Raw genomic sequence first — 56,326 nt, 5'->3', positions numbered from 1 at the left:
CGCGGTGTCGCGGACCATGAACGTGAAGTCGGCCAACGCGGGGGAGTACGCCGCACCGCCCGCGGACGGCCCGAGCACCACCGCGATCTGCGGCACCACGCCCGACGCGGCCACCTGGCGGCGGAAGATGCCGCCGTAGCCGTGCAGCGCCAGCACGCCTTCCTGGATGCGCGCGCCACCGCTGTCGTTCAACGCGACGATCGGCGACCCGGTCGACACCGCGAGGTCCATCACCTTCTGGATCTTCGCCGCGTGCGCCGCGCCCAGCGACCCGCCGGAGATGGTGAAGTCCTGCGCGTAGACGAACACCCGGCGGCCGTCCACGGTGCCGGAGCCCGCGACCACGCCGTCGGTGTGCGCGCCCGTCGTGCCCCGCCGGTACAGGTCGACCTCGACGAACGAGCCGACGTCCAGCAGCAGGTCGAGCCGTTCCCGCGCGGTGAGCTTGCCCAGCTTGTGCTGCCGGGCCACGGCTTCCGGACGTCCGGCGGCGATGCGCGACCGCTGCCTGCCGTGCTCGTCGCGCAACCCGGCCATCGACCGCTCGGCGGTCGCGGCGGCGGGCTCCGCGCTCCGCCGGACCGCCACGAAATCGAGTTCCGAAGTGCTCATCCGGACACCCCCTGGCGTCGGTCGGGAAGACCCGAATGTAGTCGGGGGCGTCTATACGCCCTCCATCTTCGGACAATGCCGAAGTGACGGACAACCATTTTCGCCGCCTCACGCGAAAGGGTCCGTGAGCCGGAAATCCGGCTCACGGACCCAAAGGCCCGCGCCAGGTCAGAAGGCCTGGTTCGCGAAACCCTTCCGGGCCGCCGCGGACAGGAACGACTGCCACGCCGCGCTGCTGGTGTGCGGGTCGCCGGTGGTGCCGAGCCGGGACTTCGCGGTGGTGAAAGCGCTCTGCGTCTTCGGTCCCCAGATGCCGTCCACCACCAATCCGGAGCTCATGAAGTTGTTGCACAGCGCCTGCACGAACTTCGTGTCGCTCTCCGACCCCGTCACGCACCGGACCGGCAGACCACCGAAGTCCGAGTGGATGTGGTCCTCGTGGGCGGCGTTGTACCAACCGTCCAACGCGAACCGGAACCGGCGACGGCACACCGCGTCCACCGCGAGGTAACGGCGGCGCGTGGCGAGCGTGCCCGACGCGTGGTCGCGATCCAGCGGCGAGCTGACCTGGCCACCGCTCCACCGGACGTGGTCGAGGTCCATCGCGGTGCCCGAACCGTGCTCGCCGGGTTTGTTCACGTAGAAGCCCGCCGACACCAGGTAGGTGATGCTGCCGTACGCCGAGGACAGCGACCGCAGGTCCCTGATCCACAGCACCAGGGAGTCGTAGAACGCCTGCGTGACCTGCCAGTTGCGCAACGTCGTGTTGCCGCGGCCGGACCGCCAGTAGTAGACGGGGGTGCCGTCGATCCGCTGGAACGTGATCATCGGGTCGCCTCCGCGGTGATCAGCCGGCCGCCGGTCAGCCAGCCGGAACGGGCGCCGGCCAGACCCAGCGCCTTCGCGTCCCGCGGCACGGCCGGACGGGTCCGGTCCCCGTCGAGCACGCCGGTGAGCGGGGTGGCGTCGACCACCTCGTTGCCGACCCAGTGCACCCGGCCGGCGACCGCGACCAGGCCGCGCACGGCGACGCCGTCCAGGCGCGGGCGGGAGGTCCAGGTGACGCCGTCGCGCGAGGTGTGCAGGACCGTGCCGGAGACGTCGACGGCCGCCACGACCCAGCCGTCGGGCGTGGCCGCGACGGCGGTGGCGGACAGGCCGTCGGTCCACTCCAGGCCGCGGACCGGGACGGTGCTCCAGCCCGACGGGGTGCGGCGGGCGGCGATGCGGACGGCCGAAGCGCGCTCGTGCTTGAGCACGGAACCGAACGCCAGGCCGCCGCCGACCGCGGTGAACTCCGAGCGCACGCCGTGCAGCCGGCGGGCCTCGCGCCACGTGACGGCGTCGGTGGACTCCCAGATCGTGGCGATCGGGTCGCCGCTGAGCGCGCCGACGGCGTGGTACGTGCCGCCGTCGCCGGTGACGTCGACCAGGTCGGCGCCGGTGAGGCCGTCGGTGATGCGCACCGAACCGCCTTCGTCGACGATGACCCATTGGCCGTTCTGCTCGGTCAACATGAGTGGGGTGCCGTCGGGCGCGAGGAACACGCCCGCGGCCTTGCGCGGGTTCGCCGCGGCGTCCGACGCGGGTGCCGCGGCAGCCGCGTGGGCCGGTAGTGCGCTGGCGAGCGCCGCGGTCGCGGCGGCACCCAGCACGAACGTTCGCCGATCGAGCACGTCAGTCCTTTCGGGGCAGGGGGAAGTGCTGACGTGGCACAGGGCCGGTTGGAACTTTTCCAACCCACAAAGTATGGGCGACCGACCGTTCCGGCAATGGTCCGTTCCGCCCAAAAACCCGGGTGCCCCCGAAGCGCTGGGGTAGGATTCCCGGTGTTCGCGACTGGCGTGCCGAGGGTGGGAACGACCACCGGGGAGCGTTGAGCCGAATCGCACCGCGCGCCTGGGTGCTACGGCAGCGCCCCCGCGCGCGTGGAGGTCGTCGTGCACGAACCCGCCATCCCGTCGTTGACCGGAGCCGACCCCGAGGTCGCCCGGCTGGTCCAAGCCGAGGCGCGCCGCCAGTTCGAGAAGGTCCGCCTGATCGCCTCGGAGAACTACGTCTCGACCGCCGTGCTCGAAGCCACCGGCTCCGTGCTGACCAACAAGTACTCCGAGGGCTACGCCGGCCGCCGCTACTACGAGGGCCAGCAGGTCGTCGACCCGGTCGAGGAGCTCGCGGTCGGCCGGGCCAAGGCGCTCTTCGGCGTCGACCACGCCAACGTCCAGCCCTACTCCGGCTCCCCGGCCAACCTCGCCGTCTACCTGGCGTTCCTCGACCCCGGCGACACGGTCATGGGCATGGCCCTGCCCGCGGGCGGCCACCTCACCCACGGCTGGGGCGTCTCGGCCACCGGCAAGTGGTTCCGCAGCGTCCAGTACGGCGTGTCCAAGGAGACCGGCGTGGTCGACCTGGACGAGGTCCGCGACCTGGCCCGCGCCGAACGCCCCAAGGTGATCTTCTGCGGCGGCACGGCCATCCCGCGCACCATCGACTTCCCCGCGTTCGCCGAGATCGCGGACGAGGTCGGGGCGGTGCTCGCGGCCGACATCGCGCACATCGCGGGCCTGGTCGCGGGCGGCGCGCACCCGTCACCGGTCGGGCACGCCCAGGTGATCACCACGACCACGCACAAGACGTTGCGCGGCCCGCGCGGCGCGATGATCCTCACCGACGCCGAGCACGCGAAGGCGATCGACAAGGCGGTGTTCCCCGGCTTGCAGGGCGGGCCGCACAACCACACCACGGCCGCCATCGCGGTGGCACTCGGCGAGGCGTCGGAGCCGTCCTTCGGCCTCTACGCGCACGCCGTCGTGCAGAACGCCCGCGCCCTGGCCGCCGCGCTGCTCGACCGCGGCTTCGACCTGGTCTCCGGCGGCACCGACAACCACCTCGTGCTGGTGGACCTGACCAGCAAGGGCATCGGTGGCAAGCCCGCGGCCAAGGCCATGGACCGGGCGGGCCTGGAGGCCAACTACAACACCGTCCCGTTCGACCCGCGCAAGCCGTTCGACCCGTCCGGCGTCCGCCTGGGCACGGCCGCGATCACCACCCGCGGCCTCACCGGGCAGCACATGCCGCAGCTCGCGGAGTGGATCGACCGGGCCGTGCGGTCGGCGGACGACGAGCAGGCGCTGGACCGCATCGCCGCCGAGGTCGCCGAGCTGATGGCGGGCTACCCGATGCCCGGCTGGGCGTAGCGGACCACGTCGGCCAACCGCGCCACGTCCGCGCGGAACGTTTCGTGCCGCACGGTGACGTGGTCGGCGACGTGACCGGTCACCGGCAGCTGGTCGACGGGCAGCACCGCCCCGTCGACCAGCACCGGGACCACCGGCACCGAGCGCCGCGCCGCCCGGGCCACCTCGGCGCGCATCAGCTCCGTCGGCGCCCAGTCCGGGCCGACCACGGCCAGCAGCACGTCGCACTCGCCGACGTCGCACACCACCGACCGGCCGAAGTCGTCCAGCCGGTCGGCGATGCGCCCGGCGAGGTGCAGGTCCTGCGGACGCCGGTAGCTGAGGAACAGCCGTGCGGCCCGCGGCGCGGACAGGTCGATCCCGGCCAACGCGGCGAACGCGCGGTCGCGCAGGTCGACGGGGTCGACGCCGCACCGGGCCAGCACGTCGAGCGCCCCGCCCCGGTCGGCCGCGAGCACGCCGAGCAGCAGGTGCTCGGTGACCACCTGCCGGTGCCCCAACGCCAACGACTCCCGCACCGCCTCGGCCAGCGCCCGCTTCGCGCCGGCCGTGAACGGCGGGTGGCCGGGCGGGGTCGGGTCGCCGGGACCACCCAGCTCCCGCACCCGCGCACGGCACGCGGGCAGCGACAGGCCGACCGACGCCAGCACCGACGCCGCCGCGCCACCTTCGCCGATCAGCCCGAGCAGCAGGTGCGCGGTGCCGATCGAGGTGTGGGCGAGCCCCCGGGCCTCCTGGAGTGCCACCACGGAGACCCGGCGGGCGCTCTCGGTGAACCGTTCCACCACCAGTCCTTCGCCGCCGTCGACCAGTCCGGGATCGGACCGTCACCAGACCATCGCACCGAGTTTCCGGGTGTTACCGGAACTTGTCAGTAGCGGCGCGGCGCAACCGGGTCATCTCGTCACCGCCGCCGTGCGCGGTGTCGCCGACGAGGACCAGTTCGGCGTCCGGCCACGCGTGCGCCAGTTCGAACGGCGTGCCGATCAGATTGCCCAGGTCGAGCGTTCCTTGCACGATCACGCCCGGAATGCCCGCGAGCTTCCACGCCTCCTCCAGCACGACCCCTTCGGGCAACCACGACCCATGCGCCCAGTAGTGCGTGACGAGCCGGGCGAAGGCCAGCCCGTGTTCCGGCGGGTCGAAGCGCAGCCCGCCGGTGGACAGCGGCTGCAACGCGTCCTCCCACGTGCACCACTCCTGCGCCGCCCGGTGGTGCACGGCCGGATCGGGCGACAGGAGCAGTTCCAGGTATCCCGCGGCGGGATCGCCGGTGGGCACCAGTTCGCGGAACCGGGCGTGCGCCTCCGGGAACATCGGCCCCAGCCCCGTGGTCAGCAGGTCGGTCTCGGCCCGGCGGCCGGTGGCCACGCCCGCGTGCACCATCTCCGACACCCGGTGCGGGTACCGCTCGGCGTAGACGAGGCCGAGGACCGAGCCCCACGACGCGGCGAACACCAGCCACCGGTCGATGCCCAGGTGCCCGCGCAGCCGTTCCAGGTCGCCGACCAGGTGGTCCGTGGTGTTGGTGGACAGGTCCACGACCGGTTGGCCGGCGTGCGGCGTGCTCCGACCGCAGCCGCGCTGGTCGAACAGCACCACCCGGTACGCCCGCGGGTCGAAGTACCGCCGGGCGCGGGGGGTGCAGCCCGAGCCCGGCCCGCCGTGCAGCACCACGGCCGGTTTGCCGTCCGGGTTGCCGCAGACCTCCCAGTACACGTGGTGCCCGTCGCCGACGTCGAGCATGCCGTGGTCGTGCGGCTCGATCTCCGGGTACAGCACGGTTCCTCCCTCACAGATGCAACAGTGCTATTATATTAGTACTCACACAGTTGTCGGGAACACGGCCCGCACGTCCGCGCCCCCGATCCACAGCCCGATGGCGAACGCGGTCGTCGCCTCCAGCAGCTCGGCCCGCTCCAGCAGCCCGGCGTGCACCGGCACGCACCCGGTCGACCGCGCCAGTTCGCCCACGACCTCCAGCGCGTCGGCCGAGTCGCCGCACATCGGCACGCCGAGCGGCCGTCCCTCGAACGCCAACGACGGCCGGCGCCACACGTCCACGTGGCACAGGTTGAACGCCTTCACCACGTGCGCGCCCGACGCTTCCGCGAGCCGTGCCGCGACCCGCGGCTCGTCCAGCACGAACCGGCCCGGCACCACCGAGTTGGTGCAGTCGACCACCACCCGTCCCGGTGCCTGCCCCAGCACCTCGGCCGCCACCGCCGCCGGCACGGCGAGCAGCACCGCGTCACCGAACGCCACCGCGTCCTCGGGCGTCCCGGCCACCGCCCCGACCTTCGTGGCCAGTGCTTCCGAGCGCTCGCGCGAACGCCCGCCGATGAGGACCTCGTGCCCCGCCCCGCTCCACCGACCGCCCAGCGCGTCGGCCATCCCGCCCGACCCCGGCACACCGATCCGCATGGTCGCTCCCCTGGATCCGCGCAGAAGTGATTGGCTGGGACCGACGTTGAAGAGCCGGACGGGCACCGAACGGTGTCCACCGCACCAGGGGGCCGCTCGTGACCTTCCTCGCCGGCTGCCGCGCCCGGCAGGCGTTCGACCTGCTCGCCAACACCTGGAACCCGGTGGGGCTGCACGCGTTGCGGCACGGCCCGCGCCGCCCGTCCGAGCTGCGCCGCGAGATCGGCGGCATCCGACCGAAGGTGCTCACCGAGACCGTGCGCCGGCTGGAGGCGTCCGGACCGGTGACCCGCAACGCTGGGCGTGACCGCGTCGAGTACGGCCTCACCGACCTGGGGCGCAGCCTGCTCGACCCGATCGACGCGCTCGGCCGGTGGGCCCACGAGCGGGGTGACGAGGTCGCCCAGGCTTGACGGACGAACAAAAACGGTGTTTTATAACAATGTTGTGTAACACCGTTGTGGAGAGGGGTCGTGATGGGCGTGCGAGCCGGGTTCGAGACCCTCGGCCAGGAGGTCGACGTCGAGCTGGAGGTGCGCGGCGAGCTGCCGCCGTGGCTGGCCGGCACGTTGGTGCGCAACGGGCCGGCGAAGTTCGAGACCGACAAGGGCTCGTTCCGCCACTGGTTCGACGGCCTGGCCATGCTGCACCGGTTCGGCTTCGCCGAGGGCGCGGTCACCTACCGCAACCGGTACCTGGAGACGCCGTCCTACCTCGCCGCGCGGGACGGCGGGCACATCGCGTACGGCGAGTTCGCCACGGACCCTTGCCGCTCGATCTTCAGCCGCTTCTTCGCCCACCCCCGGCTGCGTCGCACCTCCAACGCCAACGTGAACGTCACCTCCGACGGCGACCGGGACTTCGCGCTCACCGAGACGCCGATCGCGGTCGAGTTCGACCGGAACACGCTCGCCACCGTCGGCCTGGCCGACTACGACGACGCGCTCGACGGCCACGTCACCACCGCGCACCCGCACCGCGCGCCGCTGTCCGGCGACCTGGTCAACTACGTGCTGAGGTTCGGCAGGCGCAGCGCCTACCGGCTCTACCGGCAGCGCGGCCTGACCCGCGTGCCGCTCGCGTCGCTGCCCGTCGACCGGCCCGGCTACCTGCACAGCTTCGCCATCACCGAGCGGCACGTGGTGCTGGCCGTGTTCCCGCTCGTCGTCAACCCCCTGTCACTGCTGCTGCGCGCCCGGCCGTTCATCGAGAACTACCGGTGGCGGCCGGAACTGGGCACCCGGTTCCTGGTGGTCGACCAACGGGACGGCTCGGTGGTCGCGGACGAGCGCACCGACGCGTTCTTCGCGTTCCACCACATCAACGCCTACGACGTGGACGGCGGCGTCGTCGTGGACATCGCCGCGTACCCGGACTCCACCGTGGTCGACGCGCTGTACCTGGACCGGGTGCGCGGTGACGCCGAACTGCCGCTGGCGTTCCCGACGCGCTACGAGGTCGACCTGTCCGGCGGCGGCGTCCGGTCGCGGCGGCTCGCGGAGGACTCGCTGGAGCTGCCGCGCATCGCCTACGGGTCGCACAACGGCCGCGACTACCGGTACGCCTACGGCGTCGGCGCGCACGACAACGGCACGCGCGACTTCCTCAACCGGCTGGTCAAGGTGGACGTCCGGAGTGGACGGACCACCGGGTGGCACGAGCCCGGCCGCTACCCGGGCGAACCGGTGTTCGTGCCCGCGCCGGACGCCCGGTCGGAGGACGACGGCGTGGTGCTGTCGGTGGTGCTCGACGCCGGAGTGGGGCGGTCCGGGCTGGTGGTGCTCGACGCGGCGACGTTCACCGAGCTGGCGCGGGCCGACGTGCCGCACGCGATCCCGTTCGGCTTCCACGGTCAGTTCCGCGCGCGGTGACCCTCAGGTCGCCTCGACCGTGAGCACGCACCCGTCGGGGCCGACCGTGGGCACGTCCGGCTCGTCGAACCAGTGGCCGCCGTCGCCGAGGTAGCGGAACCGGTGCGTGCCGGGGGAGAGGATCACGGTCACCGTGCGCGTGCCGTCACGGCGGGGCACCAGCTCGTGCACACCGGGGGTCCAGTCGTTGAACGTGCCGACCACGCTCACCGGCCCGCGCGGGTCGTCGAGGGGCAGTGAGAAGGTCACGCGGCGCTTCGGGCCGAACAGGCGAGTGCTGCGGAGCATCTTTCTCCCTCGCGAGTCGATCTTTGCCATGCCTTCGGGGGCACCAGCGTCGCGGTGGTGTGCTCGTGTTTCAAGCCGGCGCGCCTGTTCGAAGTGGACGCTCACCCGTTGGGGTGACATAGGCGGCACGAGGTCCGCTCCGGAGTCATGTCCATAGACGAGCGTCTATGAAGTGAGTCGCGCTGCATCGACCCGATTCGATTGACTGGTCCACGTCGAGGATCGAACAATCCCGGTATGAGCCCTGTCGCGACACCTCTGGCGGCCGACCAGGCCGCCGCGTACGCCGAGCGCTTCGGCTGCCTGGCCGACCCGACCCGGATCCGACTGCTGCACGCGGTCTCGGCGGGCGAGGCCGCCGTCGGCGCGTTGGCCGCGGCGCTCGGGGTGACCCAACCGACCTGCTCGCACCACCTGCGCAAGCTCGCCGCCGCCGGCTTCGTGCAGCTCCGCCGGGTCGGCACGACGACCCTGGCCTCGGTCGACCCGTCCGGCCGCGCCTTGCTGCCGCAGTCGGTCGACGCGGTGCTGGGCGCGATACCCGCGGCCGCGCTCGAACCGCCCGCCGACGTCGCGGTGCGCGCCATGGTGGAAGACGACTGGTCCGACGTGCGCCGCATCTACGGCGAGGGCATCGCCACGGCTGACGCCACGTTCGAGACCGGGACGCCGAGCCGCCGGACGCTGGACGTCAAGTGGTTGCCGGACCACCGGTGGGTGGCGGTGGTCGACGGGCTCGTCGCGGGGTGGGCGGCGGCCACTCCGGTGTCACCGCGCGAGTGCTACGCCGGTGTCGCGGAGACGTCGCTGTACGTCGACGCGCGGTCGCGGGGGCGCGGTGTCGGGAAGGCGTTGCTGCACCGGCAGGTCACGGCGGCGGACGCGGCCGGGCTGTGGACGTTGCAGGCGGTCGTGTTCCCGGAGAACCGGGCGAGCATCGCGTTGCACCGGTCGGCCGGGTTCCGCACGGTCGGTGTCCGGGAGCGGATCGCGGTCCACCGCGGGGTGTGGCGGGACACGATCATGCTGGAGCGTCGCGCCTGAGAGCGGGAGGAGGGGTCTGCACTCGTTCCCACTTGAACGTATAGCGCACCGGGGGTCTTGTGGCAAGACCCCGGCTGTACCGCAGAATCTCCCGCCTGAGCGGTCAACCTGGGAAAACGGGGTCGTCACGTGCGGAGAGCGGGATCACAAACGGTGCAGTCGATGCAAAGTTGCAGTGAGTGCAGGAATTTCCCTACCCTGATCCGGTGACCACGCAGGGGGCCGAAGGGCTCCGCGACCGCAAGAAGCGGCAGACGCGCAAGGCCCTCGGGCACGCCGCCGTCCGCCTGGTCGCCGAGCACGGGCTCGACCACGTGACCGTGGAGGACATCAGCGCCGCCGCCGACGTCTCACCGCGCACCTTCTTCAACTACTTCCCGAGCAAGGAGGACGCCGTCCTGGGCCCGGACCCCGATGCGGGTGCCCGGATGCGGGCCCGCGTCCTCGCCCAGCCGGCGGAGTTGTCCGCCGCCGCGGCGGTGCGCGAGGCGTTGCTGGCGGAGGTCGCGGCGGAACTCGCCGACGACCGCGAGCACTGGCTGCTGCGGATGCGCGTGGTGCAGCAGCACCCCGTGCTGCTCGCCAAGGTGTTCTCCGGCGGCGAGGCGCTGGAGCGCGACCTCGTCGCGGGCATCGCCGAACGGGTCGGGCTGCCCGCAGACGACACCTACCCGCTGCTGCTCGGCGCGGCGGTGGGCGCGGCGTTCCGGGTGGCGGTCACCCGCTGGTCGAGCACCGCCGCGCCGCTGCACGACCTGCTCGCCGAAGCGCTCGACCTCCTCGCCCGCGGGCTCGCCGACCCGCCCCGCGAGCCGTAACCCCACCACCACAGCTTCGAACCACCGCGAACACCAACTGGGGGATCCGATGTCCACCGAAACCGGCACGACCTCGCGCCGGGACGTCCTGCAAGCCATGTCCGGCCTCATGCTGGGCATGTTCATGGCCATCCTGGCCTCGACCATCGTGTCGAACGCGCTGCCGCGCATCATCGCCGACCTGCACGGCTCGCAGTCGGTCTACACGTGGGTCGTCACCACCGAGCTGCTCGCCATGACGGCGACCGTGCCGCTGTGGGGCAAGCTCGCCGACCTCTACAGCCGCAAGCTGCTGATCCAGCTCTCGCTGGGCCTGTTCGTGGTGGGCTCGCTCATCGCGGGCTTCTCCCCGAACGTCGAGGTGCTCATCGCGAGCCGCGTCGTGCAGGGCCTCGGCGCGGGCGGCATGACGGCGCTGGCCACGATCGTGATGGCGGCGATGATCCCGCCGCGCGAGATGGGTCGCTACGCGGGCATCTTCGGCGCCGTCTTCGGCGTCGGCACGGTCGCCGGGCCGCTCATCGGCGGTGTCATGGTGGACACCTCGTGGCTGGGGTGGCGCTGGTGCTTCTTCATCGGCGTGCCGTTCACCCTCGCCTCGATCTTCCTGCTCCAGCGCACGTTGAAGCTGCCGGTCGTGCGCAAGGAGGTCAAGATCGACTACCTGGGCGCGGTGCTCATCGTCGGCGGTGTCTCCACGCTGCTGGTGTGGTCGACGCTGGCGGGTCACCAGTTCGAGTGGGCCTCGGCGTGGACCGTTCTGCTCGTGGCGGTCGGCGTGGTGCTGCTGGGCCTCGCGGTGTGGGTGGAGTCGCGGGCGGCCGACCCGATCGTGCCGCTGACGATCTTCGCCAACCGGACCGTGGCGCTGACCACGTTGGCCAGTGCGCTGGTCGGCGTGGCGATGTTCGGCGGCACGGTGTTCCTGTCGCAGTACTTCCAGATCGGCATGGGCAAGACGCCCACCCAGGCGGGCCTGATGTCGCTGCCGATGATCTTCGGCCTGCTGGTGTCGTCGACCGTCGCCGGTCAGCTGATCACCAAGTGGGGCAAGTGGAAGGCGTTCCTGGTCGCGGGCGGTGTGATCATGGTCGGCGGCATGCTGCTGCTGGCCACGATCGACGCGAACACCGGCGTGTTCGTGGTCAGCGTGCACATGGCCGTGCTCGGCATCGGCGTCGGGATGCTCATGCAGAACCTGGTGCTGGCCGCGCAGAACGACGTGCCGGCGCGGGACCTCGGCGCCACCACGTCGACGCTGACGTTCTTCCGCAGCCTGGGCGGCGCGATCGGCGTGAGCGCGTTGGGCGCGGTGCTGGCCAACCGGGTGACCGCGTTGAGCGAGGAGAAGTTCGGCCCCGCTCCGGCCGGCGCGGAGAACACGGTGCCCGACCTGGCGCTGCTGCCGGAGCCGGTGCGGGTGGTCGTGCGCGAGATCTACGCCACGGCCACCGCCGAGCTGTTCCTGATCGGCGCGCCGATCGCGGTGCTGGCGCTGGTGGCGGTGCTGTTCATCAAGGAGAAGCCGCTCAAGACGCTCAGCGGTGACGAGCGGTTGGCGGCGGAGATGACCGCGGGGCACTAGCGCGGCGGGACACGGTGTCGCACCTGTCCGGTCCCGGGCCGGGCAGGTGCGACACTTTCGCGCGTGTCAGGATTGCGCGAACGCAAGAAGCTCGCCACGCGGACGGCGTTGGCCGACGCCGCCCTGCGGCTGTGCGTGGCCCACGGCCTCGACGGCGTGACCGTCGAACAGGTGGCCACCGAGGCGGGTGTCTCACTGCGCACGTTCTTCAACTACTTCTCCTCCAAGGAGGAGGCCGTCGTCGCGGGCGACGTCGCCACTGCCGCCGCGTTCGTCCAGGCCTTCGCCGACCGGCCGCGCGAGGAGCCGGTGCTGCGGGCGCTGCACGCCGCCCTGGTCGACGTCGTGCCCGACCGGATCGACCCGGAACGCGTGGCGCAGCTGCGCGCCCTGCGCCGCACGCCCGCCCTGCTGCCGCACCAGATCGCCGCGTTCGCCGTGCAGGAGCGGGAACTCGCCGCCGTCGTCGCCGCACGGGTGGACGTCGACCCCGCCACCGACCTGTACCCGGCGATGTTCGCGGCCACGGTGATGGCGACGCTTCGGGTGGTCGTCGGCCGGTGGCTGGAGGCCGCCGAGCGGCCCGAGCTGTCCGAGCTGATCGGCGTGATGATCGACCGGCTGGACGCGGGTTTCGCCACCGCGGGGCTCGACCGGTAGCAGGTCCGCCGGCCCGCGGTCGTCGCGGTGCACCTCCGGGTGGTCCCGGTTGACAGGCAAGTGGTCACTTGCCTATAAAGGTCGCGTGGACGCAGAACCCGACCTTTTCAAGGCTATCGGCGACGCGACGCGACGCACCATCCTGGACGAGCTGACCGACAAGGACGGTCAGACGTTGTTCGAGCTCTGCGGCCGGCTGACGGTGAAGCACGGTCTGGCCTCCTCGCGGCAGGCCATCTCGCAACACCTCGCGGTGCTCGAACAGGCCGGGTTGGTGCACACCCGCCGGCAGGGCCGGTACAAGTTCCACCACCTCGACACGAGCCCGTTGCGCTCGATCGTCGAGCGGTGGCCCATCGACCGAGAGGCACCCAACCCGTGATCCGCATCAACGTCACCAGCGTGTTCGTGGACGACCAGGCCAAGGCGCTGGCGTTCTACACCGAGAAGCTCGGCTTCACCAAGAAGACCGACGTGCCGGCGGGGGAGTACCGGTGGCTCACCGTCGTCTCGCCCGCCGACCCGGACGGCGTGGAGCTGCTGCTGGAGCCGTCGGCCCACCCGGCGGCGGGCCCGTTCAAGGAGGCCCTGGTGGCCGACGGCATCCCGTTCACGTCGTTCGCCGTGGACGACGTCCACGCCGAGGTCGAGCGGCTCAAGGCGCTCGGCGTCGTGTTCACCCAGGAGGCGACCGACCTGGGACCGGTGGTCACCGCGGTCCTGGACGACACCTGCGGCAACCTGATCCAGCTCGCCACCATGAAGTAGTCGCCGGCGGTCACGCGTCCCAGGTGATCGGGAGCGCGTGCACGCCGTAGACCAGCATGTCGTCGCGCATGGGCACCTCCGCGGCGGGCACGGCCAGGCGCAGGCCGGGCAGCCTGGTCAGCAGGCCGGTGAACCCGACGGTCATCTCCACCCGGGCCAACTGCTGGCCGAGGCACTGGTGCACGCCGTGCCCGAACGCCAGGTGCGGCCCGCGCGGGCGGGTCACGTCCAGCACATCCGGCCGGGGGTACTGGTACGGGTCGCGGTTGCCCGCGGGCACGGAGACCAGCACCGTGGAGTCGGCCGGGACCACCTCGCCCGCGATCTCCACCTCCTCCCGTGTCGTGCGCACGACACCGAGGTGGACGATCGAGAGGTAGCGCAGCAGTTCCTCGACCGCGCCGCCGACCGACGACGGCTCCGCGCGCAGGGCGGCGAGCTGCTCGGGGTGCTCCAGCAGTGCGAACGTGCCGAGCGCCAGCATGTTGGCCGTGGTCTCGTGACCCGCGACCAGCAGCAGGTTCGCCATGCCGATCAGCTCGTCGTCGGTGAGCGTGGGGTCGGCCTGGATCAGGCCGGACAGCATGTCGTCGGTCGGCTCGGCGCGTTTGCTCCGCACGAGGCCCTGCATGAACGCCCGCAGCTCCTCGGCCAGCCGCATCACCTCGTCCACGGGCACGTCGAGCTTGAGCAGCTTCCCGGTGCGCTCCTGGAACTCGCCGCGGTCGCCGTACCCGACGCCCAGCAGTTCGCAGATCACCAGCGACGGCACGGGCAGCGCGAACGCCTGGACGAGGTCGGCGCCGGGACCGGCGGCGATCATCGCGTCGAGGTGGTCGTCGACGATGCGCTGGATGCGCGGTTCGAGCTGACGCATCCGGCGGACGGTGAACTGCCCGGTGAGCAGCTTGCGGTACCGGGTGTGCTCGGGCGGGTCCATGGTGATGAAGCTGCCCGCGCGGGCCCGCGCGTCGGTCATCCGGGCGCGGACCGGCGCGGGCAGCTTCTCCAGCACGCGGCGGCTGCGGAACCGGTCGGAGCTCATCCGGGGGTCGCCGAGCAGGGTGCGGGCCAGCTCGTGACTGGTCACGATCCACGCGGGGTCGCCGTCGAGCATGGTCACGCGGTGCACCGGACCGTCCTCGCCGAGGCGGGTCAGGGCGCTCGGCGGGTCGAACGGGCCCGCGTCCCGGGTGGTGAACTCGGGCGGCAGCGGGACGGTGGGCCGACCGGTGCCTGGGCGTTTCTGTCGGGAAGCGGTGGTCATCGGCGGTCCGTTCCCGACCCGGTTGTGTGACCGGGCCGATGCTCGGCGTGGTGGTGACCCACGGTACCAAAACGTGCACGCTGTGCAGCTTTCCTGCTGTAACTCAGTGCACACCGAGCAAACTTGCACGACGTGCAACTTTGAGCGATAGTTGTATGTGGCAAGCAATGCGAGGAGAGGGAGGACGGCATGGACGCCGCCGCGCGGCAGCTGGAGGACCGGTTGCGCGACCTGCTCAAGGTCGTGCGCATGGTCAAGCAGCGACCGCACGCACTGGCTCCAGGCCTGATCGGCACGCTCAGCCTGATCGACCGCGCGGGCTCGGACGCCACCGGCTGCCACGCCAAGGAGCTGGCCTCCAGCGCCGGGCTCGACCCGTCCACGGTGAGCCGGGCGGTGGCCGCGCTGGTCACCAACGGGCTGGTCGAACGACGCGCCGATCCCGCCGACGGCCGCGCCAGCATCCTCGTGGTCACCGAACGCGGGCACGCCGCGCTCGCCGACGCCCGCGACTGGTACGACCGGTTGCTGGGTCGCGCGCTTGCCGACTGGAGCCCTGAAGAGGTCGAGGCGCTGACCCGGGCACTGGGGCGCCTGACCACCGACGTCGAAGGAGCCCTCGGCTCCACCTTGGAGGCCGCGCGATGAGCGCACCCGCCACCACCGACAGCACCGTGATGAGCCACCGCCAGGTGCTGGAGGCTCTGAGCGGTCTGCTGTTGGTGCTGTTCGTCGCGATGCTGAGCGGCACCGTCGTCTCGACGGCGTTGCCGCAGATCATCGGCGCGCTCAACGGGTCGCAGACCCAGTACACCTGGGTCGTCACCGCGACCCTGCTGACCGCGACCGCCACCACCCCGATCTGGGGCAAGCTCGCGGACCTGTTCGACAAGAAGACCCTGGTCCAGGTCGCCATCGTGATCTTCGTGGTCGGCTCGGTGGTCAGCGGGTTCGCGCAGAGCGCGGGCCAGCTCATCGGGGCGCGCGCGTTCCAGGGCATCGGCGTCGGAGGTCTCCAGGCGCTGGTGCAGGTGGTGATCGCGGCGATGATCCCGCCGCGCGAGCGCGGCCGGTACAACGGCTACCTCGGCGGCGTGATGGCGCTGGCCACGGTCGGCGGTCCGCTGCTGGGCGGCCTCATCGTGGACACCTCCTGGCTGGGCTGGCGCTGGTGCTTCTTCATCGGCGTGCCGGTCGCCGTGGTCGCGCTGTTCGTGCTCCAGGCCACGCTGAAGGTCAAGACCGCCCGGCGGGACGACGTGAAGATCGACTACCTGGGCGCGAGCCTCATCGCGGTCGGCGTGAGCGTGCTGCTGGTGTGGATCTCGTTCGTCGACGGCTCGTTCGCGTGGCTGTCGTGGCAGAGCTTCGCCATGGTCGGCGCCTCGGTGGCGCTGCTGGGCGCGGCGGTCGCCGTGGAGGCCCGCGCGGCGGAGCCGGTGGTGCCGCCGCGGATCGTCAAGCAGCGCACGACCGCGCTGGCGATCCTGGCCAGCGTGGCGGTGGGCATGGCGATGTTCGGCGGCGCGGTGTTCCTGGGCCAGTACTTCCAGATCGGCCGCGGCTACAGCCCGACCGAGGCAGGCCTGCTCACCATCCCGATGATGGTCGGCGTGCTGGGCGCGTCCATCGTGTCCGGGCGGCTGATCACCAAGACCGGCCGGGTCAAGCCCTACATCGTGGTGGGCGCGGCCACGTTGGTGCTCGGGTTCCTCGCCCTCGGGCAGATCGACCACGACACGTCCCTGGTCCTGGTCGGCGGCGCGATGCTGCTCGTCGGCACCGGGGTCGGAATGAGCATGCAGAACCTGGTGCTCGCGGTGCAGAACACCGTGCCGCTCAAGGACATCGGCGCGGCCAGCTCGACCATCGCGTTCTTCCGGTCGCTCGGCGGCACGATCGGTGTGTCGGTGCTGGGCGCGGTGCTGGCCCGGCGGGTGGAGGACCACATCACCCGCGACCTGGCCGCGGCGGGCATCCCCGTCGGCGGCGCGGGCGGCGGCAACCTCAACCTGAACGTGCTGCCGGACGCGGTGCAACACATCGTCCGCAACGCCTACGGCGACGCCACCGGGCACATCTTCCTGATCTCGGCGGCCATCGCGGTGATCGGCGTGGTCGCGGCCCTGCTGCTCAAGCCGATCACCCTGCGCACCAGCCTCGACCTGGCCGAAGACAAGCCGAAGGTCGACGTGGCCCCCTGAGACCGCGCGCGGCGGGTGGCCGGAGTTGGCGAGAACCCGTTGGGGTCTGGCACTCCGGCCACTGCCGCGTCCGCCGCAGTGCTCCTACCGTCCAGGACGACCTGATCTCCTGCGACGACAAGGACCGCCAACCATGGTCGTGGTCTCGGCACTGCTCATCGGCGTGCTGTACGTGCTCGTGAACTCCCTCGTCCCCGACCGGCACCGCCGACCGTTCAACGCGGTCATGGTCGGCGGCGCCGGTGCGGCGTACCTCAGCGGCGGCGGGTTGGGGGCGTGGGAGTTCGCGATCACCGCCGTGATCACCTTCTGCGCCTACCGCGGGCTGACGTCGTGGACGTGGATCGGCATCGGGTGGCTCGTGCACACGGCCGCCGACGTGGCGCACCACCTGCACGGCAACCCGATCGTGCCGTTCGCCGAGCACTCGTCGCTCGGGTGCGCGATCTGCGACCCGGTGATCGCCCTGTGGGCGTTCGCGGGCGGTCCGGGCCTGCGGTCAATGACCCCCGCAGCACTGGTGCGGGCTCTCCGCCTCCGCCGGTCGCAGCACGCCGCCGACCGCGGGTTCCACCAGTAGCAGCAGCTCGCCGTCCGCGCAGACCGGGCGCAGGAAGCCCAGCGTCCGCACGGGGTCGCCCGGCGCGACCTCGACGCCGATGCCGACCACCCGGTCGATCGCCGACACCGCCACCACCTCGGCCGCGGGGTGCGTGCCGGTGAGCAGCGACTGGCCGGGGAACCGGACGCACCGGCCGTCGACGCGGTCGCGGCCCGCCCTGGCGGCGCGTGCGGCCGGGGTGTCGGAGTCGTCGACCAGCGCCACCGGGCCGCGCAGGGCCGCCGCCAGCCGGTCCACGTCCACCTCGCCGGTCACGTGGGCCGAGAGGGTGGTGACGGCGACGGGCCCGGACCGGTCGATGTGCGTGCACACGAAGTCCGCGGGCACGTCACCGAGCGCAGCCAGCAGCAGCGCGTCCCGGTGCGCCGCGCCGTGCTCGCCGGGCAGGGCGGGCACGGCGCCGAGCCAGCTCATCAGATGACGTCCACGAACACCGGGTTGGCGTAGAACCACAGGTCCGACCACGGGTCGGCGTCACCGACGACGTCCATCACCGGGTGGCCGTCGGAGGTCAGCCGGTTGCCGTCCGAGCCGCGCAGCCGCAGGTAGAACGCACCTTCCACGCGGCGGAACACGTGCGTGAACCGGACCGTGCCGCGCGCGGTGCGGGCGACCTCGAACGACTTCACCACGGTCGTGGCGGGTGCGGTGAACGCGTCGCGGTCGGCCGCCGGACCGGTGACGGGACCGGCGATCAGGTCCACCTTCGCCAGGCGCGGCACCAGGCCCGCGAAGTTGGCCCCGCGCGCCAGGTCGACCTCGACCACCACCTCGACGTCGTGACCGCGCCGGACGAACGTGCGGCCGCCGATCGTGACGCCCCGGTTGTCGCCCTCGCCGAGCGAGCGGACCCGCACGGTCAGCCCGTCGACGATCCGCCCGTGCACCGCGACGACCTTGCCGGCCTGCATGCCGCGCATCACGTCCACATAGGACTTCGAGTCCGCGCCGACCAGGGTGGAGCTGTAGAAGCCGGGCCAGTAGTCGCCTTCGACCTGCGGCACGCCGGTGTCGACGGGTGCGCCCTTGCTGCCGGTCTCGCTGTGGTTGCCGGTGCCCTGGACGTGCGTGTCCCGGTGCACCCGGTGCGCGTCGGAGGTGGCGGTGACCCACCACGGCCTGCCCTCGGCCAGCAGCGAGTCCCACAGCCCGCCGACCTTGGCGGTCATCCAGTCGAAGCCGCCGTAGGTGCGGTACGGGTTCTCCGTCGCGGTCGGTGCGAAGCCGGGGAAGCTGTCCTGGTTCGGCGAGGCGTCGTAAAGCCCGCGGGCGGCCCCGCGGCCGCCGTTCGCGGTCGGGACGCCCGCCGCCTGGTGGCCGGGCGCGCCCTCCATGCCGACCGCCACGCCGGGTGCCGCGTCGCGCCAGCCGCGGAACTCGTGCGGGCTGTCCACACCGCGCCGCGACGGGTGGTTGGCGAACATCAGCGCGATCTCCGTGCGGCCGGAGAGCACCTGCGCCTCCAGGTACCGCAGGGCCGCCAACGCGTACGGCTCGCCGTCGGCCGAGGTCGAGCGGGTGATCAGACCCTTGCCGCCGCTCGCCACCGGCGTGGACAGCACGCCCCCGTCGTAGGCCGCCTCGAACGCCCGCAGGATGTCCACCGCGGACCGCCCGGGCGGCAGGAACACCGTGGCGTGCTCCGCGCCCGGGATGTTCCACTCCAGGCCCTGGTAGACGAGCACGTCCCGGTACGACCTGCGGGCCCGCTCGATGTCCGGCGCGACCTGGCCGATGGAGAACTTCTCGTGCGCCACCCCGCCGTGGTCGGTGATGACGACCCAGTCGAGCCCGTGCTCGCGCGCCTTGGCGACCTGCTGCGCCACCTCGTACTGGCCGTCGGACGAGTACTTGGTGTGGATGTGGTGGTCTCCGGCGAACCACCGACCGCGCCCACCCCACGGGTTGACCGGAGTGGCCGGCCGGTCGCCGTGCGCGTGGGCGGGCAGCGCGCCCAGGGTGGTCGCCACCCCGGCCGCGCCCAGCCCGGCGAGGAACCGGCGTCGCGCCACCGAGAGCGGCCGGTCGTCCTCCGCGTCGCGCCAGCTGCCCTCCACGCCCTGGTGGTGGTGTTCGTGGCTGTGGTCGTGCGACATGCGGTACTCCGATCATGACCCGAACGGGGGCAGGCGGAAGTATCGTTTCGCGCCGTGGCGCCGGGTGGTGCGCGGAGTCGAACTCCCGGTGAACACTTCGTCGCGGCACCGGGGTCGTCAAGACGGCGTAAAGGTCCGGGGGCGGGCCGCGCGGGCCGGTGGCCACGCGCACACTGTGGGCCGTGGCAGGCAAGCGCAAGCGCGGTGAGCTGAGGATCTACTTCGGCGCGGCACCCGGTGTCGGCAAGACGTTCGCCATGCTGGGCGAGGCGCACCGGCGGCGTGACCGGGGCACGGACGTCGTGGTCGGCCTGGTCGAGACGCACGGCCGGGAGAACACCGCCGCGCTGCTGGACGGCTTGGAGCACCTGGCCCGCCGGCGACCCGACACCGAGTTGGACGTCGACGGGCTCCTGGCGCGCAAACCCGAGGTGGCCGTGGTCGACGAACTCGCGCACACCAACGCCCCGGGCTCGCGCAACGCGAAGCGGTGGCAGGACGTCGAGGAACTGCTGGAAGCGGGCATCGACGTGCTGTCCACGGTGAACGTGCAGCACCTCGAATCGCTCAACGACGTGGTCGAGCGCATCACCGGCGTGCGGCAGCGCGAGACCGTGCCCGACGAGGTGGTGCGGCGGGCCGAGCAGGTCGAGCTGGTCGACATCACGCCGGAAGCGCTGCGCCGCCGCCTGGCGCACGGCAACGTCTACGCGGCGCACCGGATCGACGCGGCGCTGGGCAACTACTTCCGGGTCGGCAACCTGACCGCCCTGCGTGAACTGGCCCTGCTCTGGGTGGCCGACCAGGTGGACGTGGCGTTGCAGCGCTACCGCTCGGAGCAGCGCATCACCGACACCTGGGAGACCAGGGAACGGGTCGTCGTCGCGATCAGCGGCGGCCCGGAGAGCGAGACGCTGATCCGGCGCGCCCGGCGGGTCGCGGCACGCGCGGGCGCGGAGCTGATGGTCGTGCACATCATGCGCGGCGACGGGTTGGCCGGGGTGTCGCCGCAGCTGGTGGCCGGGTTCCGGCGGGTGACCGAGGACGTCGGCGCGACGTTCCACACCGTGGTCGGCGACGACGTGCCGACCGCGTTGCTGGACTTCGCGCGCGGCGTGAACGCCACCCAGCTCGTGCTCGGCACGTCCCGCCGGTCGCGGCTGGCCCGGGTGTTCGACGAGGGCATCGGCGCGGCGACCATCCAGGCGTCCGGGCCGATCGACGTGCACATGGTCACCCACGACGAGGCGCGGCGCGGTCGGCGGTGGCGGTGGGGCGGCATCCCGCGCGACCGGGTGCGCAAGCCGTCGGGGTGGGTGTTGGCGGCGTTGCTGCCCGCCGTCGTGACGGCGATCGGTCTGGCGGGGCGGGACGGCCTGTCGCAGTCCACCGACCTGGTCGGGTTCTTCCTGGCCACGGTGGTGGTCGCGCTGGTCGGTGGGCTCGGTCCGGCGCTGGTGGCGGCGTTCCTCGGCGCGGGGCTGCTGAACTTCTTCTTCACCCCGCCCTACCACAGCCTGACCGTGGCCACCCCGGCGAACCTCGTCACGCTGGTCGCGATGCTGGTGGCGGCGGGCCTGGTCGCGCTCGTGGTGGACCGGGCCGCGCGCGTGGCCGAGCAGGGCGCGCGGGCCCGCACCGAGGCCGCGTTGCTCGCCTCCTACGCGCGCACGGTGCTGACCAGCCCGTTCCCGCTGGCCCGGATGCTGGAGAAGGTGCGGGAGAACTTCGCGCTGGAGTCGGTGGCGCTGCTGGAGCGGCGGGACGGCGAGTGGGAACGGGTGGCGTGCGTCGGGCCGCGGCCGTGCTCCGAGCCGGACGAAGCGGACGTGGACGTGCCGGTGACGGCCGACGTCCACCTGGCGCTGCGCGGCCGGACGCTGCCCGCCGCCGACCAGCGGGCGCTGGAAGCCGCGGCCGGCCAGGCGCTGATGGCGTTGCGGCAGCAGCGGATGGCCGCCGAGACCGCCGAGGCGCAGCGGCGGGCGGAGACCACGGAGCTGCGCACGGCCCTGCTTTCCGCCGTGGGCCACGACCTGCGCACGCCGCTTACCTCGATCAAAGCCGCGATCGGCAGCCTGCGTGACGCCGATCTGGTGCTGTCGGAGGAGGACACCGTCGAACTGCTGGAGACCGTCGAGGTGTCCGCGGACCGGCTCGCCGGGCTGATCGACAACCTGCTCGACTCGTCCCGGTTGGCCACCGGCGCGGTCGTGCCGCAACTGCGTGCGGTGACCTACGACGAGGTGGTGGCGCGCGCTCTGGCCGGCATCGACGAACGCGCCACGGTGTCGGTCGACGTGGCCGAGCACCTGCCGCCCGTGCTCGCCGACCTGGGCCTGCTGGAACGCGTGGTGGCGAACGTGGTCGACAACGCGCTGCGGCACGGCAGGCTCACCCCGCGCCGCCTGGTCGACGTGGACGGCGACGGCCGGATCAACGCCGACGAGCCGGAGGTCGCGGTGCGGGCCAGCGCCTACGGCGACCGGGTCGAGCTGCGCGTGGTCGACCACGGGCAGGGGCTGCCGAAGAACACGGCGAGCGCGGTGTTCGCGCCGTTCCAACGCCTCGGCGACCGGGACGCGACGCCGGGCATCGGGCTCGGGCTGAGCGTGGCCAAGGGGTTCGTGGACGCCATGGGCGGCGCCCTCACCGCGGAGGACACCCCCGGCGGCGGCCTGACCATCGTGATCTCGCTGCCGATCGCGGCGGTGACGACGGCGTGACCGCGGGGGCCGACCCGGTGCCGGCCCCCGCGACCGCGATCAGCGCCGCGGCGTCGTGGTGATCAGGTTCCACTTCACGGCCTTGAGCGTGCCGTCCGCGGTGGTGCTCTCGCCGACGATCGTGCCCCGGTCGTTCAACGCGGTCGGCAGGCTGTGCGCGCCGCCGAGCGAACCCAGGTAGGTGATCCGCCCGTCGCGCCACAGGAACGCGCGGGGCGCGTCGGGGTTGTCCGCGGAGGTCCAGCCGATCACGTCACCGCGCTCGTTGACCGCGACCGCCTCGGACGGTCCCGGCACGCCCAGGTCGACCGCCTTGCCGCCGGCGGGCCACAGCGTCGCCTTGCGCACGCCGGTGAACTCGGTGGTCCAGCCGACGACGTCGCCGCGCTCGTTGATCGCCTGCGGGCCGTCGGCCACGCCACCGGACGCGCTCAGCACCGTGACGCCGGAGCCCTCCCAGCGCAACGCCTGCGTGCCCTGGTTGCCGACGACCACGCCGGCCTCGTTGATCGCCTCGACGGAGTACATGCCGCTGCCGGGCACGGTGGCCAGCGGCTCGCACGACGTGGTGGTCACGCAGCGGAACGCGTACGCGTCGCCGCTGAACATGGGCAGCTTGTTGCCCGCGACGACCCCGGCCTCGTTGACCGCGCTCAGCCACAGGTGCGGCCCGGTCAGCGGCAACGCCGTGTGCTTGCCGTCCCGCCACACGACCGCGCGCTCCTGGTGGTAGCCCGACGACGAGGTGGAGTACGTCATCGGGACCACGCCGTCGTTGTTGATCGCCGACGCGATGACCCAGCCGCCGCCCGGCGAGATGTCGGTGACCTTGCCCGCCTGCCAGATCCGCGGCCGCTGCACGTACGGGCCCGCGCCGCTGACGGCCTGCTGGATCAGCACCTGGCCGACCTCGTTCAGTCCGGACGGCGTGCCGAGGCCGAGGTCGGTGGCCGCACCGCCGGGCGACCAGTGCACGGTGTGCGGTGCGCCGTTGCCGGAGGTGGCCCCGATGACCTGGCCGAGGTCGTTGACCGCGATGGTGCGGTGGGTGGGGTAGCCGGGCAGACCGGGCAGTTCGGTGATCAGGGCACTCGCCTGCGCGGCGGGCGCGGTCACCAGCGGCAGGGCCGCGGCCAGCGCGAGGACGGCGGCGGGCGTGCGTAACTTGGGCATGGTCGCTCCATTGCGAGATGTCCGCTGAATCGATTCGAACGTAGCCTCGGCGACCCGGTGCCGGCGTCGGCCGGACAGCGGAATGCGACCCGCGTACCACGTCGGCCCGCATGACGACCGGGCGGGAACGGTTGGGCCAAGCGGGTATCGCGCCCCGGATGTGCGCCTCCCCGAAGCAACGCGGTAGCGCTGCGCGGTGTCCTAGTCACTGAGGGCAGTGGCGGGCACACCGAGCGCCGCCACGGTGAGGGGAGTCCACATGTCCCGCAGGACCAAGGCATCCGGGCTGGTCGCGGTGGTGGTGATGGTCGCCGCGACGGTCCCGGCCGCGGCCGAGCCGCCGGAGGCGACCGGCATGCGGCCGGGCGGCGCGCCGCCGGAGGGCACGATCACGCTGGTCACCGGCGACGTCGTCACCGTGCGCGACAACCGCGCCCGGGTGCGGCCCGGTCGCGGCCGGGCCGAAGTGCGGTTCGTGCAGCGGCTGGACGAGCACGGCGACCTGCACGTGCTGCCGACCGACGTGCTGGCCGACGTGCGCTCCGGTCGGCTGGACGAGCGGCTGTTCGACGTCACGGGTCTGATCCGGGCCGGGTACGACGACCGGTCGACCCGCGTCACGCCGCTGATCGTGACGTCGACCGGCCCGGCGGTGGCCGGGGAGCCGTTACCGAGCATCGGCGGGTACGCGGTCGAGGCGGCCAAGGACGGCGCGTTCTGGGCGGGCGCGCGGGCCGCGGGCGTGACGAAGGTGTGGCTGGACGGTCCGGTCCGCGCCACCCTCGACCGCAGCGTCCCGCAGATCGGCGCGCCGCGGGCGTGGCAGGCCGGGCACACCGGGACCGGCGCGAAGGTCGCGGTGCTGGACACCGGCGTCGACGCGACCCACCCGGACCTGGCGGGCGCGGTCGTGGAGTCGCGCAACTTCAGCGACAGCCCCGACACCGACGACCGGGTCGGCCACGGCACGCACGTCGCGGCGACCATCACCGGTGCCGGCGAGTACCAGGGCGTCGCGCCGGACAGCGCGGTGCTCAACGGCAAGGTGCTCGGCGACCACGGCGGCGGCTACGAGTCCGACATCATCGCGGGCATGGAGTGGGCCGTCGCGGCGGGCGCGGACGTGGTCAACATGAGCCTGGGCAGCTCCATGCGCACCAACGGCACGGACCCGATGTCGTTGGCCGTCAACCAGCTCACCAGCACCGGAGGTGCGCTGTTCGTGGTCTCGGCGGGCAACAGCGGCCCGTCCGAGCAGACGATCGGCAGTCCCGCCGCGGCCGACCTGGCGCTCACCGTGGGCGCGGTGGACCGGTCGGACGGACTCGCGGAGTTCTCCTCGCGCGGACCGCGCTGGGACGACGACGCGATCAAGCCGGACATCACCGCGCCGGGCGTGGACATCGTGGCGGCCAAGGCGGCGAACGGCCGCATCGGCACCCCCGTGGACGACGGGCACGTGGCGCTGTCCGGCACGTCGATGAGCGCACCGCACGTGGCGGGCGCGGCGGCGATCGTCGCCGCGCAGCACCCGGACTGGACGCCCGCGCGGATCAAGGGCGCACTCATGGCGAGCGCGCAGCCCAACCCCGACCTGACCGCCTACGAGCAGGGCGCGGGCCGGGTCGACGTGGCGGCTGCCGTCGCGCAGTCGCTGACGTCCGAGCCCGCGTCGGTGAGCCTGGGCGTGGCGCGGTGGCCGCACCAGGACGACCAGCCGATCGAGCAGAAGATCGTCTACCGCAACACCGGCACCGGCCCGGTCACCCTGACCCCGAGCGCCGACCTGCGCGACCCGGACGGCAACCCCGCGCCCGCGGGCATGGTCACGTTCTCGCCGTCCTCGCTCACCGTGCCCGCCGGCGGTGAAGCCGCGCTCGCCGTCACCGTCCTCACCTCGCTGGACGGGCCGGACGGCCGGTACAGCGGTGCCGTGGTGGCGACCGGCGGGGCCACGCCGCTGCGCACGCCGGTCGGCGTGACCAAGGAGGTCGAGAGCTACGACGTGAAGCTCACGTTCCTCGACCACACCGGCGCCCCCACCCCGGACTACTCCTTCCGGTTCGTCGACATGAACCACCGCAAGGCGTACCTGGCGCACGACCCGTCCGGCACGGTGGTCGCCCGCGTGCCCAAGGGCACGTTCTACGCCGACGCGTTCATCCAGACCAGGGCGACGCAGCAGCTCACCCAGGTGCTGGAGCCCAGCACCGTCATCACCGGCCCCGCCGAGTTCGTGTTCGACGCGCGCGCGGGCAAGCCGATCGCGTTGACCGTGGACGAGAAGGACGCGGAGGCCGGCTACACGGAGGTGTTCTTCCGCCGGACGGCGTCCTGGGGCGACACGGGTACCGGCTTCATCGGCTTCCCGCCGGGTGCCGTGCTGTTCGTGCCGTCGAAGACGTCCGCACCCGGTGCGGCGAGCTTCGAGGTGGCCGGGCGGCTCGCGAAGCCCGACGGCAGCGGCGGTTACGTCGGCAGCCCGTACCAGTACTCGGTCGCGTGGCGGCACGACGGCGCGGTGCCCGACCGGCTCGACCGCGCGTTCCAGCGCCGTGACCTGGTGCGGGTCAAGTCGCTCGTCGCCTCGGCCGGACCGGGCACGACCGGCTTCCGGGACCAGATGGCGGGCGGTCCGCTGCCGCTGGAGATCGCCGAGTACTACACGCCGGGCATCGACTGGTACGGCGACTTCCTCCAGATGCCCGAACCGCAGGCGTTCCCGCCGCAGAGCTTCCAGAGCACCGCGCAGCCCCGCCGGTTCACCGCGGGCCGCCCGGTGGCCGAGAAGTGGAACGCGGCCGTGTTCGGTCCCGCGTTCCCGGACACGGGCCGCGCGCACGAGTGGGGCGGGCGGCTCGGTGACGAGGTCGTGGTGTCGCTGCCGATGTTCACCGACCAGGACTCGAACCACTACGGGTTCTCCGACGTCACGGCGGCCAGGACGACACTGCACCGCGACGGCGTGCTGCTCGCCGAATCGCCGTACGACGGGTACGTGGCGGGCGTCGTGCCCGCGGGCAAGGGCGCCTACCGGGTGCACGCCGAGGCGGAGCGGTCTGGCGTGGCCGAGTTGTCCACGCGCGTGGTGGCGGACTGGTCGTTCACCTCGGAGCACGTCGCGGGCGAGGTGCCGGCCGCGTTGCCGCTGCTCGCGGTGCGGTTCGCGCCGTCGTTGGACGCCGAGAACCGCGCGGCGGCCGGACGGCCGTTCGCGATCCCCGTGTACGTGCAGCGCAACGGCTCGGCCGACACCAGGGGCGTCGCCAAGCCCGCGGTACAGGTCTCGTTCGACGACGGTGCGACGTGGCGGCCCGCGCCGCTGGTCAAGGTCGGCGAGCGGTGGCTCGCGGCGGTCGTCCACCCGGCCGGCGCGACGTTCGTCTCGCTGCGGGCGCAGGCGCGTGACGCCGAGGGCAACGCGGTCGACCAGACGATCATCCGGGCCTACGGCCTGCGGTGACCGACCTCCGGACGCGCCCGGTCACCGGCCGGGCGCGTCCAGCGGGTTGCTCCGCACGCGTTGCGCCCAGCCGTCGCGCATCAGCCCGGCGGCGGCGCACCGCGGCTTGCGCTGGGCCTGGTCCTCGGCCCGGAGCAGGAACGCGTCGGGGAACCCGAGCCTGGGGTAGCGGGTCAGCACCGCGTCCACCACGTCTTCCGGGAACCGGTCCAGCCCGCGCCCGCACACGTCGGCGCTCACCGCGACCTGCAACAGGTGGCTCTCCGGGTCGTCGTCGGCGGGCACGTCGTCCCGCATGTGCAGCACGATGACCTCGGCCAACCGGTCGCGCCGCACCCGTCCCCACCCGGCACCGGCCGCGAACACCCACGCCACGTGCCCGCCCGCCTCCTCGAACGGCAGCGTGTGGCTGTCGAACGGTGGGGTGAGCGCGAGGTCGTGCAGGAGCGCGGCCACGTACAGCAGCTCGCCGTCGTGGGGGATGTCCACGGCGGACGCGTGCGCGACGGCCCACGAGTAAGCGCGCGACGAGTGGTTCAGCAACCAGGGTTCGGCGTACTCGTGGCACACCTCCAAGGCTGCCGCGGCGGCCCTCGAGTCGGGCCGGGTGAAGATGAAGTCCACAGCGGCGAGCCTAGGGGAGGGCGAATACCGGTGCGACACCGAAGCTCGGTGTAGCGCCCTACCCGGCGCGAGCGATTCCGGCTGTGGCGCAACAGGCGCGGGACCCACCGCGGCTGTCCCCGACACCCGGAGCGCCCGTGTTCCGATCATCCCGATTCGCGGTGGTGGTCGCCGCTGTCGCGCCGCTGCTCGGCGGCGTGCTGCCCGCCCGCGGGGCCGACGACTTCCGCACCCGCGTCGACATCCCGACGCGGAACCCGCGGGCCGAGGTCGGCATCCCGTTCCTGATCACCGGCCACGTGCTCGGCTCGTGGACGACCCCGACCGGCCGGGTCGAGGTGACCACCGACGACGGCCGACCGAGCCGGGCGTCCACGTCACCGGCGCGGGCCTACGACAAGACCGACGTCAGCCCGGTGTCGACGCCCGGCACCGCCGTACACGTGGCACGACCGGGCCGCTGCCGCTCGCGGGCTGCCTGGGCATCCTCGACTCGTCCTCGTGGCGCGGCGACCGCGACGCGGATCCTGACCCGGTGGAGGTCGGCACGCGGATCCGCTTCGCCCGCCCGGTCGCCGAGCAGACCGGCCGCGGCGAGCCCGACAGCCGCCGGATCGCCGGGTTCCAGCAGGCCGTCCCCGTGCGGCCCGGCGTCGACTACGTGGCGTCGTACTACACGCCGGAAGGCGGCATCGGGCGAACGAGCACTACTGCACGGGGACCGTCGGGTCCGCGCCGTTCATCGCGCCGCACAACGGCGTGTCCGGTGCGGGTGGGTGCCGCTACGGCGTCGGCGGCGGATTCCCGACCGACTCGTGGCACGACAGCAACCACCGGGTCGGCCCGGCGTTCTCCGAGTAGGCCCGCCGCCTGCTCACGACACGACGCCGTCGGCGACCAGGCCCGCCCACACGGCCTCGCCGACGGTCGTCAGCGCCGAGTGCGGCCGGATCATCACGGTGAACGTGCCGATCCGGCCGTCGGCGTCGAGCTCGATCAGGTCGATGCCCTCGACCTGCTTGCCGTCGACCACGGTGCGGAAGTGCAGCACGTGGCCGTCGGGCCCGTCGTACTGGCCGACGTACCGGAAGTCCTCGAACGTCCGCTGGAGCACGCCGAACAGCGCGCGCACGGTGTCGATGCCCTCGAACGGCCGGAACTTCACCGGGCTGTGGAACGTGATGTCGTCGGCGAAGAACTCCGTCGCGCCGACGATGTCGCCCGCCTCGACCGCCGCCTTGAACCGCAGTGCCGCGTTCACCCTTGCCTCCTGGTCAGATCGTGGCCGCGAGTCGCGTGCCCTGGTCGATGGCGCGTTTCGCGTCGAGCTCGGCGGCGACGTCCGCGCCGCCGATGACGTGCGTGACGACGCCGCGGCCGGTGAGCGCGTCCACCAGGTCGCGCACGGACTCCTGGCCCGCGCACACCACGACCGTGTCGACGTCCAGCACCCGCGGCCGTTCGCGTCGCGGCCCGAAGGTGATGTGCAACCCCGCGTCGTCGATCCGCTCGTAGTTCACGCCGGTGAGCTGCTCGACGCCCTTGGCCGCGAGCGCCGCCCGGTGCACCCAACCGGTGGTCTTGCCCAGGCCCTTGCCGATCCGCGATTCCTTGCGCTGCAACAGGTACACCTGCCGCGCGGGTTCGGTGGGCCGGGGCGCGGTGACGCCGCCGCGGACCCGCTCCGGGTCGGTGACGCCCCACTCGGCACGCCACTCGGCCACGTCGAGGGCGGGGGAGGAGGCGTGGGTCAGGAACTCGGTGACGTCCACCCCGATCCCGCCCGCGCCGATCACCGCGACCCGGTCGCCGACCGGCGCGCCGTGCCGGACGACGTCCACGTAGGACAGCGCGCGTTCCACGCCCGGGATGGCGGGCACGCGCGGCGCGACGCCGGTGGCGATCACGACCTCGTCGAAGCCGGCCACGTCGTCGGCGGTCACCCGGGCACCGAGGTGCAGCTTCACGCCGGTCAGCTCGATCCGCCGCCGGAAGTAGCGGATCGTCTCGGCGAACTCCTCCTTGCCCGGGATGCGACGGGCGATGGCGAACTGGCCGCCGATGTCGTCGTCGGCCTCGAACAGCTCCACGTCGTGCCCGCGTTCGGCCAGCGCGGTCGCGGCGGCGAGGCCGGCCGGGCCCGCGCCGACCACGGCGACCCGCTTCGCGCGGCGGGTCGGCAGCAGCCGGAGCGTGGTCTCGTTGCCCGCACGCGGGTTGACCATGCAGGACGCCCGCTTCATGGAGAACGTGTGGTCCAGGCACGCCTGGTTGCAGGCGATGCACGCGTTGATCTCGTCGGCGCGGCCGCTCTCGGCCTTGCGCACCCAGTCCGGGTCGGCCAGGAACGGGCGCGCCATCGACACCATGTCCGCGTCACCGCGCGCCAGCACCTCCTCGGCGACCTCCGGCATGTTGATCCGGTTCGAGGTGACCACCGGGATGCCGACGTGCGGGCGCAGCCTGGCGGTGACGTTCGTGAACGCCGCGCGCGGCACGGACGTGACGATCGTCGGCACGCGCGCCTCGTGCCAGCCGATGCCGGTGTTGATGATCGTCGCGCCGGCCGCCTCGACCTCCTGGCCGAGCGCGACCACCTCGTCCCACGTCTGGCCGTCCTCGACCAGGTCGATCATCGACAGGCGGTAGACCAGGATGAAGTCCGGCCCGGCGGCCTCGCGGCAGCGGCGCACGACCTCGACCGCGATCCGCCGCCGGTGCTCCGCGCTGCCACCCCAGCGATCGGTGCGCTTGTTGGTGCGCGGCGCGAGGAACTGGTTGATGAAGTAGCCCTCCGAGCCCATGATCTCGACCCCGTCGTACCCGGCCTCGCGGGCGAGCGCCGTGGCGCGGGCGAACGCGTCGATCTGCGCCCGGACGCCCCGGTCCGACAGCGCGCGGGGGCGGAACCTGCCGATCGGGGCTTTGATCGGGGAGGCGGACACGCTGAACGGGTGGTAGGCGTACCGGCCCGCGTGCAGGAGCTGGAGGGCGATCTTGCCGTCGTGCTCGTGCACGGCCTGCGTGACCACGCGGTGGCGGCGCGCCTCGCGGTGCGTGGTGAGCTTGGACGCGAACGGGTAGAGCGAGCCCGCGCGGTTGGGCGCGAAACCGCCGGTGACCATGAGGGCGACGCCGCCGCGCGCCCGTTCGGCGAAGTAGGCGGCCAGCGCGTCGAAGTCCTTGGCGCGGTCCTCCATCCCGGTGTGCATCGAGCCCATGAGCACCCGGTTGCGCAGGGTCGTGAAGCCCAGGTCCAGGGGCTGGAGCAGGGTCGGGTAGGCGGTCATCGCCGGTCGTCCTCTCGCATCGCGGCCAGCACCTCGTCGCACCACTCGACCAGCGCGCGCTCGGCCCGGATGCCGCCGCGCAGGACGAGGTACTGGTGCAACCGCCGGCCGGACAGGGCCGACGGGTCCGGGAAGTCCTTCTTCTCGATGGCGAGGTAGACGTCGAGGCGTTCGGTGTGCAGGTCGCGGTGCCGGGCGACCTCGCGGAGCAACGCCCCCGCGTCGCCCGACGACGCGCCCCGCACCTTCACCGACAGGTCGTGCCGGATGGTCTCCGGCTCGCCGGGCGCGGCCAGCCAGCGGGCCAGCTCGTCCCGGCCGGCCGCGGCGACCTCGTAGACCTTCTTGTCCGGCCGGCCGTCCTGGGCGACCTCGTGGCAGGACACCCAGCCGAGGTCCACCATGCGCTTGAGCGTGCGGTAGATCTGCTGGTGGGTGGCGGCCCAGAAGAAGCCGATGGACTTCTCGAACCGCTGGGCCAGCTCGTAGCCCGAGCCCGCGCGCTCGTCCAGCGACACGAGGATCGCGTGCTCCAACGCCATGACGGTGACCGTAGTCGTGCAACGGGGTGCACTGCAACTAGTTGCATAAGGCACTCCCCGGCAGAGCCGCCTGCCGGGGAGTGCTGGGGTCGGTGTCAGGCGTCCTTGACGCAGGCGCTCGCCACGTAGCCGTCCCACGAGATGTCGTCGCGGAAGTCGACCGGGATCCAGCCGGTGGCGTTGGTGGCGCCGCAGGCGGTGTACTTCCCACCCGACTCCACCGGGTAGCACGACAGCTTGTCGTTCTTGCTCACGGTCTTGAGGGTGCTGTAGTTGGTGCCCTTGCCGGATCGGATCCGCAGCTTGTCGGCGGTGACGATCACGGAGCCGTACCCGGAGCAGGTGGCGGCGGGCAGCGGCGCCTGCCGGTCGGACGAAGGATTCGGTGCGGCGCCGGCGACGCCGCCGAACGTCACGCAGCCCAGCAGCGTCGCGCCGACGGCGATCACGGACTTTGCCTTGTTCATCACTACCGCCTCGTTCGATGGGTATCTGGTCCGGCGGGGACCGGCGGCGCGGGCCGACCGCGAGGGCGTTGCCGAACGTGGTGGTCGCCGCGTCGGTGCTCACGATGGCGCACCCATGGTGTGAACCTCTTGCAGAGTTCCTGCACGTCGCTGGTGCAGGCGCTATGCCTGGTGTCGGGGAGAGGTTCCGGCTCACGGGGGGTGGGTGGCGTGGCGGTGGTGTTGCGTCTGCTGGGGGAGGTGTGCGCCGAGGTCGACGGGCGACCGGTGGACCTGGGCGCGCCCAGGCAGCGGTGCGTGCTGGTGGCCCTGGCGGTCGACGCGGGCCGGGCGGTGCCGGTGGACCGGCTGGTCGAGCGGGTCTGGGGCGCGCAGGTCGCCAGACGGGCGCGGGCCACGTTGCACAGCTACATCTCGCGGTTGCGGCGGGCGCTGGCGGGTGCGCACGGCGTGGTGATCGTGCACCGGTCGGGCGGCTACGCCCTGGTCGCCGACGCGGTGGTGGACCTGCACCGGTTCCGCGAGCTGTGCGGCGGCGACGACGTCCGTGCGCTGACCGAGGCGTTGGCGCTGTGGCGCGGCGAGGCGTTGACCGGCCTGGCCGGCGAGTGGGTGCAGGCCGTGCGCGACCGGCTGCGGCAGGAGCGGTCGGCCGCCGAGCACGACCTGGTGGACGCCCGGCTGCGGGCCGGGCAGGGCGCGGAGCTGGTGGCCGAGCTGTCCGCGCGTGCCGCGCGGCACCCGTTGGACGAGCGGGTGGCGGGCCAGTACCTGCTCGCCCTGCACCGGGCCGGGCGGACGCCGGACGCCCTGGCGCACTACCGGGAGGTCCGCGCCCGGTTGGTGGAGGAGCTGGGCACCGAGCCGGGCGTCGCGCTGCGGGAGCTGCACCGGCGGCTGCTGGCCGCCGACCCGGCGCTCACCGCGTCACCGGCGCGGGCCGCGGTGGTGCCCCGCCAGCTGCCGGCCGCGCCCGTGCCGTTCGTCGGCCGCCGGGACGAGCTGGGCCGGCTCGACGTCACGTGCACGGCCCCCACGGTCGGGATCTCCGCCATCGTCGGCGCCGGTGGCATCGGCAAGACGTGGCTGGCGCTGCACTGGGCGCACCGGCGGCTGGACCGGTTCCCCGACGGCCAGTTGTTCGTGGACCTGCTCGGTGACGAACGCGCGCCGATGGACCCGGTGGTGGCGGTGCGCGGGTTCCTCGACGCGCTCGGCGTGGACCGGCAGCCGACCGATCCGCACGCCCGCGCCGCCCTGTTCCGCAGCCTGGTCGCCGGGCGGCGGATGCTGCTGGTGCTGGACAACGCCGCCGACACCGCCCAGGTCACGCCGCTGCTGCCGGGCGGCCGGTCGTGCGCGGTGGTCGTGACCAGCCGCCGCAGCCTGCCGGGGCTGATCGTCGGCCACGGTGCCGCGCACGTGCCGCTGGACGTGCTGTCCGGGACGGAGTCGCACGCGTTCCTGGTCGCGCGGCTGGGCGCGGCGCGGGTGTGCCGGGAGCCGGCGGCGGTGGAGGAGTTGGTGGAGTTGTGCGGCGGGGTGCCGTTGGCGCTGGGGATCGCGGCGGGACACGCCTGCACCCGACCCCGCGTGCCGCTGGGCAGTCTGGCCGCCGAACTGCGCTCGACCGACCTGCGTTCAACCGACCTGTGCTCGACCGACCTGGCCGGCCCGGGCGAACCACCGGCCACCCCGCCCCGCACCCACCACCGGCCCACCCGCGACCAGGGGCGGCTGGTGGCCCTGCCCGCGCTGACCCCGGCGCACAGCCGACCGGACCACCGCTCCACCGCCCCGGAACCCTCCTACGCCACACACCACCACCGCTGACCCCGGCCCACCTCGCCCACACGGGCCGCAGGCGGCGTCCGATCCGGTGGCGGACCGGCGAGAGCGGGACGGGTCCTGATGGTGGCGGCCAGGGGCGCCGGGCGGAGCCGGTCCCGTGCGAGTGGGCTGGAGGTGCGGTATCAGGCGGTGGGGTTCCGGCGGGTGGCGATCAGGACTTCCAGGCCGTCCAGGATGCGGCCCAGGCCGAATCGCCAGCCGTTGTCGCGGGGCTCGTCGTCGATCGACCGCGCCGCCTCGTGCAGTGCCGGGAACCGGTCGCGGTGGTCGTGCAGGATCGTCCGCAGTCGCTTCTCCGCAGTCCAGGGCTGCGTACCCGCCGTCGCGGCCGACTGCGTGTTGCGGATGTGCCCGCTGAGCAGGAACACCGCGTCCATCCGCTCACCGCCGTCCAGGCCCGTGCCGTCGAGGGTGGCCACGGCCGACTCCGTCCAGCCCACCTCGCGCGGTCCGGTCAGCCGCTCGCCCGTGGTCGCGGCGGGCAGCCACGGGTGGCGCTGCCAGGTCCGGCGCATCAGCTCGGCCCACCGGACCAGCCCGGGCCGCCACCCGCCCGGCACCGACCGCAGGTCCGGCGGCTCGCCGACGGCCGACTCGATCATCACCGCGACCAGTTCCGCCTTGCTCGCCACGTGCCGGTACAGCGCCATCTTGGTCACGTCCAACCGGGCCGCGACCTGCTGCATGGACACCGCACCCAGGCCTTCCGCGTCGGCCACCTCGATCGCCGCGGCGGCGATGCGGTCGACGGTCAGCGCGAGCCGGGGTGGCCGGGCGGGCTTGTCACGCGAACCCCACAGCAAGTCCACGCCCTGGTCCTCGCTCGCCATCCGCTCACCGCTTCCGGAATCGGGGGTTGCCCGCCCTGTTGATCTGTGTCTATCGTACACCCAGTGTCTGCCGGACACTCAAGTATCCGCAGGACACAACGTGTCCGTCCGTTCCATCTGGGGGCCTGACCATGTCCGTGAAGATCTTCGTGAACCTGCCGGTGACCGACCTGGCCAAGTCGATCGAGTTCTTCGCCGCGCTCGGCTTCGCGCACAACCCGCAGTTCACCGACGAGAACGCGTCGTGCGTCGTGTTCAGCGACACCGTCTACGCGATGCTGGTCACCGAGCCGTACTTCAAGACCTTCACCACCAAGAAGATCGCGGACGCCGCCGCCACCACGGAGGTGATCGTGTCGCTGGCCTTGGACAGCCGCGAGCGGGTCGACGAGCTGGCGGACAAGGCGCTGGCCGCGGGCGGCGGGTTCGTCAAGGAGCCGGAGGACCACGGCTTCATGTACGGGCGCAGCTTCGAGGACCTCGACGGCCACGTGTGGAACGTGTTCTGGATGGACGAGTCCGCCGCGCAGTGATCGGCGAACACCGGGCGGCGGGGGAGTGCGGGGTGCTCCACCGCCGCCCGGCGCGCGTCAGAACTGCAGGGACCAGCCGTTGATCCGACCGGTGTCCGCGGACGCGACGTCCTGCACGCGCAGCTTCCACGTGCCGTTGGCGACCTCGGCGGACGCGTTCACCGTGTACGTCGTCACGACGTTGTCCCCGCTGTCGCTGCTGGAGCTCTTCACCCGGTACGCCGAGCCGTCCGGCGCGATCAGGTCGATCACCAGGTCACCCCGGTAGGTGTGGGTGATGTCCACGCCCACCGCCAGCGCCGACGGCGCGTTGCCCGCCACGCCGGACACCGTGATCGGGCTCTCGACCGTGCTCAGGTCGGGGATCGTCACGTCGGTGAGGTTCTCGAACCGCGGACCCGGCGGGGTGCCGCCCGAACCGGCCAGCGTCCACAGCGCGTAGGCGATGGCGTCGCTGTTGCGGTCCAACGCGGTGACGTCGACGTTGCTGGTCGTGTCGCACGAGCGGTGGTAGCAGCGGTCGAACGCGACGCCCGCCGTGCCGCCCCACTTCTGCGCCTGCGCCGAGGTCTTGGTGGTCTCCGCGCCGGTGAACGTGCCGCCGACCGGGATGCCCGCCCGCGCGAACGCCGCGTGGTCGGACCGCCCACCCACCGAGGTCAGCTCGGTCGGCACGCTGAAGCCCGCCTGCAACGTCTGCTGCAGCTCGAGCGACCCGGTCGGCTGACCGGAGGCGCTGTAGACGAAGTAACCAGGGTTCGGCGAGCCGATCATGTCGAAGTTCAGGTAAGCCTTGATCCTCGACCGCTCGGTCGTCGGCAGGTTGTTCACGTAGTAGGTCGAGCCGATCAGGCCGAGCTCTTCCGCACCCCACCACCCGAACCGGATGTGCTTGCGCGGCGCGAAGCTCTGCCGCGCCACGGTCAGCGCGACCTCCAGCAGGCCGGCCGAGCCGGTGCCGTTGTCGTTGATGCCCGGACCGGCGCTGACGCTGTCGAGGTGCCCGCCGAGCATCAGCACGTCGTTCGGGTCGCCGCCCGGCCAGTCCGCGATCAGGTTGTACCCGGTCGCGCCGCTGCTGGTGAACTGCTGCACGGACGTCTGGTACCCGGCCGCGTCGAGCTTCGCCTTGACGTGGTTGACCGACGCCAGGTAGCCGGGTCGGCCGTGCGCCCGGTTGCCGCCGTTGTTGGTCGCGATGGTCTGCAGGTCGTTCAGGTGCGCCTGGACGTTGGCCACCGGGATGTCCGGCACGGCCACCGCGCCCACCGGGGCCGCGGTCGCGACCGGTGGGCTGAGCAGGGCCGCGGCGAGCAACAGGGCGCTCGCCGCGGTCGTCGTCCTTCGCAAGGACATGGCTGCCTCCGCAGGGTGTTAGGGAAAGCCATGCCGAGCGTGCGTGCTGCGACACCACCGCGGTAGCGACTTTCGTCGTGGCGCGATCGGACGCAGACCAGTGAGTTTTACAACCTCGATAATTTCAGTGCTGACCAAATGTCACTGTCGGGCGCGCTGGGCGCGTGCCCGGCGCTTGCCCTCGTGCATGGCCTGGACGCGGGCCACCGGGATGGTGTGCCCCTCGGCCACCAGGTCCTCGGGCAGCTCCTGCGGTGCGGGCATCCGCGAGTGCCACGGGTCGTCGTCGCCGAGCAGCGCGGGCGCGGTCCGCACGGTGAAGTCGGCCGGCGTCACGGAGTCGAGGTCGTCCCAGCCGACCGGGAACGACACGGTGGCGCCCGGCCGGATGCGGGGGCTGTAGGCGGCGGCCACGGTCGCGCCGTAGGCCCGCGTCGAGTCGAGGAACACCCGGCCGCCCCGGTCGTCCTTGATGAACGCGGTGGTCGCCAGCTCCAGGTCGAGCCGTTCGGCCCGTGCCGCCAACGCCCGGGTCGCGGCGGCCACGTCGTGGTCGACGCCGGTCACCGGCACGAACACGTGCACGCCCTTGGAACCGCTGGTCTTCACCACGCCCGAGAGCCCGTCGTCGGCCAACGCCCGCCGCACCAGCTTCGCCGCCGCCACGACCACGTCGAACCCCGCGCCCTCCGGCGGGTCGAGGTCGAGCACCAGGTGGTCGGGCCGGTCGAACGCGTCGGCGGGCGCCAGTGTCACGTGGTACTCCACCGCGCGCTGGTTGGCGAACCACAGCAGCGTGCGCCGGTCCTCGCACAGCGCGTACCGGATCTCCCGCTTGGACGTCTCCGCCCACAGTGACACCGAGCGCACCCACGGCGGCGTGTACTTGGGCAGGTTCTTCTGCGTGAACGGCTCCTGGCCCGGCCGCACCCGCACGACCGACAGCGGTCGACCCGCCAGGCCGGGGATGATCCGGTCCGCCACCGCGTCGAGGTAGTCGACGAGGTCGCCCTTGGTCGCGTCGGCGCCGTCGAACAACGGCTGGTCGAGGTTGGTCAGCGCCACGCCGTCCCGCTCTTCACCCATCGCACCACCCTTGCGGTTGGCGGTGCCGCGGGCAAGCCGGGGCACGGCCCGCTCGCACCGGGAGCGGGCCGTGCCGGCGGTGATCAGGCGGGGAGCCGCCAGACCTGGTTGGACGCCGCGAAGCAGTCCCAGATCTGCAGCCGGGTGCCGTCGGCCGAGCTGGGGCCGGTGGCGTCGAGGCAGCGGCCCGAGGCGGGGTTGCGCAGGGTGCCGTCGGAGGCGGCCTGCCACTTCTGCGCGCCCGTGCCGTTGCAGTCCCACAGCTGGACGACGGTGCCGTTGGCGGTGCCCGCGCCGGAGACGTCCATGCACTTGCCGAGGGCGCGCAGCGAGCCGTCGGAGGCGACGGTCCAGCTCTGCGCGGCGGTGCCGTTGCACGTCCACAGCTGCACGGCGGTGCCGTTGGCCGTGGCGGCACCGGCCACGTCGACGCACTTGCCCGCGATGCCGGTGATGGGGCCGGTGCGGCCGGGCGGGGTGGTGCCGCCCATGACGGTGTCGTAGATGGCGCTGACCAGGGAGGTGCTGCCGGTGGTGTCCTGCGACAGCTCCCAGTTCATCACGCCGCCCGCGTTGGCCACGGCCCACTGGGTCTTGCGCTTGATCGTGGGTACGCCGTTGTAGCACTGCTGCACGCCGCTGACGGTGACGCAGTCGCGGTTGGCGTTGGCCGGGTCCATGGCGACCAGTTGCGCGTAGGTGTAGTAGGTCGGCCGGCTGTAGAACGGCACGCCGAGCACGGCCTTGGCGGCGGGCAGGCCGCGCGACTTCCAGTAGTTGACGGTGCCGATGGACCAGTCGTAGTTGGCGTGGGGGCTGCCGCCGTCGTAGGCCATGATGTTGAGCCAGTCGACGTGGCCGAACACGGCGGTCTGGACGCCTTCCGCGGTGCCGCCGCCGGAGACGACGGCGGCGGTGAGGAGCTTGCCGCGGCTGTGCATGGCGGTGCTGAGCTGTCCCATGAGGGCGGTGAAGTTGGTCGCGGACGCGCCGGGGTCGGGGTATTCCCAGTCGATGTCGACGCCGTCGAGGTTGTACTGGTTCACGGCGTTGACGACGCTGTTGACGAACGTGGTGCGGCTGGTGGCGTTGGCGGCGAGGGCCTCGAACGCCGAGTCGTTGCCGTCGTTCCAGCCGCCGATGGCGAGCGAGACGCGCACGCCGTTGTTGTGGGCCAGGGTGACCAGGGACGAGAGCTTGCCGGGGTCGGGGATGGCCTGGAGCGTGCCGTTCGGGTTGGGCAGGGCGAACGCGTAGTTGATGTGGGTGAGCTTGGTGTACTGGACGGCGTTCACGCTGCCCGCCCAGGACGGCAGGTAGCCGACGCTCTTGAAGCCGTTGGGCAGGGTGGTGGCCTGGGCGGCCGGTGCGGCGGCGACGGTCACCGCGAGGCCGGCCGCGGCGGTGGCGAGGGCGAGGCCCGCGGCGCCCCACCGTGATCGTGCGGGGGACTGCATGGACGTGGTCCTTTCGCAGGGAACGGGTGCCCGTGGCTTTGCGCCCGCGTGCGTGCGGCGGGGTTTCGCGTGGGCGCTCGGCGGGGACTGGCAGCCGCGGCCGACCTTACTAGCGCCCTTGATTCAAGTCACGATAAAAGTCGACGGAGAGGGTGAGCCGGCGCAACCGGCCGGGATCGGCGATGACCTCGTAGGCGGCGATCCGGTCGTCCCGGACGGTGACGGCGAGGACGAGCCGGAGCCGCCCGCCGGGTGCGACGACGATGCCGACGCGTCCGTCCACGAGGGCCGGTGCCGCGTGCCGGGCGTTCGCGGTGAGCAGGACGGTCTCGGTGGCGACGGCGTGCGCGCCGCGGACCTCGACGGCCGCGCCGGGCGGCAGGGCGGCGGGGTCGGCGCGGCGGACCACGTCGGGGTCGAGCACGGTGAGCAGGGCGTCGAAGTCGCCGGCGCGGGCGGCGGTGAGGAACGCGTCCACGACGTGCCGCTGGCGGGTCAGCTCGGCCGGCGGGAGCTGAGAGGTGCCGCGGACCTTGTGCCGGGCGCGGCTGGCGAGCTTCTTGGTGGTGGCGCTGCTGCGGCCGAGGATCGGCGCGATCCGGTCGAACGGCACGGCGAACGTGTCGTGCAGGACGAACGCGATCCGTTCGGCGGGCGTGAGGGTGTCGAGGACGACCAGGAGCGCCCGGCCGATCGAGTCGGCGAGCAGCGCCTCGAACTCGGGGTCGTCGTCGGCGGGCGTGTCGGGGACGTGGTCGACGGTGTCCTCGCGGCGCGTGCGGCGGCGGCGCAGCGCGTCCAGGCACACGCGGGAGACGACGGTGCGCAGCCAGGCGGCGAGGTTGTCGACCTCGTCGGCGTCCACCCGGCACAGCCGCAACCAGGTCTCCTGCACGGCGTCCTCGGCCTCGGCCGCGGAGCCCAGCATCCGGTGGGCGACCGCGCGCAGGTCCGCGCGGTGCGCCTCGAACCGGTCCGCCAGCTCGTCGTGCATCGGTCCCCTTCCGCTCGCCGACACCGGGTAGACGACGTGGACGGGTGGAAGGTGACGGGACAAGTCTGCGCGGACCCCGGGAAGTTCCCCATTTCACCTCTGTGAACCGCTGCGGGGAATTCGTTGACCGCCTGTCGGGGCGAGGCCTATAAAGAGCGCGTCCCCGGGGTGGGCCGCGACACCCCCGGCCTCGGCGAAGGGTTCGGCATGAGGAGACGGGTGTCGGCGCTGTGCCTCGCGGTGGTGTGCGCGGTCGGCGTGGCGTGGTCGCCGGCGCGGGCGGCCGCGGCGGAGCTGTCCGCGGCGTTCAGCCAGTCGTCGGTGTGGAGCACGGGGTACGGCGGTCGGGTGGTGCTGACCAACTCCGGTGACGCGGAGAGCAGCGGCTGGGTGGTGGAGTTCGACCTGCCGCCGGGGTCGTCGGTGACCAACGCGTGGAACTCGGTGCTGACCCGGGACGGGCAGCGCCACCGGTTCGCCGACGCGGGGTTCAACGGGCGCGTGCGGCCCGGCGGCACGGTGAGCTTCGGGTTCACCGTCACGGGTCTCGGCCTGCCGACCGGCTGCACGGTGGACGGCGTGCCGTGCGACGGCGGTGGTCCCGCGCCGGACACGTCCGCGCCCACCGTGCCGGGTGGGGTGCGGGTGACGGGGGTGACGGCCGGGTCGGTGTCGTTGGCGTGGGACGCGTCGACCGACGACGTGGGTGTGACGGCCTACGAGGTGCTGCGCGGCACGACGGTGGTCGCGTCGACGTCCGCGACCGCCGCGACCGTCGCCGGTCTGCTGCCGAGCACGGCGTACGCGTTCTCCGTGCGGGCGCGTGACGCGGCGGGCAACGCCTCGGGCCCGAGCGCCGGGGTGACCGCCACGACCGGCGCCGGCGGGTCCGTCGTGGACGTCTCCACCGCGGCGCACCTGCAAGCGGCGCTCGCCTCGGCCGTGCCGGGGCAGACCATCCGGATGGCGGCGGGTGTGTACCGGGGCGCGTTCGCGATCACCCGACCGGGCACGGCCGCGGCTCCGGTCACGCTCACCGGTCCGGTGGACGCGGTGCTGGTCAACGACGGGCCGTCGGGTGCCGGGCCGGGCTGCCCGGTGCCGACGCCCGGCTGGGACCCCGGCTACGGGTTGTGGCTGCACGACGCGCCGCACTGGAACCTGGCCGGGTTCACCGTGCGGGAGTCGAAGAAGGGCATCGTCGCGGACAACTCGCACCACACCGTGATCGACCGGGTGCGGGTGCACCACGTGGACGAGGAGGCCGTGCACTTCCGGCGCTCGTCGGCCGACAGCGTCCTGCGCGACTCGACGATCAGCCACACGGGGCTGGTGCAGCCGGGGTACGGGGAGGCGGTCTACATCGGATCGGCCGCCTCGAACTGGGACTGCCACGGCAACTCCGGTGGTGTGGATCGCGGTGACCGGGTGCAGGTGGTGGGCAACCGCATCGGGCCGGGCGTCACGGCGGAGCACGTCGACGTGAAGGAGGGCACGTCCGGCGGCGTGATCCGGGGCAACACCTTCGACGGGTCCGGCATCTCGGGGCAGAACTCGGCGGACTCGTGGGTCGACGTGAAGGGGACCGGTTACCTGGTCGAGGGCAACACCGGCACGTTCGCCGCGCCCGGCGTGTTCGCCAACGGCTACGAGACGCACAACCCGGCCACGACGCCGTCGTTCGCCAACGGCTGCGGGAACGTGTGGCGGGACAACCGGTCCGACCTCGGCGGTGTGGGGCAGTACGCCATCCGGATCACGTCCACGTCGAAGTGCGCGGGTACGCCGAACGTCGTGCACGCGTCGAACACGGTGACGCGGGCGGTGAGCGGTCTGACCAACATCGCCGTGACGCCGTGAGGGGAAATGCGGGTGCGGTCGGTCCGCCCGGTGGTGTGTGATCGGGCGCATGGCGATTGCGTCGGGCGAGCCGGGTGTGGACGGGTTGGGCGCGGCCGTCGGCGCGTTGCGGGAGTGGCAGCACGACGGCGCGCCGCCGCACCTGCACCCCGGTGACCTGGGCTGGTTCTGGCGGTTCGGCGCGGGGGCGACGGCCGCGGCGGTGCGGACCTGGAGCCGGGGCGGCCGGGTGCTCGCCGTGGGGCTGCTGGACGGTCCCGGGCTGGTCCGGTTGACGACCGCGCCGGACGTGCGGCGGGACGAGGAGCTGGCGCGGCGGTTGGCCGAGGACGTGGGCGCGCCGGAACGCGGTGTGCTGCCCGCGGGCGCGGTCGCGGTGGAGGCGCCGACGGGCGCGCTCGTGCGGGACCTGCTGGTCGAGCGCGGCTGGCACGCCGGTGAGCCGTGGACGCCGCTGCGCCGCGACCTGGCGGGGCCGGTGGCGGAGCCGGGCGTGCGGATCGAGGTGGTCGGTCCGGAGCGCGCGGGTGTGCGGGCGGCCGTGCAGCGGGCGTCGTTCGACCGGTCGACGTTCACCGAACAGGCCTGGCGGGCGATGGCGGCCGGGTCGCCGTACGCCGACGCGCGGTGCCTGGTCGCGTACGACGGTGGCGAGGCGGTGGCGGCGGTGACGGTGTGGTCGGCGGGTCCTGGCCGGCCCGGGTTGCTCGAACCGATGGGTGTGCACTCCGCTCACCGGGGTCGTGGTCACGGCCGGGCGATCACCCTGGCCGCGGCGGCCGCGCTGCGGGAGCTGGGTTCGTCGAGCGCGCTGGTCTGCACCCCGAGTTCGAACGTCGGCGCGGTCGCCACCTACCGGTCGGCGGGCTTCGAGGCGGGGCCCGAGATCCGGGACCGGTGCCGGGCGTGACGCGGGTCGGCACCGGTGACCGATCGTCGGTCGCGCTCACCGTGAATCGTATTTCCGGGTATCGATCCGAAACGCTATCCGGCTTTTAGGTTAGGCTCGCCTCATTGTTTTCGTGTTGCGGGGTGCCGTGTTCGGTGGCAACGTCCCGGGCAGCGAAACTGCTGCCCAGAGGAGCGGTCATGACCACCACGGAAATGCCGGCCGTCAGCGAGTGCACCGTCACGGGTTGTTCCTACAACCACGATGGTTGCCACGCTTTCGCGATCACCGTGAGCGGTGCGAACGGTGCCGCCGATTGCGGGACGTTCATCCCGCTCGCCCGCAAGGGCGGGCTGCCGAAGGTCGTCGCCCAGGTCGGCGCGTGCTCGCGCACCGACTGCGTGCACAACTCCCAGTTGGAGTGCACGGCCTCCGGTGTGCGCGTCGGGCCCGGCCAGGGCGACCACGCCGCCAACTGCCTGACCTACACCCGGGCGACCGACGCGTCGAGCCCGGCCACGTCCTGAGGTACGACCGCCGCCGGCCGGTCAGCACCCCTCAGAGCTGACCGGCCGGCGGGCGGGACGGCGTCCTCAGCGCCGTCGGTGGTGCTGCCGCGCCACCACGAGCGCGGCGGCCAGCAGCACCAGGTTCTTCAGCACGAACTCACCGGTGACGCTGAGCAGCAACGGGTTGCCGTGGCGGAACGCCAGCGCCGGCTGCACCACCAGCACGAGGAACGTGCCGAGCAGGTGCAGCGCCGTCAGCGCCGCCACCGGCCGCACCGCGACGCCCACGACCAGCGCCATCCCGGCCAGCACCTCGAACGCGCCCACCGCGGGCACGAGCCAGGGCGCGGGCAGGAACGGCACCGTGTCCGCGACCAGGTCGCGCACCGGTGACGTGCCGGCGACCTTCAGCACCCCGAACCACAGGAACACCACGCCCAGGGCGATCCGCAGCAGCGGAACGCTCCGCTCCAGCACGGCGTCCACCGCGCGTGCCGCGGACCGCGCCGCGCGGGACCACGCCGTGCGCGACGGCTCGGCGGGCCGCGCCCGATCGGTGCCCGGCGGCCCGGTCGTTTCCGTGCTCATCGTTTCTCCCCCCTCGTCGGTCGACCGTGTCGGCCGGGATCAGTCGCCGGACCGGCGGGCGGTCGCGAGCGTGTCCCCCAGCGACCGCAACCGCGCGTCGGTCCGCTGCACCTGTTCGGCGACCACGTCGAGCGCCCGGTCCAGGTGCGGGCGCACCGTGGCCGCCCAGTCGACGGCGCCCGCCCGGTCGCGGGCGTCCGGGGTCGGCTCCGGGAACGCCGAGGCCACCGCGTACACCACCGCGCCGAGCACCGCGTCCAGCACCAGCTCCGGCAGCAGTGACAGCACCAGGTTCGGCAGGTGTCCCGCCTCCTCGTCACCGGCCCGCGGTCGCCACGGGTCCAGGTGCGGCCGGACGGTCTCCCACAGGCCCGCGTCGACCGCGCCCACGCCGTACCTGCCCGCCCACTGCAGGGTGTCCGCCTTGGTCACGGTGGCCGTCAGCACCTGGCGCACGTCGGTGCCGATGCGCAGCAGCTCGGCCAGGTCCAGCCGCTCCGGTGCGCCCATCAGCGCCGGCCGCAGGTCCATCGCGACCTGGTGGTGCCAGCGCGTCGCCCACACCGCGCGCCACCACATCGCCTCCTGGGTCGCCGGCCGGGCCAGCCACACCGCGATGTTGCGGTAGTAGGCCTTGATCTCCTCGTACGCGGCCCGGCCCGACGCCGACGCGGCGAACCCGACGCTCTTGACCGGGTCCTCCGGCACGGTCGGGTCGCCGACCAGGTTGACGTTGAAGAAGTGGTGCCACGTGGCGTCCACCGACACCCGGCCCACGCCGACCTGGTGCCCGTCGTAGGCGCCGATCGCGCCGAACGTGCTCGCGTCCAGCCGCCCCTTGCGCGGGTCCAGCGCCGCGGCCCGGGCGTTGATGGTGGACCACGCCACGACCTCGGGCGCGAGCCCCGCCGGGTACTCGGTCATCTCGTACCCGTCGAAGGTGAACGACCTCGTCAGGTCGTCGGGCACGTAGCACTCGCCCTCGTGCGGGTGGTCCGGCAGCACGCGGATCGTGCCGCGCGGACCGCACAGCAGCGGGTGCGGGTAGGCCTGGTGCGCCCACTTCGGCGAGTCCGACGTGGCGTACATCCGGGGCGTGATGACCTGGGGGATGTCGTCGGACTGGTCGTTGAGCTGGAACAGCGGGTCGTGGCCCTCCGACAGCGTGTCGTTGCGGTCGGGACCGTCGATCGACGGCGCGACCGGCTCGCCGTTCGGGCCGGGCTCGGGCCAGTGCCACCTGCGCATGCTGCGCACCCGCGGCAGGTCGCCGCACAGGGACACGCCCAGGTCCTCGTGGTCGCCGGTGGCGAACACGCCGCCACCGCCGTCCATGAACTCGGCCAACGCCCGCAACTCGGTCTGGTCCAGCGGCGGCCGCGGCGCGCGGGCCACGCCGAACAGCCAGATCTGGTCGTACTGGGCCAGGTCGTGCTCGTCGAACCGGAACGCGGGGAGGTCGGCGGTCAACGCGGGCAGGTTGGCCTCGCGGTGCGCCTTCGTCACCTCGAACCGGACCCACGGCCCGGGCGGCGCCTCCAGCACGTCCACGAGCGTGGCCAGGCCGAAGTCGGCCCGGTCGAAGCTCGCCGTGCTGTCGGTCACCATCAGGATCTTGACGGCGGCGGGTTCGGCCAAGACCGACGTGTTCGGCATCTGTCGTCCCTCTCGGTTCACGGGGTCATCCCTTCGATCTCCACCAGCAGGTCCGGACGGCAGACGTCGACGGTGAACACCGCGACCTCCGCGCGCCGGGAGAACTCGTCGCGGCACAGCCGCGTCACGATCGGCACGTCCTCGGGGCGCTTGACGTAGACCTTGACCGCCCGCAGGTCGTCGAGGCGGTAACCGCCGTCGATCCCGTGCCGGGCGAGGTTGTCCGCGCCGATGAGGGCGGCGATGTTGGCCAGCGTCACCTGGACCTGGCGGGCCACGTCGCCGGCTGCGACCGTGGCGTGGTCGAGGATGCTCGCGGTCCCCGACACGTACAGCGAACCCCGGCCCTGCTCCGGCCGCACGTACGTCGCCCGCGCGAAGCTCGGCGGCCTCGGCCCGTACTGCGGCGGGTACTCGTGCGCGGGCACCTGCAACGGGTTCTCCAGGTGCACGGCCTCGTGCGACCGGTGCGCCAGGAAGTAGAACGCGACACCGCCGCCCAGCGAGCCGATCCCCGTGGACGCCGGCATGGCGTGCCCGCGCTCGTCGAACGCCTTGCCCCGGCCGACGCAGAAGTCCCGGTACACCTCGGTGCCGCGCGCGCTGCGGTCGGTGATGCCTTCGAGCATGTTCCACATGCGGACCACGTTGCGGTAGCCCAGGCCCTCGACCAGCTCGAACGCCGCCAGGTACGCCTGGCGCGCCGCCTCACCGCAGTCCGCCGACGGCCCGATCCACCCGGCGCAGAACAGCACCTCGCCGTCGTGCGCGTAGAGCAGCCCCTCGTGCTCTCCGGTCCGCACCACGTCGCCGTCGGTGTGCCAGACCTCCACGACCTCGGCCTCACCCGGCCGCACCATGTGCAGCGGGAGGACCGGCAGGCCGTGCTCCCACCGCGGCGGACCGCCCGCGGTGGAGAAGCGGACGGCGCCCAGCACGGTGTCGCCCGCCAGGTCGGCGAAGTCCTCCGCCGACCGGAACGTGCTCGGCGGCGTCACGATAACGTTGCCACGCAATGGTTTTCCCCCTCTAGTGGTGGACAGCGCGCCACGCCGCGACCACGGCGAGCGCCTGTCCGGGATTGAGCCGGGGGTCGCAGAGGCTCTCGTACGAGCCGGTCGGGAACCCGTCCCAACCGCACTCCTCGACCTCGTCCGGCGTCGTCTCCAGGTGCAGGCCGCCGGCCACCCCGCCGGCGTCGTGCACGGCCGCCAGGAAGCCCGCGACCTCGCGGACGACCGTGTCGACCAGTCGTGTCTTGCGCCCCCGCGCGTCGGTGACCGTGTTGCCGTGCATCGGGTCGCACAGCCAGATCACCGGGTGGCCCGCCGCGCGGACCGCCGCCACCAGCGGCGGCAGCAGACCGGCCACCCGGTCCGCGCCGAGGCGGGCGATCAGCGTCAGCCGACCCGGCTCCCGCTCCGGGTCCAGCCGCGCGCACAGCTCCCGCAGCTCCTGCGGCCGCATGCCCGGGCCGACCTTGCAGGCGACCGGGTTCGCCACCGACGCCAGCAGCCGCACGTGCGCGCCGTCCACGTGCCGCGTCCGGTCGCCGATCCACGGCCAGTGCGTCGAGGTCAGCAGCGGGACGCCCCGTTCGTCCCGCCGCACCAGCGGCAGCTCGTAGTCCAGCACCAGCGCCTCGTGGCTGGTCCGCAGCCACGGGTGGTGGTGGCGCAGCAGCTCCGTCACCCACCGCGCCGCGTGGTAGCCCGCGACGAGCCGGGCCGGGTCCGGCTGCCGCGCCAGCACGTGCGGCTGCGGCGCGTTGACCAGGTCACCCCGGTACACCGGCAGCTCGACGCCCTTGACGACCTCCGTCGGCTGCGAGCGCGGCTTGGCGAACTGCCCCGCCATCCGGCCCACCCGCACCACCGGCAGCCCGCCGCCCAGGGCCGTGGCCAGCCGGTCGACCAGCGCGGCCTTCGGCGTCACGTGCCGCGGACCGCACTCGGCGAACGGCTCGGCGCAGTCGCCGGCCTGCACGACCAGCCCCCGCCCGGCCGCCACCTCGGCCAGCTCCGACCGCAGCGACCCCACCTCGACCGGCGACACCAGGCCGTCCCACCGCGCGAGCCGGGCCCGCATCGCCCGCGCCCGGCGGTCCGACCACGACGGCTGCTGCGCGGCCGGCAGCGATTTCCAGTGCGCCGTCTCCCATTCGGACAAGAGCCTGGCGTGGCTGCGCGTAACGGGCTCGCTGGACACTCGCGCCTCCGTTGATCCGGTTTCTCCCACTGCTTTCGAGAGCAATACTGCTGAATCGGGGGAGGCTTTTCGTCGGTCCCGGGGCGGATTCACCGCCTGCGCTTTCCCGTGCTGCGTCGCCCGATCGAGGTAAACCGGCAGGGGGATCGTCAAGCTCCGACGCGGGGGGGACGATAGATCCGGAAGGGGGTGGTCCCATTGTTCCGGACGCGCGGAAATGGGCGCGCGGCGAACGCGGGGATCGCGTGACAAGGGGAGGGAATATGACGTCCAGTTCCACCGTGCGGCTGGTGGTGTCGGTGCAGGCGCACGGATTCGAGGAGAAACCCCGGGAAGGCCACCTGGCCACCGGGTTGCTCGCCGAACCGGGCGTGGTGCTCGTGCCCGCCGCGACCGACGGCATCGCCGAGGCCACCGAGGGCATCGACCTGCTCGTGCTGCCGCTGCCGCTGGGCGAGGGCGGCCGGGTCGAGCGGCTGGTCGCCGAACGGGTCACGTTCTGCCTGCTGCCCGGCGGGCAGGGCCGCCGGTTCGCGACGATCCGGATGGCGAACGACTCGCGGCACGAGCCGACCGTCGGCGAGTTCACCGAGAGCCGGTTGGAGGAGGCGCTCAAGGAGCACGACGCCGACCTGTGGGCGGCGCTGGAGTCCCTGGGGGCCGTCGAGCCCGGCTCCCGTGACGCGGTCACGCCGGAACTGCTCGGCCGGGTGCCCGAGGTCGAGGCCGCGCAGCGCAGGCCCGAGTTCGAGGAACCCGAGGACGGCATCGTGCCCGGCGACCCGTGCGACCTGCTGCCCACGTGCCGGAAGGGGACGGCCTGATGGACCGTGGGGGACGGCCACCGCGGTTGTCCCGTGCCACGGCGGTCGACACCGCCCTGGCGGCGTCGGCCGCCGTGGTGGACGTGTTCCTGTTCTCCGCGGTCAGCAGCCGCAAACCCGAGGGCGCGGGGATGTGGGTCTTCGTCGCCCTGGTCGCGATCGGCTTCACGGCGCTGCTGGTGCGCCGCAGGTACCCGGTGCTGGTGTTCGGCGTCATCTGGGTCTGGGCGGTGCTCGTGACGCCGACCAGCGAGCAGGAGTTCCAGCCGACCGCCACCCCGTGCGTGGCGCTGTTCACCGTGGCGCTGCGGAGCGAGCGGAAGGTCTCGGCGGGCGCGCTGCTGGCGTGCGGCGTGCTCGCCGTGCTGGCCGGGCTGCGGGAGGCCGCGTCCCGGCCGCCCGAGGCCCGACTGGTCGCCACCTACGCCACGCTGGTGTTCTACCTGCTCGTGTACGGCTGCGTGTGGGCCGGCGGGCGGTGGGCCCGGCTGAGCCGCCAGCACGCCGAGGACCTGGAGTTCCGCCGCCGGGTCGAGGCGCACGAGGCCGTGATGGGCGAGCGGACCCGCATCGCGCGCGAACTGCACGACATCGTGGCCCACTCGGTCACCGTGATGGTGCTGCAGGCGGCGGGCGCGCGGCGGGTGCTCGACAGCGACCCGGTGCGCGTCCGCGACGCGCTCGGCCACATCGAGGAAGCGGGCGAGCAGGCGATGGGCGAGCTGCGGCGGATGCTGACCGTGCTGCGGCTCAGCGACGACGACGAAGCGGGTGGTGGGGTGACGGGCCGGCCGCAACCCGGCCTGGCCGACGTCGAGCACCTCGTCGGCACGGTCTCCGCGGCCGGCGTGCGGGTCCACACGCGGGCGGAGGGCGAGCCGCGGCGCTTGGCGGCCAGCGTGGACCTGGCCGCGTACCGCGTGGTGCAGGAAGCGCTGACGAACGTGACCAAGCACGTGGGGCCGGGCGCGGAAGTGGACGTGCGGCTGCGGTGGGAGGCCGACGAACTGACCGTCGAGGTGACCGACGACGGCCGGGGCAGGCGGCCCGAGTGGGCGGTGTCCACGAACCACGGCCTGGTCGGGTTGCGGGAGCGGCTGGCGATCGTGGGCGGGCGGTTGGAGGCCCAACCGCTGGCGCCGGGCGGGTTCCGGGTGACGGCCGTGCTGCCGGTCACCGGTCCGGCGGGCGAACCGGTGCGGGAACACCGGTGATCCGGGTGATGCTGGTGGACGACCAGCCGCTGGTGCGGGCGGGGCTCGCGATGCTGCTGGACGCCGAGCCGGACATCGAGGTGGTGGCCGAGGCGGACGAGGGCGCGGGTGCCGTGGCGCGGGCCGGTGAGCTGCACCCCGACGTGGTGCTGATGGACGTGCGGATGCCCGGCGTGGACGGGGTGGAGGCGACCCGGCGGATCATCGACGCCGACCCCGAGGGCGAGGACCACGCCACCAAGATCATCATCCTGACGACGTACCACGTGGACGAGGCGGTGTACGCGGCGTTGCGGGCGGGCGCCTCCGGGTTCCTGCTGAAGGACGCGGTACCGCGCGAGCTGGTGGACGCGGTGCGCACGGTGGCGTCCGGCGAAGCGTGGCTGGACCCGACCGTCGCCAAGGGCCTGATCCGCGAGTTCGCCGCCCGGCCGCGCCACCACATGCCGACGTCGGCGGACATGGGTGAGCTGACCGTGCGCGAGCGCGAGGTGCTGGTGCTCGTGGCGCACGGGCTGTCGAACCCGGAGATCGCCGCGCACCTCGTGGTCGGCGAGGCGACGGTGAAGACCCACCTGGGCCGGATCCTGATGAAACTGGGCCTGCGCGACCGCTCCCAAGCCATCGCCGCCGCCTACCACAGCGGCCTGGTCGTACCGGGCAGCAGCCCACCGCCACCCTCCGGCCGACCGTCCTGACCGCGCAGCGCCCACCGCCACCCCCGGCCGGCCGTCTTGATCGTTACGGTCGGCGCAACGGGCCGGGTGCGCGGTACCGTGCGGTGGTGCGCATCCTCCGGCGCCGGGCACACAGCCGTGCCGAACCGACGAGCGTGCTGCTCGACCCGGCCACGGCGGAACTCGTGCGGCTGACGGCGCTGCTGGAAGTCGTCGTCCAGGCCGTGGCGCTGCAGGACCGGGCCGAGGCCGTCATCTCCCACTGCGCGCAACCCGGCGAGACGCCCTGGGACGTCGCACGCGCCGGCCGTGCCGTGGCGAGCCAGTACAGCAGGCTGTCCGGCTGGGCGGCCGACCTGGCGTGGCAGACCGACCGCCCCCCACCGCCGCAGCGGATCGTCGAACTCCTCCGCTACCACCTCGGCGTGCTGGACTGCGCCCTGAAACTGGCCTTCCCCCGCTACCGCACCGACCGCCTGGAATCCCGCCGCCTGTCCATGACCGGCCTCGGCCCCCCGGCCCGCGAACTCCGCGACCTGGAATCCGCCCTCCGCCACCGGATCACCACCCTGACCGCGTGAGTCGAACGCTCAGGTCCCGCGTGTCGAACCTCCAGGCCGCGTGAGTCGAACGCTCGCGTCCCGCGTGTCGAACGCTCGGGACCCCCGAGTTCGCCGTTCGCGTACGACTCCGCGATCACCCGCGGTACCTGAACGTTGAATTCGGGGGTCCCGGAGGTTCGACACGCGGGTCCCGGAGGTTCGACTCGCGGGTCAGAAGGTGGGGAGGCCGGAGGCGAAGGGGTAGAGGGGGTTGCCGTAGGTGGACGGCACGGGGGCGCCCGAGTCGATCCTGGCGCGGATGTCGGCGCGTTCGGCCGCGGTCGCGCCCAGGTCGTAGGGCAGGTCCCAGTGCTCGGTGGCGTCGGCCGGGACGTCGGTGCCACCGGGACGCAGCACGTCGGACAACGAGCGCGGCAGTTGCCACGGCAGCCTGCCCGTCGGGCTGTAGTCGCCGAACAGCAGCGACGCCAGCGCCGGACCCATCTCCTCACCACCGCGGTACGTCACGACGATCGCACTGGCCAGGTCGTGCCACTCCGTGATCACGTACGGCCGGGGCAGCACCAGCGCGACCACGACCGGGATGCCCTGCCGGTGGAAGTCCCGGATCAGGGCCAACTGGTCCGGCGGCAGGTAGGGCTGCTCCTTCGGCCAGCTCGTCGCGTGGGTGTACGACGTCTCGCCCACGGCGACGATCGCCAGCTTCGGTGACGGCCCGGTGTCCTTGTGCACGGTCACCCCGGCCTGCGCGGCACGCGCGCGGATCGCCTGCAACATCGTCTGCGACCCGTACTCCTGGTGGAAGTAGCTGGTCCAGATGCAGCACGCGGCCGTGTCGTCGGCCCGCGGACCGGCCACCACGATGTTGTCACCGCGGTTGAGCCGCACCGGCAGCACGCCGCCGGTGTTCTTCAACAACGTCATCGCCTCGCGCGACGCCTGGTTCGCCAACGCCGCGTACTCCGGCTTGTGGAACCGGTACGGCCCGTTCACCGGGTCACCGTACGGGTTCTCGAAGATCCCGAGCTTGAACTTCAGCCGCAGCACCCGCCGCACCGCGTCGTCGATCCGCGCCGCCGGCACCGCCGCGGTGAACTGGCCGATGGTGAACCCCGGCGCACCGGGGTCCGCGCCACCCATCACGTCCGAACCGGCGTTCGCCGCGCCCACCCACGAGCCCGACGGCAACCAGTCGGTCGTGATCAACCCGGTGTACCCGAGGTTCTGCCGCAGGTACGCGAGGATCTTGGCGCTGTCACCCGCGCCCGGACCGCCCGGGTCGAGCAGCGAGCTGCCCGCGTACCCCGGCATGATGTTCACCGCGCCGGCCTCCATCGCCGCCCGGAACGGCGCCACGTGGTACTTGATCGTCACGTTGTCGAACACGATCAGCGCCTCACCGCCCGCGCCCTCACCCGGCCAGTGCTTCACGGTCGCCAGCACGGACGCCGGGTTCAGCTCCGGCCCGCCCTGCAACCCGGCCACCAGCGCCCGCACCTGCGCCTGGGCGACCTCGGTGCTCTCGCCGTTGCCCTCCTGGATGCGCGGGTACAGCACCTTCGTGCCCACCTCGGCCAACGGCCCCAGCACACCGCGCGTGCCCACCTCCAACTGCTCGCGCCGCTGCATGTCGCCGAGCTTGTAGTCCAACGGGTAGTTCCGCGCCGCCGCCAACGCGCTCTGCAACGGGTACGTGGTCTTGTACCCGGCGATCGTGTCACCGGCCGACACGAACGGGATGCCCAGCCGCGTCCCGCTCGACCCGAGCAACGCGGTGTGCAGGTCCTGCGCCTCCGCCGGCCCGAAGTGCCACCCCGACCGCGGGAACGCCTGGGCGTTGTAGAACATCTGGTACGCCTTCTCCTCGATCGTCATCCGACCGAGCAGGTCGTTCACCCTCGTCTCGACGGGCTGCCGCCAGTCCTCGTACGGCTCGACCGTCCCGTTCTTGTTCAGGTCGCGGCTGCCGTTCACCACCCGCACGCCGTCGGCCACGGTCGTCACCGTCGGCAGGTACAGGCTGAACGTGCGGATGGCCGACGCGCTGGTGCCGCCCGAGCCGTCCACCGCCACCACGAACCACTTGTACGTCCACCGGTCGGCGACGTCCCACGACGGCGTGTACGTCGTGCCGGTGGGCTCGGCGACCTTGGTGTAGAGGTCGATCAGGTTGCCCGACGCGGTGAAGTCGTAGTCCGTGCGGCTGACGTTGAGCCAGACCTGGTAGCGCACCGCACCCGGCACGGCCGCCCACGAGAACACCGGCCGCCGGGTGGAGGTGATCATCGCGTTGTCGGCGGGCGCGGACAGCGCGAACCGGCCCGTCACCGCCGGTGCCTTCGTCGGCGGCGAGAGCAGCGGCGGGGTGGCCGCCGAGGTGTCGACCGTGCCGAACACCTGGAACTCCCACAGCGACACCCCGTACCCGGTAGCCCGCGCGGTGGCGAACAGCCGCAGGTAACGGCCCGTGCCGGCGACGTTGAGCCGTTCCGTGCCGCCCGCGCCGGTGGTGGTCGAGTGGATCGACGTCCAGTTCACCGCGTCGTCGGACACCTCGAGCCGGTACCCGCGCGCGTACGCGCCCTCCCAGTGCAGCACGACCTGGTTGATCGCGGCGACGCCGCCGAAGTCGACCCGCAGCCACTGGTCGTCGGCGAACTGGCTGGACCAGCGGGTGGTCGTGCGGCCGTCGAGGGCCGCGGCGGGCGCGTTGCCGCCCTCCCAGGTGGACGCCGCGACCTGCTTGAACGCCGAGATCGGCGTGCCGGGGGTGGCGGTACCGGTGGTGCCGTAGACCTGGAACTCCCACAGCGAGTACCCGTAGCCGGTGGCCCGGGCGGTGCCGAACAGCCGCACGTGCCGCCCGGCGCCGGCGACCGGGATGCTCTGCGTGCCGCCGGTGGCGTTGGTCGCGGTGTGGACCGTGGTCCACGTGACGCCGTCGGCCGAGGTCTGGAGCTGGAACGCGGTCGCGTGGGCCGCCTCCCAGGTCAGCACGACGCGGTCGAGCACGGCCGTGGCGCCCAGGTCGACGCTGATCCACTGCGGATCGGCGAACGCGCTGGACCACCGGGTGCCCGCGTTGCCGTCGGTGGCGGCGGACGCGGGGGTGCCGGCGTTCTCGGTGGACGACGCGGTGGTCGGTTTGCCCTGCGACAGCAGGACTCCGGCCGCTCTCGCCTCCACCGAGGCGACGAGCTGCCCGGCGACCAGGGCGGCGAGGACGGCGAGCAGGGGCAGGACCCGGCGGCGGTGCCGGGGTGGCGCTTCGGGCATGGCGACTCCAGGCAGGGGTGACCCGCGGCCGGTGTGCCGCCGGCCGCGGATCGTCGACGAACTCTTGGAGAGCGCTCTCCCACAGCGAACTTCACCGCCGTGCCGCCGTCAAGACAACGGCGGACCGGTTCTCGCGACCCCGGCGGCCCCGTTCCGGTCGCGTCCGGGAGCGGCGCATAGGATCGCCGGGTGACGATCACGATTCCCGGTTTCGGCGAGCTGACGCCGGTGGACCACGTCCCCGACGGGGTGGCGTGCTGGAACGCGACCGTCGCGGACACGGCGGTGAGCGTGCTGGTGGAGCACCCGGCCACCACCGCCGACCTCGACCTGGCGTTCATCGGCTCGGTCCTGCACGACCGCGCGCGGCTGCTGGCCGTCGCGCACGAGGCCGCGGCCGACCACCTGCGCGAGCACCCCGGCTACGGACCGGGCGCGGTGGCCGAGCCGGAGTTCACCTTCCACCCCGGCCGGGACTGGCTGGTCCGGTTCGCCGAGGTCCGCGTGCCCGGCTTCACCGAGCTGGGAGTGGTGGTCGTGTTCCACGACGAGGACGTGGTCGGGGTGGACGACCTCGCCGACGTCGACCTCGCGGACGACTGACCGCTCAGCCGGGGATCGACTGGGCGAACACGAAGGCGCCGTCGGGGTCGTAACGCGCCTTCACCGCGCGCAGGCGGTCCGCGTTCGCCCCGTAGTACGCGGTCAGCCAGCCGGGTCACCACGCCGAAGTTGCCGCCGCCCGCGCCGCGCAACGCCCAGAACAGGTCGGGCTCCTCGGTCTCCGACGCCGTCACGACCCGGCCGGACGCCAGCACGACCTCGGCCGACACCAGAGCGTCGCACGTGAGCCCGTGCAGCCGGCCGTGGCAGCCGAACCCGCCGCCCAGCGCCGCGCCGACCACGCCGACCGACGGGCACGACCCGACCGGGACCAGCCGACCCGCCTTCGCCAACGCCTCGGACAACCGTCCGATCCGGACACCACCGCCGACCACGACGAGATCGCCGGTGACGTCGATCCCGTCCGAGGGCGTGAGGTCGAGCAGGAGGCCGGTCGTGCTGGAGTGGCCCGCGTTGCTGTGCCCGCCGCCCCGGACCGCGAACGGCCACCCGCGGTCACGGGCCGGCGCGAGCGCGGCGACCACGTCGGCGGCCGAGGAGCAGCGGGCGACCTCGCGTGGCAGCACCTCGTGCGGTCGGCCGACGAACCGACTGCGCGACCACGCGTACCGGGGGTCGTCCGGCCCGACCAGCTCAGGCATCGGCGTACATCCGGCTTTGCAGCTCGTACAGGTCGGCGTACCGGCCGCCCAGGGCAAGCAGCTCGGCGTGCGTGCCCTCCTCGGCGAGCTCACCGTCGTGCAGCAGCAGGATGCGGTCGGCGTGCCGGACGCCGGCCAGCCGGTGCGTGATGAGCACGACGGTCCGGTCCTCGGCGAGCGCGCGCAGCGACTCGTACACCGCGAACTCGGCCAGCACCAACACCGCCATCCGACCACCTCTTCGCGGGGCAGGGCCCCTCGATGTACCAGGAGGTCGTCGCCGCGGGCACCGGCGTTGCCGCAGCGTCGCAGGGCTCCGGCGCAGCGGCGCGCTCACCGCACCCGGTCGGTGTGCACGAAGCGGTCCGGGCGCAGCACGACGGCGCCGGTGCGGTGGCGGGCGAACCAGTCGGTGAGCGTGCCCGTGACGTCCACCAGGTCGTCCCCGGTGCGGGGAGCCCCGTCGGCCACCACCCGGAGGAACCGCGCGCGAGGACCGGACCAGTCCCGCGCGGTCACGGTGTCCACGTCCGGCCCGATCACGGCGAAGTCGGGCCCGAGCACGTCGTCGAGCAGCCGCCGCACGCCGCCGACGACCACCTCCGGCTGGGGGAACATCACCCGCCCGTCCGGCAGCGCGGGCAGCGGCTTGAACTCGAAGTGCCGCACCAGGCGGCGCACTCGCGGCACCGTCTGCACGGCACGCAGCACCACGTCCCGCGCGAACGCGGCGAACCTGTTGCGCACGAGGAAAACCCGGCCGAGCCGCACGCTGGTGCGGGCCATCGCCTCGGTGTGCGGGCGGCGTTCGGCCTCGTAGCTGTCCAGCAGGGCGTCGTGCTCGCCCGGACCCAGCGCCTGGGCGAGCTTCCAGGTCAGGTTCGCCGCGTCGCGCAACCCGCTGCACAGGCCCTGCCCCAGGAACGGCGGCATCTGGTGGGCGGCGTCA

General features: G+C 72.9%; 53 protein-coding genes, 1 pseudogene and 1 riboswitch (2 of these 55 only partly in view). Of the genes and pseudogenes, 24 read left to right on the top strand and 30 right to left on the bottom strand.

Going from position 1 to position 56,326, the window contains the following annotated elements:
* The 3 genes from FHX81_RS03695 to FHX81_RS03685 all read right to left on the bottom strand — a co-directional run.
* On the bottom strand, positions 1–612 hold the 5' portion of the coding sequence (locus FHX81_RS03695; RefSeq protein ID WP_141975208.1) for an acyl-CoA carboxylase subunit beta. The gene continues 981 nt to the left of window position 1, outside the view; only the first 612 of its 1,593 coding nucleotides appear in the window; its start codon is at positions 610–612; the stop codon falls past the left edge of the window.
* Between the two features lie 168 nt (positions 613–780).
* On the bottom strand, positions 781–1,440 hold the full coding sequence (locus FHX81_RS03690) for an extensin family protein (protein ID WP_141975207.1): 660 nt from the start codon (positions 1,438–1,440) through the stop codon (positions 781–783).
* Positions 1,437–2,288: a hypothetical protein gene (locus tag FHX81_RS03685; RefSeq protein ID WP_141975206.1), complete on the bottom strand. Its 852-nt coding sequence runs from the start codon at positions 2,286–2,288 to the stop codon at positions 1,437–1,439. Before FHX81_RS03685 ends, FHX81_RS03690 begins: the two co-directional genes overlap by 4 nt.
* A gap of 149 nt (positions 2,289–2,437) precedes the next feature.
* A riboswitch (ZMP/ZTP riboswitch) is annotated at positions 2,438–2,524 on the top strand.
* Positions 2,525–2,552: 28 nt separating this feature from the next.
* On the opposite strand from FHX81_RS03685, the gene FHX81_RS03680 reads away from it, so the two are divergent.
* Positions 2,553–3,809 (top strand): serine hydroxymethyltransferase, encoded by a 1,257-nt coding sequence (locus tag FHX81_RS03680; protein ID WP_141975205.1) that lies wholly within the window; start codon positions 2,553–2,555, stop codon positions 3,807–3,809.
* Here the strand turns inward: FHX81_RS03680 and FHX81_RS03675 are convergent.
* The 3 genes from FHX81_RS03675 to FHX81_RS03665 form a co-directional block, all read right to left on the bottom strand.
* Positions 3,785–4,594, bottom strand: coding sequence for a Clp protease N-terminal domain-containing protein (locus FHX81_RS03675; protein WP_141975204.1), 810 nt, complete (start codon positions 4,592–4,594; stop codon positions 3,785–3,787). The two genes, FHX81_RS03680 and FHX81_RS03675, sit on opposite strands and share 25 nt — an antisense overlap.
* 73 nt (positions 4,595–4,667) lie before the next feature.
* The gene (gene pip / locus FHX81_RS03670) at positions 4,668–5,591 is read right to left on the bottom strand and encodes a prolyl aminopeptidase (protein ID WP_170231916.1); all 924 of its coding nucleotides are present in this window, start codon (positions 5,589–5,591) and stop codon (positions 4,668–4,670) included.
* A gap of 42 nt (positions 5,592–5,633) precedes the next feature.
* The gene (locus FHX81_RS03665) at positions 5,634–6,233 is read right to left on the bottom strand and encodes an NADPH-dependent F420 reductase (protein ID WP_141975203.1); all 600 of its coding nucleotides are present in this window, start codon (positions 6,231–6,233) and stop codon (positions 5,634–5,636) included.
* Between the two features lie 98 nt (positions 6,234–6,331).
* Here FHX81_RS03665 and FHX81_RS03660 point away from each other — a divergent pair, with 98 nt between their 5' ends.
* Together FHX81_RS03660 and FHX81_RS03655 are read left to right on the top strand one after the other, a co-directional pair.
* Entirely contained in the window at positions 6,332–6,646 is a 315-nt protein-coding gene (locus FHX81_RS03660; RefSeq protein WP_141975202.1) for a winged helix-turn-helix transcriptional regulator, read from the top strand.
* 63 nt (positions 6,647–6,709) lie between these two features.
* Positions 6,710–8,104 (top strand): carotenoid oxygenase family protein, encoded by a 1,395-nt coding sequence (locus FHX81_RS03655; protein WP_141983708.1) that lies wholly within the window; start codon positions 6,710–6,712, stop codon positions 8,102–8,104.
* Between the two features lie 3 nt (positions 8,105–8,107).
* Here the strand turns inward: FHX81_RS03655 and FHX81_RS03650 are convergent, their stop codons facing one another.
* Positions 8,108–8,392: an isoamylase early set domain-containing protein gene (locus FHX81_RS03650; protein ID WP_141975201.1), complete on the bottom strand. Its 285-nt coding sequence runs from the start codon at positions 8,390–8,392 to the stop codon at positions 8,108–8,110.
* Between the two features lie 237 nt (positions 8,393–8,629).
* Between FHX81_RS03650 and FHX81_RS03645 the strand changes: the two genes are divergently transcribed.
* The 6 genes from FHX81_RS03645 (at position 8,630) to FHX81_RS03620 (ending at position 13,267) form a co-directional block, all read left to right on the top strand.
* Entirely contained in the window at positions 8,630–9,436 is an 807-nt protein-coding gene (locus tag FHX81_RS03645; protein WP_141975200.1) for a helix-turn-helix domain-containing GNAT family N-acetyltransferase, read from the top strand.
* Between the two features lie 206 nt (positions 9,437–9,642).
* Positions 9,643–10,254 (top strand): acyl-CoA-like ligand-binding transcription factor, encoded by a 612-nt coding sequence (locus FHX81_RS03640; RefSeq protein ID WP_141975199.1) that lies wholly within the window; start codon positions 9,643–9,645, stop codon positions 10,252–10,254.
* 49 nt (positions 10,255–10,303) lie between these two features.
* Complete coding sequence (locus tag FHX81_RS03635) at positions 10,304–11,839, top strand: MDR family MFS transporter (protein ID WP_141975198.1); 1,536 nt, start codon at positions 10,304–10,306, stop codon at positions 11,837–11,839.
* A 63-nt stretch (positions 11,840–11,902) separates the two neighbouring features.
* A complete protein-coding gene (locus tag FHX81_RS03630; RefSeq protein ID WP_141975197.1) occupies positions 11,903–12,499 on the top strand; it encodes a TetR/AcrR family transcriptional regulator in 597 nt (198 codons plus the stop codon).
* A gap of 85 nt (positions 12,500–12,584) precedes the next feature.
* The gene (locus tag FHX81_RS03625; protein ID WP_141975196.1) at positions 12,585–12,881 is read left to right on the top strand and encodes an ArsR/SmtB family transcription factor; all 297 of its coding nucleotides are present in this window, start codon (positions 12,585–12,587) and stop codon (positions 12,879–12,881) included.
* Positions 12,878–13,267: a VOC family protein gene (locus FHX81_RS03620; RefSeq protein WP_141975195.1), complete on the top strand. Its 390-nt coding sequence runs from the start codon at positions 12,878–12,880 to the stop codon at positions 13,265–13,267. The genes FHX81_RS03625 and FHX81_RS03620 overlap by 4 nt, the downstream gene beginning before the upstream one ends.
* 10 nt (positions 13,268–13,277) lie before the next feature.
* Here the strand turns inward: FHX81_RS03620 and FHX81_RS03615 are convergent, their stop codons facing one another.
* Positions 13,278–14,534, bottom strand: coding sequence for a cytochrome P450 (locus tag FHX81_RS03615; protein WP_141975194.1), 1,257 nt, complete (start codon positions 14,532–14,534; stop codon positions 13,278–13,280).
* A 189-nt stretch (positions 14,535–14,723) separates the two neighbouring features.
* Here FHX81_RS03615 and FHX81_RS03610 point away from each other — a divergent pair, with 189 nt between their 5' ends.
* The 3 genes from FHX81_RS03610 to FHX81_RS03600 all read left to right on the top strand — a co-directional run bounded on the left by FHX81_RS03610 (position 14,724) and on the right by FHX81_RS03600 (position 17,318).
* Positions 14,724–15,182: a MarR family winged helix-turn-helix transcriptional regulator gene (locus FHX81_RS03610; protein WP_141975193.1), complete on the top strand. Its 459-nt coding sequence runs from the start codon at positions 14,724–14,726 to the stop codon at positions 15,180–15,182.
* The gene (locus tag FHX81_RS03605; protein ID WP_141975192.1) at positions 15,179–16,738 is read left to right on the top strand and encodes an MDR family MFS transporter; all 1,560 of its coding nucleotides are present in this window, start codon (positions 15,179–15,181) and stop codon (positions 16,736–16,738) included. Before FHX81_RS03610 ends, FHX81_RS03605 begins: the two co-directional genes overlap by 4 nt.
* 133 nt (positions 16,739–16,871) lie before the next feature.
* Positions 16,872–17,318: a DUF6010 family protein gene (locus tag FHX81_RS03600; RefSeq protein ID WP_141975191.1), complete on the top strand. Its 447-nt coding sequence runs from the start codon at positions 16,872–16,874 to the stop codon at positions 17,316–17,318.
* Here FHX81_RS03600 and FHX81_RS03595 read toward each other — a convergent pair.
* Both FHX81_RS03595 and FHX81_RS03590 read right to left on the bottom strand, forming a co-directional pair.
* Positions 17,238–17,774, bottom strand: coding sequence for a hypothetical protein (locus FHX81_RS03595; protein WP_141975190.1), 537 nt, complete (start codon positions 17,772–17,774; stop codon positions 17,238–17,240). The genes FHX81_RS03600 and FHX81_RS03595 overlap by 81 nt on opposite strands.
* Complete coding sequence (locus FHX81_RS03590; protein WP_141975189.1) at positions 17,774–19,456, bottom strand: PHP domain-containing protein; 1,683 nt, start codon at positions 19,454–19,456, stop codon at positions 17,774–17,776. The genes FHX81_RS03595 and FHX81_RS03590 overlap by 1 nt, the downstream gene beginning before the upstream one ends.
* Positions 19,457–19,638: 182 nt before the next feature.
* Between FHX81_RS03590 and FHX81_RS03585 the strand changes: the two genes are divergently transcribed.
* Positions 19,639–22,182, top strand: coding sequence for a sensor histidine kinase (locus FHX81_RS03585; protein ID WP_141975188.1), 2,544 nt, complete (start codon positions 19,639–19,641; stop codon positions 22,180–22,182).
* A 39-nt stretch (positions 22,183–22,221) separates the two neighbouring features.
* Here FHX81_RS03585 and FHX81_RS03580 read toward each other — a convergent pair whose 3' ends face one another.
* Positions 22,222–23,355 carry a hypothetical protein gene (locus FHX81_RS03580; protein ID WP_141975187.1) on the bottom strand — a complete coding sequence of 378 codons (1,134 nt, stop codon included), beginning with the start codon at positions 23,353–23,355 and terminating at the stop codon, positions 22,222–22,224.
* 259 nt (positions 23,356–23,614) lie between these two features.
* On the opposite strand from FHX81_RS03580, the gene FHX81_RS03575 reads away from it, so the two are divergent.
* Entirely contained in the window at positions 23,615–26,818 is a 3,204-nt protein-coding gene (locus FHX81_RS03575; RefSeq protein WP_141975186.1) for a S8 family serine peptidase, read from the top strand.
* A 21-nt stretch (positions 26,819–26,839) separates the two neighbouring features.
* Here the strand turns inward: FHX81_RS03575 and FHX81_RS03570 are convergent, their stop codons facing one another.
* From FHX81_RS03570 to FHX81_RS03550, 5 genes are all read right to left on the bottom strand, one after another.
* Complete coding sequence (locus tag FHX81_RS03570; protein WP_246107609.1) at positions 26,840–27,442, bottom strand: HD domain-containing protein; 603 nt, start codon at positions 27,440–27,442, stop codon at positions 26,840–26,842.
* Positions 27,443–28,316: 874 nt separating this feature from the next.
* A complete protein-coding gene (locus tag FHX81_RS03565; protein WP_141975184.1) occupies positions 28,317–28,703 on the bottom strand; it encodes a nuclear transport factor 2 family protein in 387 nt (128 codons plus the stop codon).
* A 13-nt stretch (positions 28,704–28,716) separates the two neighbouring features.
* Positions 28,717–30,732: an NADPH-dependent 2,4-dienoyl-CoA reductase gene (locus FHX81_RS03560; protein ID WP_141975183.1), complete on the bottom strand. Its 2,016-nt coding sequence runs from the start codon at positions 30,730–30,732 to the stop codon at positions 28,717–28,719.
* Complete coding sequence (locus FHX81_RS03555) at positions 30,729–31,274, bottom strand: PadR family transcriptional regulator (RefSeq protein ID WP_141975182.1); 546 nt, start codon at positions 31,272–31,274, stop codon at positions 30,729–30,731. Before FHX81_RS03555 ends, FHX81_RS03560 begins: the two co-directional genes overlap by 4 nt.
* 95 nt (positions 31,275–31,369) lie before the next feature.
* A complete protein-coding gene (locus tag FHX81_RS03550; RefSeq protein ID WP_141975181.1) occupies positions 31,370–31,741 on the bottom strand; it encodes an SH3 domain-containing protein in 372 nt (123 codons plus the stop codon).
* 210 nt (positions 31,742–31,951) lie between these two features.
* On the opposite strand from FHX81_RS03550, the gene FHX81_RS03545 reads away from it, so the two are divergent.
* Positions 31,952–33,574 carry an AfsR/SARP family transcriptional regulator gene (locus FHX81_RS03545; protein WP_141975180.1) on the top strand — a complete coding sequence of 541 codons (1,623 nt, stop codon included), beginning with the start codon at positions 31,952–31,954 and terminating at the stop codon, positions 33,572–33,574.
* Between the two features lie 140 nt (positions 33,575–33,714).
* Here the strand turns inward: FHX81_RS03545 and FHX81_RS03540 are convergent, their stop codons facing one another.
* Positions 33,715–34,422, bottom strand: a complete 708-nt coding sequence (locus FHX81_RS03540; protein WP_141975179.1) for a TetR/AcrR family transcriptional regulator — start codon at positions 34,420–34,422, stop codon at positions 33,715–33,717.
* Between the two features lie 131 nt (positions 34,423–34,553).
* On the opposite strand from FHX81_RS03540, the gene FHX81_RS03535 reads away from it, so the two are divergent.
* On the top strand, positions 34,554–34,955 hold the full coding sequence (locus tag FHX81_RS03535) for a VOC family protein (RefSeq protein ID WP_141975178.1): 402 nt from the start codon (positions 34,554–34,556) through the stop codon (positions 34,953–34,955).
* A gap of 57 nt (positions 34,956–35,012) precedes the next feature.
* On the opposite strand, the gene FHX81_RS03530 is transcribed toward FHX81_RS03535, so the two are convergent.
* From FHX81_RS03530 to FHX81_RS03515, 4 genes are all read right to left on the bottom strand, one after another.
* Complete coding sequence (locus tag FHX81_RS03530; protein WP_141975177.1) at positions 35,013–36,311, bottom strand: M28 family peptidase; 1,299 nt, start codon at positions 36,309–36,311, stop codon at positions 35,013–35,015.
* Positions 36,312–36,452: 141 nt separating this feature from the next.
* Positions 36,453–37,397 (bottom strand): DNA polymerase domain-containing protein, encoded by a 945-nt coding sequence (locus FHX81_RS03525; protein WP_141975176.1) that lies wholly within the window; start codon positions 37,395–37,397, stop codon positions 36,453–36,455.
* Positions 37,398–37,480: 83 nt separating this feature from the next.
* Entirely contained in the window at positions 37,481–38,854 is a 1,374-nt protein-coding gene (locus FHX81_RS03520) for a glycosyl hydrolase family 18 protein (protein WP_141975175.1), read from the bottom strand.
* Positions 38,855–38,963: 109 nt separating this feature from the next.
* Positions 38,964–39,848, bottom strand: a complete 885-nt coding sequence (locus FHX81_RS03515) for a sigma-70 family RNA polymerase sigma factor (RefSeq protein WP_141975174.1) — start codon at positions 39,846–39,848, stop codon at positions 38,964–38,966.
* Positions 39,849–40,055: 207 nt separating this feature from the next.
* Here FHX81_RS03515 and FHX81_RS03510 point away from each other — a divergent pair, with 207 nt between their 5' ends.
* From FHX81_RS03510 to FHX81_RS03500, 3 genes are all read left to right on the top strand, one after another.
* Positions 40,056–41,708 carry a cellulose binding domain-containing protein gene (locus FHX81_RS03510; protein WP_141975173.1) on the top strand — a complete coding sequence of 551 codons (1,653 nt, stop codon included), beginning with the start codon at positions 40,056–40,058 and terminating at the stop codon, positions 41,706–41,708.
* A gap of 49 nt (positions 41,709–41,757) precedes the next feature.
* Positions 41,758–42,618, top strand: coding sequence for a GNAT family N-acetyltransferase (locus FHX81_RS03505; RefSeq protein WP_141975172.1), 861 nt, complete (start codon positions 41,758–41,760; stop codon positions 42,616–42,618).
* Between the two features lie 179 nt (positions 42,619–42,797).
* Positions 42,798–43,124, top strand: coding sequence for a DUF1540 domain-containing protein (locus FHX81_RS03500; RefSeq protein ID WP_141975171.1), 327 nt, complete (start codon positions 42,798–42,800; stop codon positions 43,122–43,124).
* A gap of 66 nt (positions 43,125–43,190) precedes the next feature.
* On the opposite strand, the gene FHX81_RS03495 is transcribed toward FHX81_RS03500, so the two are convergent.
* The 4 genes from FHX81_RS03495 to FHX81_RS03480 are packed head-to-tail and all read right to left on the bottom strand — an operon-like array spanning position 43,191 to position 47,519.
* Complete coding sequence (locus FHX81_RS03495) at positions 43,191–43,694, bottom strand: DoxX family protein (protein ID WP_141975170.1); 504 nt, start codon at positions 43,692–43,694, stop codon at positions 43,191–43,193.
* Between the two features lie 39 nt (positions 43,695–43,733).
* Positions 43,734–45,350, bottom strand: coding sequence for a hypothetical protein (locus FHX81_RS03490; RefSeq protein WP_141975169.1), 1,617 nt, complete (start codon positions 45,348–45,350; stop codon positions 43,734–43,736).
* A gap of 17 nt (positions 45,351–45,367) precedes the next feature.
* Positions 45,368–46,366, bottom strand: coding sequence for an FkbO/Hyg5 family chorismatase (locus FHX81_RS03485; protein ID WP_170231915.1), 999 nt, complete (start codon positions 46,364–46,366; stop codon positions 45,368–45,370).
* A 13-nt stretch (positions 46,367–46,379) separates the two neighbouring features.
* Entirely contained in the window at positions 46,380–47,519 is a 1,140-nt protein-coding gene (locus FHX81_RS03480; protein ID WP_246107608.1) for a 3-deoxy-7-phosphoheptulonate synthase, read from the bottom strand.
* Positions 47,520–47,821: 302 nt separating this feature from the next.
* Between FHX81_RS03480 and FHX81_RS03475 the strand changes: the two genes are divergently transcribed.
* The 4 genes from FHX81_RS03475 to FHX81_RS03460 all read left to right on the top strand — a co-directional run bounded on the left by FHX81_RS03475 (position 47,822) and on the right by FHX81_RS03460 (position 50,854).
* Entirely contained in the window at positions 47,822–48,382 is a 561-nt protein-coding gene (locus FHX81_RS03475; protein WP_141975167.1) for a hypothetical protein, read from the top strand.
* Positions 48,382–49,596: a sensor histidine kinase gene (locus FHX81_RS03470; protein WP_141975166.1), complete on the top strand. Its 1,215-nt coding sequence runs from the start codon at positions 48,382–48,384 to the stop codon at positions 49,594–49,596. Before FHX81_RS03475 ends, FHX81_RS03470 begins: the two co-directional genes overlap by 1 nt.
* Entirely contained in the window at positions 49,593–50,294 is a 702-nt protein-coding gene (locus FHX81_RS03465; RefSeq protein WP_211363363.1) for a response regulator, read from the top strand. Before FHX81_RS03470 ends, FHX81_RS03465 begins: the two co-directional genes overlap by 4 nt.
* A gap of 86 nt (positions 50,295–50,380) precedes the next feature.
* Complete coding sequence (locus FHX81_RS03460) at positions 50,381–50,854, top strand: hypothetical protein (protein ID WP_141975165.1); 474 nt, start codon at positions 50,381–50,383, stop codon at positions 50,852–50,854.
* 192 nt (positions 50,855–51,046) lie between these two features.
* Here the strand turns inward: FHX81_RS03460 and FHX81_RS03455 are convergent, their stop codons facing one another.
* On the bottom strand, positions 51,047–54,112 hold the full coding sequence (locus FHX81_RS03455; RefSeq protein ID WP_141975164.1) for a discoidin domain-containing protein: 3,066 nt from the start codon (positions 54,110–54,112) through the stop codon (positions 51,047–51,049).
* Between the two features lie 189 nt (positions 54,113–54,301).
* Here FHX81_RS03455 and FHX81_RS03450 point away from each other — a divergent pair, with 189 nt between their 5' ends.
* The gene (locus FHX81_RS03450) at positions 54,302–54,715 is read left to right on the top strand and encodes a hypothetical protein (protein ID WP_141975163.1); all 414 of its coding nucleotides are present in this window, start codon (positions 54,302–54,304) and stop codon (positions 54,713–54,715) included.
* A 4-nt stretch (positions 54,716–54,719) separates the two neighbouring features.
* Here the strand turns inward: FHX81_RS03450 and FHX81_RS42945 are convergent, their stop codons facing one another.
* From FHX81_RS42945 to FHX81_RS03430, 4 genes and pseudogenes are all read right to left on the bottom strand, one after another.
* The gene (locus tag FHX81_RS42945; protein WP_141983706.1) at positions 54,720–54,821 is read right to left on the bottom strand and encodes a BBE domain-containing protein; all 102 of its coding nucleotides are present in this window, start codon (positions 54,819–54,821) and stop codon (positions 54,720–54,722) included.
* A 91-nt stretch (positions 54,822–54,912) separates the two neighbouring features.
* Positions 54,913–55,377: pseudogene (locus FHX81_RS42940) on the bottom strand (FAD-binding protein); the annotation flags it as partial.
* The gene (locus FHX81_RS03435) at positions 55,370–55,606 is read right to left on the bottom strand and encodes a hypothetical protein (RefSeq protein ID WP_211363362.1); all 237 of its coding nucleotides are present in this window, start codon (positions 55,604–55,606) and stop codon (positions 55,370–55,372) included. The pseudogene FHX81_RS42940 and the gene FHX81_RS03435, both read right to left, overlap by 8 nt.
* Before the next feature lie 104 nt (positions 55,607–55,710).
* A protein-coding gene (locus FHX81_RS03430; protein ID WP_141975162.1) for a bifunctional 3-(3-hydroxy-phenyl)propionate/3-hydroxycinnamic acid hydroxylase crosses the window boundary here: on the bottom strand, positions 55,711–56,326 show its 3' portion. 854 nt of this gene lie beyond the right edge of the window; the window shows 616 of its 1,470 coding nt (coding positions 855–1,470); its start codon lies beyond the right edge, outside the window — the gene reads right to left on this strand; its stop codon occupies positions 55,711–55,713.

The organism is Saccharothrix saharensis (assembly GCF_006716745.1).
GTDB classification, from domain to species: Bacteria; Actinomycetota; Actinomycetes; order Mycobacteriales; family Pseudonocardiaceae; genus Actinosynnema; species Actinosynnema saharense.
The sequence above is the reverse complement of the archived record's forward strand: the minus strand, read 5'-3'. Positions and strand labels throughout refer to the sequence as shown.

Excerpts from the sequence above, each read along its gene's own strand:
- FHX81_RS03435 (WP_211363362.1), bottom strand. The coding sequence starts at position 55,606 with ATGGCGGTGTTGGTGCTGGCCGAGTTCGCGGTGTACGAGTCGCTGCGC.
- FHX81_RS03615 (WP_141975194.1), bottom strand. The coding sequence starts at position 14,534 with ATGACCACCGCTTCCCGACAGAAACGCCCAGGCACCGGTCGGCCCACC.
- FHX81_RS03530 (WP_141975177.1), bottom strand. The coding sequence starts at position 36,311 with ATGTCCTTGCGAAGGACGACGACCGCGGCGAGCGCCCTGTTGCTCGCC.
- FHX81_RS03575 (WP_141975186.1), top strand. The coding sequence starts at position 23,615 with ATGTCCCGCAGGACCAAGGCATCCGGGCTGGTCGCGGTGGTGGTGATG.
- FHX81_RS03605 (WP_141975192.1), top strand. The coding sequence starts at position 15,179 with ATGAGCGCACCCGCCACCACCGACAGCACCGTGATGAGCCACCGCCAG.
- FHX81_RS03600 (WP_141975191.1), top strand. The coding sequence starts at position 16,872 with ATGGTCGTGGTCTCGGCACTGCTCATCGGCGTGCTGTACGTGCTCGTG.
- FHX81_RS03515 (WP_141975174.1), bottom strand. The coding sequence starts at position 39,848 with ATGCACGACGAGCTGGCGGACCGGTTCGAGGCGCACCGCGCGGACCTG.
- FHX81_RS03520 (WP_141975175.1), bottom strand. The coding sequence starts at position 38,854 with ATGCAGTCCCCCGCACGATCACGGTGGGGCGCCGCGGGCCTCGCCCTC.
- FHX81_RS03690 (WP_141975207.1), bottom strand. The coding sequence starts at position 1,440 with ATGATCACGTTCCAGCGGATCGACGGCACCCCCGTCTACTACTGGCGG.
- FHX81_RS03560 (WP_141975183.1), bottom strand. The coding sequence starts at position 30,732 with ATGACCGCCTACCCGACCCTGCTCCAGCCCCTGGACCTGGGCTTCACG.
- FHX81_RS03455 (WP_141975164.1), bottom strand. The coding sequence starts at position 54,112 with ATGCCCGAAGCGCCACCCCGGCACCGCCGCCGGGTCCTGCCCCTGCTC.
- FHX81_RS03590 (WP_141975189.1), bottom strand. The coding sequence starts at position 19,456 with ATGTCGCACGACCACAGCCACGAACACCACCACCAGGGCGTGGAGGGC.
- FHX81_RS03635 (WP_141975198.1), top strand. The coding sequence starts at position 10,304 with ATGTCCACCGAAACCGGCACGACCTCGCGCCGGGACGTCCTGCAAGCC.
- FHX81_RS03610 (WP_141975193.1), top strand. The coding sequence starts at position 14,724 with ATGGACGCCGCCGCGCGGCAGCTGGAGGACCGGTTGCGCGACCTGCTC.
- FHX81_RS03595 (WP_141975190.1), bottom strand. The coding sequence starts at position 17,774 with ATGAGCTGGCTCGGCGCCGTGCCCGCCCTGCCCGGCGAGCACGGCGCG.
- FHX81_RS03475 (WP_141975167.1), top strand. The coding sequence starts at position 47,822 with ATGACGTCCAGTTCCACCGTGCGGCTGGTGGTGTCGGTGCAGGCGCAC.
- FHX81_RS03655 (WP_141983708.1), top strand. The coding sequence starts at position 6,710 with ATGGGCGTGCGAGCCGGGTTCGAGACCCTCGGCCAGGAGGTCGACGTC.
- FHX81_RS03470 (WP_141975166.1), top strand. The coding sequence starts at position 48,382 with ATGGACCGTGGGGGACGGCCACCGCGGTTGTCCCGTGCCACGGCGGTC.
- FHX81_RS03505 (WP_141975172.1), top strand. The coding sequence starts at position 41,758 with ATGGCGATTGCGTCGGGCGAGCCGGGTGTGGACGGGTTGGGCGCGGCC.
- FHX81_RS03495 (WP_141975170.1), bottom strand. The coding sequence starts at position 43,694 with ATGAGCACGGAAACGACCGGGCCGCCGGGCACCGATCGGGCGCGGCCC.
- FHX81_RS03490 (WP_141975169.1), bottom strand. The coding sequence starts at position 45,350 with ATGCCGAACACGTCGGTCTTGGCCGAACCCGCCGCCGTCAAGATCCTG.
- FHX81_RS03540 (WP_141975179.1), bottom strand. The coding sequence starts at position 34,422 with ATGGCGAGCGAGGACCAGGGCGTGGACTTGCTGTGGGGTTCGCGTGAC.
- FHX81_RS03525 (WP_141975176.1), bottom strand. The coding sequence starts at position 37,397 with ATGGGTGAAGAGCGGGACGGCGTGGCGCTGACCAACCTCGACCAGCCG.
- FHX81_RS03510 (WP_141975173.1), top strand. The coding sequence starts at position 40,056 with ATGAGGAGACGGGTGTCGGCGCTGTGCCTCGCGGTGGTGTGCGCGGTC.
- FHX81_RS03645 (WP_141975200.1), top strand. The coding sequence starts at position 8,630 with ATGAGCCCTGTCGCGACACCTCTGGCGGCCGACCAGGCCGCCGCGTAC.
- FHX81_RS03500 (WP_141975171.1), top strand. The coding sequence starts at position 42,798 with ATGACCACCACGGAAATGCCGGCCGTCAGCGAGTGCACCGTCACGGGT.
- FHX81_RS03665 (WP_141975203.1), bottom strand. The coding sequence starts at position 6,233 with ATGCGGATCGGTGTGCCGGGGTCGGGCGGGATGGCCGACGCGCTGGGC.
- FHX81_RS03550 (WP_141975181.1), bottom strand. The coding sequence starts at position 31,741 with ATGAACAAGGCAAAGTCCGTGATCGCCGTCGGCGCGACGCTGCTGGGC.
- FHX81_RS03650 (WP_141975201.1), bottom strand. The coding sequence starts at position 8,392 with ATGCTCCGCAGCACTCGCCTGTTCGGCCCGAAGCGCCGCGTGACCTTC.
- FHX81_RS03535 (WP_141975178.1), top strand. The coding sequence starts at position 34,554 with ATGTCCGTGAAGATCTTCGTGAACCTGCCGGTGACCGACCTGGCCAAG.
- FHX81_RS03580 (WP_141975187.1), bottom strand. The coding sequence starts at position 23,355 with ATGCCCAAGTTACGCACGCCCGCCGCCGTCCTCGCGCTGGCCGCGGCC.
- FHX81_RS03555 (WP_141975182.1), bottom strand. The coding sequence starts at position 31,274 with ATGGCGTTGGAGCACGCGATCCTCGTGTCGCTGGACGAGCGCGCGGGC.